Origin of the sequence: Polynucleobacter kasalickyi (assembly GCF_900176405.1) — a bacterium.
In the GTDB taxonomy this organism is placed as follows: domain Bacteria; phylum Pseudomonadota; class Gammaproteobacteria; order Burkholderiales; family Burkholderiaceae; genus Polynucleobacter; species Polynucleobacter kasalickyi.
The window spans coordinates 1-57,671 of sequence record NZ_FWXJ01000003.1 but is presented as its reverse complement, the minus strand read 5'-3'; the positions used below and the strand labels follow the sequence as shown (position 1 = coordinate 57,671).

Genomic DNA, 57,671 nt, shown 5'->3' with positions numbered 1-57,671 from the left:
TGAAAGTATAGGCGCCAATCGATCCCATAAGTACCATTGTTATACATAAGGCGAGAACCTTATTTTTCGGGTACTTTCCAAAGCGAAGGGGCTTTTCAATCAATTTATAGGTGAGCCATGACAAAATTAAGGCAATGAATAAAGCCTTAGATCGCACATGAACATCTGGAAACCTACCTTCTAGGATTGAGGCAAATGAAATTAATGGCCAATGCCATAAATACAGTGGATAGCTGATTAAACCTACCCACACCATGATTCGGTTTGAGAGAATGTATTTATTGATGAAACGATCTTGATTGGATGCTATTACTAATAAAGAACCAAATACTGGAAAAATAGCCAACCAACCAGGAAATGTCATCGTCTCATCAATTTGGTATGCGGAGATGCCAATCATGGTTACGCCAATCAGTGATAACCAATTATTCTTCTCGAATTGCTTGCCCTGTAGTTTTGACCACGCAAGTATTGCCCCACATTGAAGCTCCCAAAAACGGGTTAGTGGAGAATAAAATGCTGCAATTGGGTCAATTTTTGAATAGATGATGTTCGCAATAAACGAAATTACTGTTATAAAGATTGTGAATCGCAAGAAGCTTTCTTTCTTCTTTGCGACAAAGTACAGAAATATCGGCCAAAACAGATAAAATTGCTCCTCAACACCCAAACTCCAAAGATGTAACAGAGGTTTATTGATGGCTAAACTGTCAAAGTAACCGCTTTCATTCCAATAGAGTAAGTTTGATATGAATCCTGCTCCCCCAGCTATATTTTTCCCAAGTTGCTTCAATTCATCTGGGAGCAAAATACACCAACCAACAATAAAGCAAGTAATAATCACGGTGAGTAATGCAGGAAAAATTCGCCTTATTCTTCTTTCATAAAACTCTAAAATACTAAAAGTTTCCGACTGCAAATGTTGATACAGCAATGAAGAAATAAGGTATCCAGATATCACAAAAAAGATATCGACTCCAATAAACCCACCTCTTATTTTTTCAGGATAGGCATGAAACGTAATCACTAAAAGAACAGCAATTGCACGCAGTCCATCAATATCAGGTCTATAACCTAAGGCATTTTTATTTTCTGATTGAATAGGCAGTCTCAAGATGAAGTTGGTTGTTTTATCAAAATTAGCGGCTATTTTCGGCGAAAAGACCTCTTAGCTCAAGGACTGAATCTTCCCATTAGCTTCTTGATCAATTAATTGGGCATTTATCGCGGCGTCTTCCTTCGATAGGAGTCCACCTTCCCATTTAGCTACCACAGCTGAGGCGATGGAGTTACCGACAGCATTGGTTGCAGAACGTCCCATATCTAAGAAGGTATCAACCCCTAGAATCATCAATAAACCAGCCTCAGGAATACCAAATTGATTGAGTGTTGCTGCAATCACAACTAATGATGCTCTGGGTACTCCAGCCATTCCTTTAGAGGTCAGCATGAGTACTAGTAACATCGTTATTTGCGTAGCAATCGGGATGTGCATGCCATACGCTTGAGCGATAAATAATGTCGCAAAGGTACAGTACATCATTGAACCATCTAAATTGAATGAATATCCCAAAGGCATTACAAAGCTGGATATTTTACGATTAACCCCGAAACGATCTAGGGCGTCTAAAATTTTGGGATACGCAGCTTCTGAACTAGCGGTAGCAAAAGAAATCAAAAAAGCTTCCTTGATATTCAGAAGTAAATCCTTGATTCTCGGACCTAAGAAAATAAAGCCTGCCAAAATCAAAACAAGCCAAAGACAAATCAGTGCCACATAAAAATCAATCATAAAAACTGCAAAGTCAGCCAAAATACCTAAGCCATTCACAGCAACGGTTGAAACCATTGCTGCAAAGACAGCGATGGGCGCAAATTTCATGACATAGGTTGTGATTTTCAGCATGACATGGGACAACTCATCAATACTCTTGATGAGTGTTTTCATTTTGTCGCCCAATGAAGCCATCGCAACACCAAAGAAAATTGAGAACACTACGATCTGCAGAATTTCGTTCTTAGCCATCGCATCAACAAAAGATGATGGGATTAGATGTTTAACAAAGTCATGAAAGGTAAATTCAGAGGTAGCCAAATTAGCACTTAAATGCGAGTCAGGAAGAGGGAAGTTTAAATTCGCACCTGGTTGCATCAAATTAGAAAAAATTAAACCTAATACGAGAGACATTAGTGATGCAGATAAAAACCATGCAAGAGCTTTAAAAAATACTCTACCAATAGCTGCCGCATCCCCCATATGGGCAATTCCCACCACCAGGGTAGAAAATACGAGTGGCGCAATAATCATTTTGATGAGAGTTAAAAAAACCTCAGAAAGAATAGAAAAATTTGCAGCTAGTACTTTAATTCGATCTGGATCTTCAACGTGGGTATTAATGAAATAACCCACGGCAATCCCCAATACCATACAAAGCAATATCCAAGCAGTTGATGAAACTTTTCTCATATCTCGCACCTGTCTCTAATTATTGATGAATAGCTTTTTTAGCTTACTTTGAATTATTTTTTACCGGTACTGCCAAACCCTCCATCACCCCGGTCACTCGTTTCAAATTCCTCTACAACATCCCATGCAACCTGAACTACTGGAACAATCACAAGCTGTGCCAGTCTTTCCATGGGTTCTAACTTAAAGGCCTGTTGACCTCGATTCCAGGTACTGACCATTAATTGGCCCTGATAGTCCGAGTCAATTAAACCTACTAAGTTACCTAAAACAATTCCATGTTTATGACCAAGACCTGAACGTGGCAAGATTAATGCGCAATATCCTGGGTCAGCCACATAAATTGATAATCCTGTTGGTACAAGAATCGTCTGTCCAGGCTCAATGACTACAGCCTCGTCCAGACAAGCACGTAAGTCGAGTCCAGCACTTCCCTGGGTAGCATAGGCCGGCAACATGTCACGCATGCGTTCATCCAGAATTTTTACTTGTAATTTTTGCATCTTTTTATCCTAATTGATTCATATGAAATGATGGGGATATAAAAAACTTCCTAATTGAAGGAAGTTTAGGGTCGAAGACGTTTTGCCAGCTCTGCGACAATCACTCTGGCGATAGCTAGTTTATTCGTTTCTTCTACAGGAAAGATTCCCAGCTCATCGATAATGCTGACCTGATTACTGTCTTGTCCAAAAGTGCTTGGCCCATGATTAGCAATGAGCATAGGGATATTTTTTTTAATTCTTTTTTGTTGAGCATACGCTTCAATATTTTCTGATTCAGCCGCAAATCCCACACAAAAAGGTCTTTGATTTATTGACGACTGGGCGATGGTAGCCAAAATATCGGGGTTTAACTCAAACTCAAGAATAGGAGAACTTTGCTCTGACGTCTTTTTAATTTTCTGGGCTTGTCTATTTTTAATCGTCCAATCAGCTACTGCTGCCACACTAAAGAAAACATCACATGGTGAATTTGCCACAACGTGCATCATCTCTTTAGCAGTTTGGACGTTGGTACGATTGACTTTGCCAGTAAATTCCAGTGGCGTTGGAAGTGAAACGGGACCACTTACTAAATGTACTTCTGCGCCTGATTCTAAAGCTGCTTTGGCAATAGCAAAGCCCATTTTGCCTGAACTTAAATTCGTCACGCCACGAACAGGATCAATTGGTTCATAGGTCGGACCGGCCGTGATAAGAACCCTGAGGCCTTTTAGAAGCTTCGGTTGAAAAAAGGCAATCACTCCATCTAAAATTTCAAAAGGTTCGAGCATGCGACCCATACCGACTTCACCACAAGCTTGTGCGCCACTAGCGGGACCTAAAAGAGTGACCCCGTCCTTTACTAAGCGTTCAACACTTCTTTGTGTAGCTGCGTGCTCCCACATTTGTCGATTCATTGCTGGGACCATGACTAAAGGGCAGTCTTTAATCGCGCCATCCACCTCATGCCCTCTCGCTAAACAGAGAGTCGATAATAGGTCATCTGCCAATCCTAAGGAGTGCTTTGCCATAAAGTCAGCACTAGCGGGAGCGATTAATATCAAATCAGCATCTCTGGATAATTCGATATGTGGCATACCGTTTGAGATCCTGTTATCCCATTGACTGATATAAACTGGCAGGCCACTCACTGCTTGCAGAGTCGTTGGCGTCACAAATTGAGTTGCTGATTGGGTCATCACAACTTGAACCGTTGCACCTTCTTTGATCAAAGCTCGAACAAGTTCTGGTGTTTTATAGGCGGCAATACCGCCTGTGATACCTAATAAAATCTTTTTCTGATAAAGAGAGAATTGATTAGTGGTATCGAGCATGTTTACCTTTGTTTGATGACTCTTCTTAACTCATCAAGAATTAATAAGAAGGTTCCTAAAGTGATTGCACTATCTGCCAAGTTAAATGCTGGCCAATGGTAATGACGATAGTAAATATCGATAAAGTCGACTACGGCGCCATGGGTAAAACGATCAATGAGATTACCAACAGCTCCACCAAGTATCATTGAAATGGAAAAGCAAAACATGGTTTGCTTCCCATGACGAAATAATAACCAAATCATCACCGCAGTAGCAATGAGACCGATGCCAATAAAAAACCATTTCTGCCATGCAGCGCCATCAGCTAAGAAAGAGAAAGCTGCACCAGGATTGAAGACCAATACCCAATTAAAAAAATCATTGAATCGTACACTCCCATGTAAAGGGAGTGTTTTGAGTACTATTAACTTACTAAGTTGATCTAGGATGATGACCACGATGGAAAGTCCCAGCCATCGTTGAAAGGGCTTATTCTGACTCGACTGAAAACCTTTTTTTGCCATTTTTATCCTAAAATTCCATCAATGGAATCGCTTGATTACTTTTATTGAAATTAAGCAAACAAGCGTTTCTCGCCTTGTCCAAATAAATTAGTATCACATCGACCGCAAAGGGTAGGATGCTCTTTATTTTGACCAACGTCAATTCGGTAGTGCCAGCAACGTTCGCATTTTTGATGTTGGGAAGCCCTTACTGCGACAGATAGTGGTGTGCCAATCTCATCATGCTCTTGAACATTCGCTGCTGAGGTAATCATTACGAACTTTAAATCATCCTGAAGAGAGTTCAAGGTTTTTGCAAGATGAACCGGAGCAGAAATATCAATTTCCGCCTGTAAGGAAGAACCTACTTTACCTGCCGTTCTTTCTAATTCAATTGACTTCGTTACCTCTTGTCGAATTTCACGAATCAGTTGCCATTTAGCAAGCAACTCTGCTGAGTTATTAGGGGTCGTCAATGTTTGATAGACCTCTGTAAAAATAGTAGAGTCTCTGTCTTTGCTTGGATGAAAGACTTGCCATGCCTCCTCAGCGGTAAAGGACAGAATCGGGGCCATCCAGCGTAATAAAGAGCCTGTGATTTGGTTGAGAACTGTTTGCGCAGATCTTCTGGCGATAGAATCAGGCGCGGAGGTGTACAGACGGTCTTTCAAAATATCTAAGTAAAAACCACCCAAATCTTCGGAGCAATAAGACAGTAATCTGGTGATGACATGATGGAAGTCATAGCTTAGAAAACTTGCCACAATCTCCTCTTGCACTTGTGCATTCAGACTCAACATATACTGATCGATTTCAAGTAAGTTTTCCATCTGAATAGCATCACGACTTTGTTCAAAGTCACTTAAATTTGCCAAGAGAAAACGTAAGGTATTACGAATACGTCGGTAACTTTCAACCACACGTTTAAGAATTTCATCGGAGATGGTCATCTCACCAGAGTAATCTGTTGAGGCTGTCCATAAGCGAATAATTTCCGCGCCCATCTTGTTGGCCACATCTTGAGGAACAATGACATTGCCTAATGACTTACTCATTTTTCGGCCTTGTCCATCAACTGTAAAACCATGCGTCAAAAGCGCTTTGTAGGGAGGCTTACCGTCTAACATCGTGCCGGTTAATAACGAAGAATGAAACCAACCGCGATGTTGATCTGATCCTTCTAAATAGAGATCTGCGAAACGACTTTCAGGATTTGATTGCTCTGGATCAGCAAAAGTTTGTGCATGAGAGCCTCTTAAAACATGCCAGTGCGTAGTCCCAGAATCAAACCAAACATCGAGGGTATCTTTGTTTTTTTCATAGAGTTGAGCGTCTTGACCCAAAAACTCTTCAGGCTGAACCATTTGCCAAGCTTCGATACCTTTTTTCTCAATCAGTTGAGCAATTTTCTCCATGTGCAGTGCCGTATCAGGATGTAATTCTCCAGTTTCCTTATGCACAAAAAATGCCATTGGTACACCCCACTGACGTTGACGCGACAAGGTCCAATCAGGACGATTTGCAATCATACTGTGCAGACGTTGCTTACCCCAAGCCGGATAAAAATTCGTAGCTTCAATACCAGCAAGAGCCGCTTCCCGAAGTGACTTACCGTGATCTAGCGGCTGTTTATCCATGCTGGCAAACCATTGAGAGGTTGCACGATAGATGATCGGCGTCTTATGGCGCCAACAGTGCATGTAAGAGTGCCCAAACTGATATACGTGTAGGAGTGAGCCAGATTCTTTTAAAGCCTCAACGATGAGGGGATTTGCTTTCCAAATGAATTGACCACCAAAGAGTGGGAGGGTGGACGCGTAAACTCCGTTACCCATGACAGGGTTGATGATATCTTTATCGACCATACCATTGGATTTGCAGGATTTAAAATCCTCATCACCATAAGCTGGAGCACAGTGAACGATGCCAGTACCACTTTCAGTTGTGACGTAATCAGCGCAATAAACAGGAGCAGTTCGCTGGTAACCCTGATCACTATTAAATAGTGGGTGCTTGAAACGCAATGTGGTAAGAGCATTTCCTTTACAAAGTCCCAAAACTTGCCCAGTAAGACCATAAGTCTCTAAACACGCGGTAACTCGATCTTTGGCTAGGATTAAGAGTTGTGATGGGGTATCAACGAGAGCATATTCAATCTCAGGATGAACATTGAGGGCCTGATTGGATGGAATCGTCCATGGTGTTGTTGTCCAAATAACAATGGCACCCTTTTTTTCTGGTAATTTGGATAAACCAAAAATAGTGGCAATTTCCGAACGTAATTCTGGAACAAACTCAAAGCCTACGTCGATTGCAGGGTCTGTTTTATCTTGATACTCTACTTCCGCTTCGGCTAAAGCAGAGCCACAGTCAAAACACCAATTGACAGGTTTTAAGCCACGAAAAACATAACCCTTTTCCATGATTTTAGCCAGTGCACGTAATTCATTCGCTTCATTGACATAATCCATTGTGAGATAGGGATGATCCCAATCTCCAAGCACGCCAAGGCGCTTAAAATCCTCTTTTTGAGAGGCAATTTGTTCTGTTGCGTAAGCTCTAGCCTTCGCTTGAACTTCTGCCGTAGCAAGATTTTTGCCGAATTTTTTCTCAATTTGAATTTCGATGGGCATACCATGGCAATCCCAACCTGGTACATAAATGGCATCAAAATCCATCAGAGTTCTACTCTTAACAATCATGTCTTTCAAAATCTTATTGACTGCATGACCAATGTGAATATTGCCATTTGCATAAGGAGGGCCATCATGCAGAATAAACTTGGTTTTACCTGCTCTGGCCTGACGAATCAGTTGGTAAATCTTTTTTTCCTGCCATTCTTGAATCCACTTGGGTTCTCTCTTAGGCAGGTCGCCACGCATAGGAAATTCGGTGTCAAGTAAATTGACTGGGTATTGGTTTTCAGACATTTAAATATTCTTAAAGTAATTAATTGCAGCTAGAGCATCCGCTTGAATTGCTTCTTGCAATGCTTCTAAATTGGGGTACTTTGCTTCATCTCGCAATTTCTCTATCAATTCTACTTTGATTAACTTCCCGTAGACAGATTCATTAAAATTAAAAATGTGCGTTTCTAAGAGAACTCGGCCCTGATCTTCAACGGTTGGTCGAACACCTAAGCTGGCAACAGCTGGCAGAGGATTTTCATGTAAGCCATGGACTCTTGCAATAAAAATACCCGTAGTAGCAGGGGGTGTTTTGTGCTTCTCTTTGGAAATCGCTAAATTGAGCGTTGGGAAGCCGATAGTCCTACCGAGTTTTTTGCCGTGTTGTACGTGTCCTGTAAATGCGTATGGTCGGCCCAATAATTTTCTAGCACTAGCTAAATCCCCATTCTTTAAAGCAGTTCTAATGGCAGTACTTGATATTCTAGAATTTTCATGGTCTAGTACTGAACTGACAGAATGTACTTCAAAACCATGAACTTTTCCCGCGGCACTAAGGGTTTCGAAATTACCCTGTCTTTTGGCGCCGTAATGAAAATCGTCACCGATCACAATGTATTTTGCATTCAGACCTTGGATGAGGATTTTCTCTACAAATTCATCTGCAGTGATTTTCGCAAAATTTGCGTTAAAGTGTTCAACCACCACGCTATCGATCCCGCAGTCCTTTAATGCTGAAAGTTTATCTCGTAGACTATAAATTCTTGCTGGAGCATTGTCTGGGGTAAAGAATTCTTTAGGATGGGGGTCAAACGTTAACACACAGGTTTTCAGGTCATTTTGTGCTGCGTAGTCACTCAAGCGACTGAGCAATGCTTGATGACCCTGGTGCACACCATCAAAATTACCAATGGTCAAAGCACATGGGGGATGAATAAGGGAAGAGGGGGTTCCACGGATTACTTTCACAATTGCTACTAATTATATTAGAAACCTGTGAACCAATCGATTTTGTAAGCTATTTTGCGCTTGAACTTTTTGAAATGTGGCGTAGTAAAATTCTTCATTAAATCAGAATGTGTGAGTAAAAAAGAATTGAAAAATATAGTCATTCTCATCTCCGGCAAGGGATCGAATCTAAAAGTAATCCTTGAAGCCCAACGGGAACAGGGTTGGGATGCTCGGGTTACTCGGGTATTTTGTAACCGAGTGGATGCTCCAGGGCTTGCAATCGCCGAATCTTTTGGGGTGCCAGTAACCCTTTTAAATCACCAAGACTTTGCTACTAGAGATGCATTTGACCAATCTTTATTATCAGAAATTCAAAGCGAACAGCCGGATCTTGTTGTTTTAGCAGGTTTTATGCGTATTTTAAGTCGAGAGTTTGTGGACTACTTTGCTGGGCGCTTAATCAATATCCATCCATCCTTATTACCTAGTTTTCCAGGTTTAAACACCCACCAAGCAGCGTTAAAAGCAGGAGTCAAGTGGCATGGTGCGACGGTGCATTTTGTCACTTCAGAGCTTGATGTCGGCCCAATTATTGCTCAGGGTGTTGTTCCTGTTCACAATTATGACAATCCTCACTTATTATCCGAGCGTGTCCAAGCAATAGAACATATAATCTACCCTAAAGCAATTGAATGGTTTTTAAAGGATCAAATTTTTCTGCAAGATGGTATTGTCAGTGTGATCCCACCACAATCTCAATTTTTTTACTAGACGAATGCGTCTTTAAAACTTGAGTTACATCACAAAGTTATGACTAAAGCAAATAAACCCAATCCCAGAAATAGATCGACCACATCTAGAAATTCATTTAGCGATTCTAAAAATAGTTCGACTCCGAAGAGAACTACGCCTTACAACCCAGCGATGGCAAAAGCAAAAGCTTTGCCGGTTCATTTAGAGCATTTAATTCGACTCTTGCCCGAGGTGCTTAAGTTTGATGCCCCGGCTGATATGACCGTCTCTAAGTATTTTAAAGAAAACAGTCAGTTGGGTAATCGGGATCGAGCCTTGATTGCCGAAAGTACTTTTGCCGTATTAAGACGTAAGCTAGAGTTGGCTCAATATGCACAAAGTGGCAACGGACCACTGTTCCGTCGTTTGGCCTTACTTGGCATGATGTTATCTTTGTCTGAAGGTGGCTTAGGTACGGCCAATCGTCTAGAAAGCGCTTTAGCAGACTTAGCCTTCGTTGCCCATCCAGGTGAAGTAGAGTGGTTACAACGTTTTGTCAGCTACCCAAGAGAAAGCTTAACAGAACAGGTAAGCGCTAACTTGCCTGAGTGGTTGTGGTTGGAATTAGGTAACCAGGTTGGGCCAGTAGAGCGTAAGCTTCTATCCGAGGCACTATTAAAACCAGCATCATTAGATTGTCGAATTAACAGCCTTAAAGCAAAACGCGAAGATATTTTGGCGCAACTCAATGAACTCGGCGGGCGTTATCAATCGGTTCCTACGCCATATTCAGAGTTGGGTTTTAGAATGCTTGGTAAGCCAGCGTTGCAAAATTTACAAAGTTTTAAAGATGGCATGTTTGAGGTACAAGATGAAGGAAGTCAGCTCCTCAGTATGTTATTGGCGCCAAAGCGTGGCGAAATGGTCGTCGATTTTTGTGCAGGAGCCGGCGGCAAAACTCTTGCCTTGGGCGCACTCATGAAATCAATGGGTAGGCTCTATGCCTTTGATATTTCTGCGCGTAGACTGGCGAGATTAAAGCCACGCGTGGCCAAGAGTGGCTTATCGAATGTGCATCCGGTTTGGATTGATAGTGAAAATGATGCAAAAGTAAAAAGGCTGTCTGGGAAAATTGATCGCGTTTTAGTGGATGCGCCTTGTAGCGGGCTTGGAACTTTGCGTCGGAATCCAGATCTCAAGTGGCGCCAAACCATTGAAACAGTCTCTGAGTTACAAGCGAAGCAGTATTCCATTCTTTGTTCAGCCGCAAAATTATTAAAGGTTGGTGGACGCCTGGTTTACGCAACCTGCAGTTTGTTGGAACAAGAAAATCAAACGATTGTGAATGAGTTTTTAAAAAATCACCCACACTTTGAGTTGCTTGATCCCAAAGAAGTATTGCGAGGTGATTTTCCGATGATTAACGATTTACCAGTCGGCGCTTCAGTAGATAACTCTTGGTGGCAATTGTGGCCAAGCAAGCATGAAACTGATGGTTTTTTTGCAGCAATCTTGACCAAAAAGTCCGCACTAGTTGCAGAAAAAGCGCCTGTAGATGAGGAAGTTGTAGATAGCGAGTAAAATTGAAGGTATTTTCTGCTCTGTTGCGGGCGATACAAGAGTAGTTTTTAGTAATTTGTTTTTTTGAATTGGTTATAAATATGACTCAAGTAGTTACAGATTGGTTAGCAAATGGTTTATTAAATTGGTCTGGTTGGGCAATGTTTGCCTATCTAATGATCGTGACCCACATCACTATTGCAAGTGTGACCATCTTTTTGCATCGTTGCCAAGCACACCGATCACTTGAGTTGCATGCTATTCCGGCACACTTTTTTAGATTTTGGCTGTGGCTTACTACGGGCATGGTAACTAAGGAGTGGGCTGCAATTCATCGTAAACATCATGCTAAATGCGAAACTCCTGAAGACCCCCATAGTCCTCAAGTACTTGGTCTACATTGTGTATTTTGGCGTGGAGCTGATTTGTACAAGATGGAAAGTAAAAACCAAGAGACGATGACTAAATATGGACATGGGACTCCTGATGATTGGGTTGAACGTAATGTTTATTCAAAATTTCAATGGCAAGGTGTTGCGTTGATGATGATTATCAACCTGATTCTTTTTGGCGCTTACGGTGGTCTGATTTGGGCGATTCAAATGATGTGGATTCCAATTACTGCCGCAGGAGTGATTAACGGGATTGGGCACTATTTCGGATATCGGAACTATGATTGCGAAGATGCTTCAAGAAACATTATTCCGTTCGGCATCATCATTGGTGGTGAGGAGTTGCATAACAACCATCACACCTTTGCAACGAGTGCAAAACTATCGAGTAAATGGTATGAATTTGATATCGGATGGTTTTATATTCGAGTGTTAGAAGAATGTAAGTTGGCCAAAGTTAAAAAGAGTATCCCCAAAATTAAAACTCAAGATGTACAAATACCGAACGCAGAATTATTGGCCTCAGTAATTCATCATCGTTATGAAGTGATGGCAAGATATACATCCACGTTACGTAAAGCCTTTGCACAAGAAGTTGATGTCATGAAAGGGTTAGCTAAAGATTTTTCAGATAATCATCTGTGGTTATATAAGGATGAAGAAAAATTATCTCCAGCCGAAAAAGAACGCTTGGAAAGTTTGATGGCTACGAATGAGCATATCGCTACTTTAGTGCAAATGCGTAGAGAGCTGAGTCAACTTTGGGCGAGAACGAATCACTCCAAAGAGCACCTAGTTGAGCAGTTACAAGTTTGGTGTAAAAAAGCTGAACATAGTAAATCGACTTATTTAAGAAATTTTTCAATGAGTTTAAGGTCTATCGCCTAATAGATATTGAGCAGAAGGACATTTTGTCCTTCTGCTCTTTTACACAATACATTATTACCAAATCGCCTAATTTGCACGATTTGCGTATCAAGACTTTCTAGGTCAACTGTCATTCCATTACTGAATCTACTTTGTATTGAAGCAGAGAGTTACTTTTTCTTTTCTTCAATTTACCTATTAAGGGTAAAAACCTAGTTTCTTAATTGTCCAAAATGATTAAGATGATTCTTTAAAAATTCTATTATTAAAATAATATTTGGAGATCACCATGAAGTGGAACCCCACCGCATTCGTAATTACATGCCTACTAACCATTTTTTCTTTGAGCGCTTCAGCCCAGGTGAAAATTACTGCTGCTGATATTGGTGGTACCGTGAATGGTGCCAGTGGGCCTGAAGCTGGGGTTTGGGTAATCGCTGAAACGAATGATCTCCCTACAAAATTTGCGAAAATTGTTGTAACGGATGACAAGGGACGTTTTTTAATTCCTGAGTTGCCTAGTGCTAACTATCAGGTTTGGGTTCGTGGTTATGGCTTAGTGGATTCTGTAAAGCAAAACGCTAAGCCAGGTCAACTGGTTAATTTAAAAGCGGTACAAGCACCTACTGCTAAAGCAGCTGCTCAGTACTATCCAGGTATGTACTGGTACTCAATGATTAATGTGCCTAAGGATAGTGAATTTCCTGGAACTGGAGAAAAAGGCAATGGCATCCCTGATGTCATGAAAAAACAATATTACTGGGTTGATACGCTAAAAAACTCCTGTCAGTCATGTCATGCAATGGGAGTAAAAGGGATTCGTGAGGTTCCAGAGTTGTTTACCAAAAAAGCGAATGGTGACTCAGAGTTGGCTTGGGCTTATAGAACACAAGCAGGACAAGCGATGGCAAATATGGCTTTAGGTCTTGGCAGAATGGGGCCCGAAAGGACGCTAACGATTTTAGCTGATTGGACTGACCGAATCGCCAAAGGAGAAGTGCCGTTTGCTAAACCTACTAGACCTCAAGGGATTGAAAGAAATGCTGTTTACACGATGTGGAACTGGTCAGATGCTAAATATTATTTACATGATGCGATTTCAACGGATAAACGTAATCCAACCTTAAATGCTAACGGTTTAATTTACGGATCACCTGAGGAAAGTACTGATTTAGTACCTACCCTTGATCCTAAAACAAATGTCGTTAGTCAAATTAAGATGCCATTCTTAGATCCAAAAACACCTTCTTCATTAGAGTTACCCAAAGCAGAGTCTGCTTACTGGGGTGATGAGAAGATTTGGGATGGGCACACAAGTATCCATAATCTAATTTGGGATCAAAAAGAAAATTTATGGTTCGCTGCCAAAATCAGACCTAGTAGCAATCCTGATTTTTGTAAAAAAGGCTCTGATCACCCATCAGCTAAAGTGGCTCCATTAAATGAGTCAGCTCGTCAGATTACGATGTACGACACAAAAACCAAAGAATGGAGCTTGATCAATACCTGCTTCACGACTCATCACCTTTATTTTGCACGGGATAAAAACGATACGTTATGGACGAGTGCTGGGTCTCCTGCATCAGGTGTTGTCGGCTGGCTAAATACGAAAATGTATTTAGAGACTAAAGATGAGAAAAAGTCACAAGGCTGGACGCCAATTATTATTGATACCAACGGTAACGGTAAACGGGATGAGTATGTCGAGGCTAATCAAGCGCTCGACCCTACCAAAGATAAACGCGTGATGGCTGCATTCTATGGCGTACAGCCAAGTCCTGCGGATGACTCAATTTGGGGTCAATCGATGGACGTCGGATTTTCACGTATCAATCAGCCTGGTTATTTAATCCGCTTAGTACCTGGGTCTGATCCTAGTAACACAGCACTTGCTGAAATTTATCAATCTCCTGAAGGTACCTTTGGTTCAAGAGGCGTTGATGTTGACTCCAAAGGTGTTGCCTGGACAGTATTGGCAAGTGGTCAAATCGCAAGTTTTGACAGAAATAAATGTAAAGGCCCACTGAATGGACCGACGACTGCAGAAGGTAAACATTGCCCTGAAGGTTGGACTCTCTATCGTTTGCCTGGCCCTCAATTTAAAAACGTGAAAGATCCTAAAGGAAGTGCCGATGGCGCCTACTATATTTGGGTAGACTTGCATAACACGCTAGGACTTGGTAAAGATGTACCGATTGCATCATCTAGCGGTGGCGAAGCATTAATCGCGGTGGTAAACGGTAAATTAGTGACCCTCAGAATTCCATATCCATTAGGATTTTTCACCAAGAACGTTGACGGTCGGATTGATGACATTAATGGTGGTTGGAAAGGCCGTGCTGTTTGGACGACTTCTGGAACCCGTAACAATTTCCACAGCGGTGATGGTGGAAAAGAGTTGCCGCCAAAAGTATTCAAAGTACAGATTCGTCCTAACCCTTTAGCTAATTAACGAAACTTAATAATTATCATGAAAAAACTACTTATTCTTTTATCTTTAGTCAGCATTTGTACCCTAGCGAATGCTGCCGATGAACCATCGCCTGCAGCTCTTGCTGGCTCCAATGGTTGTCTGATTTGCCATAATGCATCGCAAAAACTGGTTGGCCCGGCCTTTAAGGCCATCGCAGAAAAGTATCAGGGGCAAGCAGATGCTCAGAAAACACTAGTCAATAAGGTGCGCAATGGCGGTGCTGGCTCTTGGGGCAAGATTCCAATGCCTGCTCACCCTGAAGCAACTGAAGCGCATTTAAATACCATTGTTGCGTGGATCTTAAAAGGCTCACCAAGCTAATCAAGGAGTCGGTGAGTGAACTGGTTATCGGAGTTTATTTCAGTTAGTACTTTTTGGACAATTTTATTAATTGTTCATGGTCTGATTTCAGTAGCACTATTAGGGGCGCTGACTCATCAAATGATGGCTTTACTCGGCCCGGTAAAAACACATCCGAATGAAAGATCTTTCTTTGATGAGTTTCGGGCGGTAAAAGCCGCCAAATATGCTAAAGCGATTTGTTTCTTATGGATCATTAGCTTTGTGCTTGGTGGTTGGATTTATACCGAATACCGTATTAATGTCAGGATTCCTATTGAGCAACAAGAGTTTTATAAAACCTTAGGAGCTTTTGAGTTTAAAGAACATTTGGTTGTCCTAGGCTTAGCGATGTTGCCAATTTATCATTTTGCTTGGAAGCACTATCAACATGCTGAATATGCGCAATTACGCAAATATACGACAATATTTTTGGCGCTCGTTTGTTGGTATGCTTTTTTAGTTGGCCATATCGTTAATAATGTCAGAGGATATGGAGCATAACTATGGAGATGAAGCCTTCCTTAAAAGACTTGGCGATGATGAAATATCAAACCTTTGCCACAGTGTTCTCAGTGAGTTTTTCGGTAACTTATGTTTTGGCAGATATTTATAAAGCGCCTATTTTCAGCTATTACCCAGCAACCCACAAGGTAACGCTTGGTTGGACGCCATTGACCATGGATGATGGTCCAGCAATGTATTGGTATGGTTGGCTTTTAACTTCATTGTTGAGCGCACTGGCTTGCTCATTTCTTGCTAGTACTCTCCCTTTGTCTGTGATGAAGCGAATCCCTTCGGCACTGTCTTGGATCGTTCCAGTGGCATTGATACCTGTGCTACTTTATTCATTAAAGTTTTACTGGCGATAGGATTTCAATGAGTCGACTCATCATTAGAAATAGCTGTTATCTGCTATTTGCTGTCCTTTTGGGAGGCATTCAGCTTGCTCAAGCTGGTGGACTAGAAGATGGTTACCCTGACGATACTTCCGTGAGTGGCCCCGCTTTTTTTGGCTTTGTTCGAGATGAACGCGGGTCACACATTCCAAAAGCTAATGTCACCTTAAAAGAAACTCCTGGCCCGAGTGTGAAGGTGGTTTCTAACATTCTGGGTGTTTATAGAACGCATATTAGCGTAAACGTTAAGGTAGAAGCTGTCACAATCTCATGTGATAAGCCTGGTTATAAGCAAGTAAAATTAGTTCGTCGAGCACAAAAAACCAATAAGTTAATTGAAACAGATTGCATTATGCAAAAGGAATAAATGAGCCTCAAGGCTTTTGGATTTTCTTTGTTTTTTGCTTGTGCGCTTTTCACGATGACGGGCCAAGTTCTTTCTCAAGTCCCACTAAACCCCGCAGATATTGTGATTTTGAATGGAGTTGTTCTCCAACCTCATCAAACTTTTGTGAATGCGATTGCAATTAAACAACAAAAGATCTTAGCACTTGGTTCTGATTCAGAGATTCAAAAATACTTGGGCCCCAACACACAAAAAATCAATGCTAAAGGTCATTTAATCATTCCGGGCTTGATTGATTCCCATATCCACGCCATTCGTGCTGGGTTGAGTTTTCAACATGAGGTCAGTTGGAGTGGGGTGACTAGCATTGAGCAGGCGATCGATCGGATTCAGAAAGCGGCCATGCAAAAGCCCGCAGGTACTTGGATTGTTATAGCCGGCGGCTGGGTACCAGAACAATTTGAGAATAGTATTTTGCCTACGCAAGAGCAACTCCTTCAAGCCGCTGGCAATCACCCCCTATATCTTCAAAAGCTATACTCCTCAGTGTTTGTATCACCTGGTGGGTTAGAAACATTAGGTGTAGCAGCTAACGCTGAGTTGTTGTCGCGTTTAACGGTTGCAGTTGATGCTAAGGGAAAGCCCACAGGTTGGATGAGTGGAAGTGCCCGCACCATCAGTGATTTATTTGATTTTTTACCACAACCATCCTCCGCCCTTCAATATGAAAGTACCAAGCTATTTTTTAAGGAATTAAACCGGTTTGGCATCACAGGAGTGTTGGATCCGGGCGGATATAATTTCCCGCTAGAGTCTTATCACTCTTTATGGAAATTACACAAAGAAAAAAATCTCTCTATTCGGATTGCCTATAGCCTCTCTGCCCCCAAGCGAGATACTGAATTAGCAGACTTTAAAGAAATACTCCAAAAAATTCCTAAAAGTGATGAATTTCTGCAATGGAATGGCATTGGAGAAAATGTGACTTGGGGCATGTATAACAATGAATCTCCCACCATTACTGATCAACAAAAGTTGCAAGAGGTTTTAGAGTGGGCGGCAAAAGAGAAAATTACTGTCACCTTGCACTGGAACAATAATGAATCGATTCCTAAGCTCTTAGAGGTGATTGAGCGAGTCCAAGAGAAATACTCAATCCAAGAACTTCGTTGGTCGATAGCGCATATCAATAATTTGGATGAGATGAATTTAAGGCGGATGAAAAAAAACCACTTAGGTTGGTTAGTGCAGAATGCTTTATATTTTCAAGCCAATGGCTTTGCTGATAAATATGGTCGAGAAGCCTTAAAAATTTCGCCACGCTTACGTCAAGCAATCAACCTTCAGTTACCCATCGGCTTGGGTACAGACGCACATCGTGTGATGGGCTTCAATCCATTTGATGCCATAGAGTGGTTCATTACTGGTAAAGGTATTGATGGTAAACCTGGTCGAGAAAGTGAACAATTACTCACAACGTATGAAGCTCTTCAGTTATACACCAAAGGAAGTGCACAGTTTTTGCCTGATGGCAGTAGCAGGGGAGAGTTATCCGTAGGGAAGTATGCCGACTTGGCGATACTCAGTCAAAATATCTTTAAGATTCCAACTCATCGAATCCATCGCACCACTGCTGAGTTAACGATGGTTGGTGGAAAAACTGTATTTATTGCCGAAGACTTCTTCAAGAAGTAGTATTCAGTAATCAGTTCTAGAGTTTAAAAAAACAAAAAAACCGCTAAAGCGGTTTCTTTGAAATAAGCTAGTACAAAAGTCTTACTTAATCTTTGTTTCCTTATAAGCTACGTGTTTACGTACCTTAGGATCAAATTTCATAATCTCCATTTTTTCTGGAGTAGTTCTTTTGTTTTTAGTTGTCGTATAGAAATGACCAGTACCTGCAGTCGATTCTAACTTGATTTTTTCGCGTCCACCTTTAGCCATGATAATCCTCGATTACATTTCGCCACGAGCACGGATATCAGCCAAAACTGAATCAATACCGTTTTTGTCAATTAAACGAAGTCCAGCATTCGTCAAGCGTAAGCTTACCCAACGGTTTTCGGATTCGACCCAAAAACGACGATTTTGCAAATTCGGCAAAAAGCGACGTTTAGTTTTATTGTTTGCATGGGAAACATTATTGCCAACCATTGGCTTTTTCCCGGTGACTTGGCATACTCGAGCCATGACACACTCCTTCATTGTTCGGAACTAAAGAAAAGAATTATATCAGTTTATTTATCAGAATGCCAAGTAGATTAATAAAAATTTTCTAATTTAGAGAATTTAGTAGTCCTGCATCTAAAAAAGAAAAATATCCATTGGGCGATACGATGCAATGATCTAATAGAGAAATGTCCAATAAATGCATAATTTGTTGAAGTTGATTGGTTAAATCGATGTCTGCTTGGCTGGGGTGTACCTCACCGACCGGATGGTTATGGCTGATGATTAAGGCCGAAGCATTCAATTGAATCGCTTCTTTAACAACTTCTTTCGGATAAATAGTGGTTTGGTTGATTGTGCCCCTAAATAAGACTTTAAACTCAATGAGACGCCCCAAGGCATCTAAAAACAATACGCCAAATACTTCATGCTGAAGATGTCCTATTGATGCTTGTAGATACTCTCTAACCATGGCAGGGGAATTGATAACTACCACTTGCTTTAACTCTTCACTAATTGAACGTTTTACTAATTCGTAAATAGCCTGCAATTGAGACCATTTGGCAATTCCTAAGCCTTTAAACCTACTAAGATCATTTAATTGGCATTGTAATAAGGCGCGAATGCCGCCACATTCTTCTAATAAGTCGCTGGAAAGTTCGATCACATTTCGATTTTTTGTCCCGCAACGTAAAAAAATCGCTAGTAACTCAGGGTCTGATAAGCTTTGAACACCAGAGAGTAAAAGCTTTTCTCTGGGGCGCATATTGATCGGCCATTCAGGAATAGGTTTACGTTCTTCCGGCGCTCTCGCTACAATAGAGGGATGATGAAAATTATTGTAAAAACTGACTCTTTTTTGACGTTGCATTATCGTATCGGCCTTCCTGAAGGTGGAGATCTTGTAAATACGTTTACCGATAAACCTGCCACTCTATTGTTAGGGGCTGGACAGTTTGCTCCCGCCCTTGAAAATTCGCTCATTGGATTAGAGCAGGGGGAACATAAAACTATTTCGCTTGAACCCGAAGCAGGTTTTGGCTTACGTAATCCAGACCTAATTCAACATGTATCCTCAAAAACACTGAATGACAACAGTGATCCAGAAGATACTTATACTGTAGGTGATATGGTGGAATTCAATGCTCCCAATGGCGCAACTTATGCAGGGATATTGCAGTCCTTTGATGCTGAGGGCGCGTGGATTGATTTCAATCATCCGTTATCAGGCAAAACAATCACTTTTGAAGTAAAAATTATTTCGATAATGTAATTATTTATGAATATGCCAAATACTGAAGCAGAAATACTTTTAGCCCAACCAAGAGGTTTTTGTGCTGGGGTTGATAGAGCGATTTCCATTGTCAATGAGGCCTTGATTCAATTTGGCGCACCAATTTACGTACGACATGAGATTGTTCATAATAAATATGTGGTGGATGACCTGCGAGCCAGAGGAGCAATCTTTATTGATGATTTAGGCCAAGTTCCAGCTGGGGCAACTTTAGTATTTAGCGCGCACGGAGTGCCACCCTCAATTAAGAGCGAAGCAAATCGTTTAGGTTTTCAGATCTTTGATGCCACTTGCCCTTTGGTGACAAAGGTTCATGTGGAAGTCATCAAAATGTATCAAGAAGGGTATCAGGTCGTCATGATTGGTCACGCCGGCCATCCTGAAGTAGAAGGTACGATGGGACAAGTTCCAGATCGTATCAGCTTAGTTGAAAACCTGGAAGATGTACAAAAGTTAACATTCCCAGTAGATACAAAGATTGCCTATGTAACTCAAACTACCCTATCACTTGATGAGACAAAAGATATTGTTGAGGCATTAAAAAATAAATACCCGCAAATTGCTCAACCTAAAAAGCAAGACATTTGTTACGCAACCCAGAACCGTCAGGATGCCGTGAAGTTTATGGCACCACTCGTGGAGTTAGTGATTGTGGTGGGAAGTCCGAATAGCTCGAACTCAAATCGGCTAAGAGAGTTGGCAGAAAAAATGGGTGTCCCAGCTTATATGGTGGATGCACCTGAACAGTTGAATCCTAAATGGTTTGAAGGAGTTAAAAAAGTAGGCTTGACTGCAGGTGCTTCAGCGCCTGAAGTCCTCGCACAATCGATTATTGACAAAATTAAAGAGTACGGTCCCAAACATGTAAGGCCTTTAGAAGGTATTCAGGAAAGTACAGTATTTGCTTTACCCAAGGGCTTGAAGTCAATTTAAAATAACCCAAACTGAAGTAGTTTTACCGAACCCACAAGGAGAATGTATAACCATGCATCAATCAAAAGTGACTAAAAAATCTTTGCATATTTTGACAGCCATCTTCGCCATCAGTTTATTGGCAAGTTGCGGCAAAAAAGATGATTCTAAAAGTGCTAGTGGAGCGAATACTGAAATCGTGAGGATTGGTAATGGTGCGCCATTAACCGGCGGTGATTCGTACTTGGGTAAAGATAATGAAAATGGTGCAAGACTTGCGGTAGAAGAAATTAATCAAAAGGGCCTCGTGATTAATGGCAAAAAAATCACATTAGAACTATTAGGTGAAGATGATGCCGGAGATCCTAAACAGGGCACTCAGGTAGCGCAAAAATTAGTGGATAGTAAAGTGGTTGCTGTGGTGGGGCATTTAAATTCTGGCGTGTCCATTCCCGCTTCAAAAATTTATAACGAAGCGGGTATTGCCCAAATTACTCCATCTTCAACTAATCCGGAGTTAACGAATCAAAATTTTAAGAATGTGTTTCGTTTAGTCGGTACTGACGCACAACAGGGCCCGATCTTGGCTTTGTATACCGTCGAAAAGTTAAATGCTCGTAAGATTGCATTAGTGGATGATGCAACTCAGTATGGCAAGGGTTTAATTGATGAATTTGAAAAAGCCGCAAAAGCCAAAGAAGCGCATATTGTTCTGCATGAAGCGACGAATAATAAGGCCACTGACTTTAAGGCCATCTTAACGAATATTCGAGCGAAGAATCCAGATGTGATCGTTTTTGGTGGGATGGCCGCAACTGGTGGCCTCTTTGCTAAACAAGCGCGAGAGTTGGGCATTAAGGCAAAAATCGTTGGTGGTGATGGGATTTGTAGTCCAACCTTATATGATTTAGCCGGTGATGCCGTCAGTAATGTCGTATGTTCTACAGTTGGCGTGCCGAAAGAAAGTCTTAAAGATGGTGGAGCATTCCTTAAGAAATATCAGGAACGATTTGGTATCGAGGTACAAATTTATTCCCCAATGGCTTACGATGCGGTGATGATTATTGTTGAGGCAATGAAAAGAGCGAATTCAACTGCCGCAGCAGATATTTTGAAAGAACTTCCAAATACGAACTATGAGGGAATATCTGGTCAAATTAAATTTGATGCTAAAGGTGATTTAAAAAATAGTGCCATTACTTTAAACGACTATAAAGAGAAGAAAATCTCCACTTTAGAAGTCATGCACATGCAATAAAAAAATCAACGACAGATTTCTATCTGTCGTTTTTTTATGGATACGTTTTTACAACAAATTATTAATGGCCTCGTCTTGGGAAGTATTTATTCCCTGATTGCACTTGGCTACACCATGGTTTATGGAGTCCTAGGGATCATTAACTTCGCTCATGGCGAAGTATTAATGATGGGAGCTTTTATTGCTTTAACTGTCATTAAAGTCTTGAACGTTTATTTCCCAGGGATGCCAAACCTGTTGATCTTAATGATTGCCTTCATCATTGCAGCTACTTCTTGCGCGCTCATTAGTCGTTATATTGAGATGATTGCCTATCGCCCCTTAAGAAATGCTCCTCGACTAGCACCATTAATTTCTGCGATTGGTATGTCGATCCTTCTGCAAACACTAGCGATGATTATTTGGGGCCGGACTCCTTTGAATTTTCCAGAGTTATTGCCGGCAGATTCGATTCCAATGAGTCGCTCAGAAGTAAGTATTAATGTACGCGAGATCATCATCATTCTTACCTCTGTAATTACGATGCTAGGTTTATTAATTTTGGTGAACCGGACCCGATTTGGGAGAGCGATGCGTGCAACTTCGGAGAACCCCCAAATTGCTGGCATTATGGGGGTCAATGTCAATCAAGTCATTGCCTATACTTTTATGTTGGGTGGGGCACTTGCTGCGCTAGCCGGCATTATGATCGCTAGCAATTATGGTTCGGTGCATTTTTACATGGGGTTCATTCCCGGTCTGAAAGCATTTACAGCGGCTGTACTTGGTGGCATCGGTAATATTCCAGGTGCGATGTTAGGGGGCTTACTGCTCGGTTTAATTGAATCTTTAGGCGCGGGATATATTGGCGAATTATCGGGTGGGGTATTTGGTTCCAACTATCAAGATATTTTTGCTTTTATCGTGCTTATTTGCGTTTTAGTATTCAGACCCTCGGGCCTTTTGGGTGAAAAACTGGGGGATAGAGCTTAAATGACCAACCAGCAGATGCGATTATGGATGCTTTTTGCAACCTTTATTGCGGCACTTTGCATGCCTTGGCTCGTCTCATTCATGGGCGGTAATTATTGGGTTCGGGTTTTAGACTTTGCTCTCTTATATTGTTTTTTAGCACTAGGTTTAAATATTGTCGTTGGTTTTGCCGGCCTACTTGATTTGGGTTACATTGCATTTTATGCAGTTGGTGCTTATACGGCCGGTTTATTAGCTTCACCCCACTTAACCAATACCTTTCTGGAAATTAAACAAGCGATGCCGAGCGGCTTGCATGTTAGTTATTTGTTGATTTTGCCAATCGCAGGTCTCATCGCTGCATTTTTTGGTGCCTTATTAGGCGCTCCGACGCTCAAACTTCGAGGTGATTATTTAGCGATTGTTACGCTTGGTTTTGGCGAAATCATTCGGATTTTTTTGAATAATTTAGATCGTCCTGTCAATTTGACAAATGGGGCAAACGGGATAAATGGTATAGACCCTGTCCAAATCGGCGGAATCAGTTTTGGTAAGACCTTACATCTTGCCGGGATCTCTATTCCCTCAGTCATACTCAACTATTACCTCTTCTTATTTTTGGTGTTGATGGTGATTCTGATGTGCACACGGATTCAAGATTCAAGAATTGGTCGTGCTTGGGTAGCGATTCGCGAAGATGAGATAGCAGCTAAGGCAATGGGGTTAAACACCCGAAATTTAAAATTACTAGCGTTTGCAATTGGCGCGTCTTTTGGCGGGGTGTCTGGAGCACTATTTGCGTCGTTCCAAGGATTTATTTCCCCTGAGTCCTTCTCGCTTTCGGAATCCATCGTGATTTTGGCGATGGTCGTATTAGGTGGCATGGGCCATATTCCAGGTGTAATTTTGGGTAGTTTTTTATTAGCTGGATTCCCTGAGTTATTGAGATCCACGATGGATCCATTGCAAAAAATGATGTTTGGAAAAACATTGGTGGATGCGGAAATTATTCGGCAACTCTTTTATGCTAGTGCCTTAATACTCGTGATTCGATTTAAACCTAGTGGTTTGTGGTCGGGATCTAAAGCATGACAATGGATACCCAGATCGACTTACTCAAAATTACCAACGTCCATAAACGATTTGGTGGATTACATGCACTTAGTGGCGTTAACCTAGAGGTTAAAAAGGGGCAAATTGTTGGATTAATTGGACCAAATGGAGCGGGTAAAACAACTTGTTTTAATCTAATTACTGGACTCTATACAGCGAATTCGGGTAATTTTTATCTGAATGGGAAGTCATACAACCCAGTGGCGGTAGATCAAGTACTAAAGGCAGGCATCGCTCGAACTTTTCAAAATATTCGTTTATTTAAAGAAATGTCTGTCTTAGAAAATGTGATGGTTGGACGACATGTGCGAACTAAGGCCGGATTTATTGGAGCGATCCTAAAAACGCAATCGACCATGGAGGAAGAGCGCAAAATTAAAGAACGTGCCTATGAACTCCTACAATATGTTGGAATACGAAGTGCCTTAGCTGATCAAAAGGCGAAAAACCTGCCTTATGGCGATCAAAGGCGATTGGAAATTGCGCGCGCTTTAGCGACCGAACCCCTCTTACTTGCTCTCGATGAGCCTGCTGCAGGGATGAATCAAACGGAAAAAAACAGTTTAAACACCTTGTTAAAAAAAATCCAGAGTGATGGTACGACGATTTTGATGATTGAACATGATGTTCGGCTAGTGATGGGACTTTGCGATTATATTTTTGTTTTAGATTATGGCCAGGTGATTGCCGCCGGATTACCAGAACAGGTCCGCCAAAATCCTGCGGTGATTGAGGCTTATTTAGGCCATCGTAAGGAAAGTGTTTAGGAATACAAATGCTTAAAGTAAAACAATTGAAAATTTCTTACGGGGGTATTTTAGCAGTCAATGGGATTGATCTTGAGGTGCGAACAGGCGAGTTAGTTAGCTTAATTGGCTCCAATGGAGCAGGGAAAACCTCTACGCTGAAGGCGATTGCGGGAATGATTTCTTGGCAAAGTGGCGAAATACTGTTTAATGAAGTCCCAAGTTCAGGGAAGTCCTATGAGTTACTAGCTCGTGGAATGGCTTTAGTCCCCGAAGGTAGAGGAATTTTTACGCGAATGACCGTTTTAGAAAATTTACAAATGGGGGCATACTCACGTAAGGATGGCGAAATTGAGGTCGATTTGGAAAAAATGTATTCATTTTTCCCAAGAATTAAAGAACGCTCAAAGCAATTGGCCGGTACTTTATCGGGTGGCGAGCAACAAATGGTGGCAATGGCAAGAGCCTTAATGTCGAGACCCAAATTACTACTGTTGGATGAACCATCGATGGGACTGTCCCCAATTTTAGTCGACACCATTTTTGAGGTGATTGAACGGATTGCGAAGGCGGGAATGACGATTCTTTTGGTTGAGCAAAATGCTCAACGTGCCCTTGAAATATCTGATCGCGCCTATGTTTTAGAAAGTGGTCAAATATCGATTGAAGGCAAGGCCGAGGATCTAATAAAAGATCCCCGTGTTAGCGCAGCTTATTTAGGAGCTTGAGCAATTAATTGACTTAACATGTCAACCATGAGGTCAATCTCCTCATTACTCACATTGAGAGCTGGCATGAAGCGGATTAAGTTAGGACGTGGGGCGTTAATCAATAAACCCTGAGGCGTCATTAAACGGGCTGCTTCGACAATGCTAGGCCCAATATCTCGATTGAGTTTTAGCGCTCTGAGTAAACCTTCCCCACGCTCTCCGTCTAAACCTAACTCATCAGAAAGTTTGAGCAACTTATTTTTTAGATATGCACCTTTTGCCATGACTGCATCTAAAAACCCTGGTGCGGTGAGTTGTTGAATGACACTAATACCTACGGCACACATGAGTGGATTCCCGTTATAGGTACCACCTTGGTCACCTGGCACAAAACTCGCCACTTCGTCAGTGCAGAGTAGGGCTGATAGTGGCACTCCACCACCAATTCCCTTACCGAGGGTCATGATGTCAGGCTTAACATCAAATAGTTGATGTGCAAACAGTTTGCCAGTTCGCCCACAGCCACTTTGTACTTCATCCACAATCAATAAAATATTGTGTTTTTTCGTTAAGGCTCTTAAATCTTTCATGAACTCTAGTTCGGCGGGAATTACTCCTCCTTCGCCTTGTACTGGTTCTAACATGACTGCTACAGTATTCTCATTAATGAGCTGTTCGACACTGGACAGGTCATTTAATGTAGCTTTTGGAAAACCTGGTACTTGGGGGGCGAACATGGTATCCCAACCTGGTTTACCCGATGCGCTCATCGTAGCCAGAGTTCTGCCATGAAAACTATGATCAAAAGTAATGATTTCGAAAGCTTTATTTTTATGAAGTTGGCCCCATTTTCTTGCTAACTTAATGGCACCTTCGTTGGCTTCAGCACCACTATTGGCAAAAAATACCTTATCAAAACAACTGTTGTCTGTCAGTAAATTCGCCAGGTCAATCATTGGCTCGTTGTAAAAAGCCGGACTAGGATTCATTACTTTACGCGCTTGCTGCTCAAGGGCGGAAATCATGCCAGGATTACTGTGACCCAGACAATTCACTGCCCAACCTTGCATAAAGTCTAAATAGCGTTTACCTTCATTGTCAGTGAGCCAAGAGCCTTCTCCAGAAACCATCGTTATATCTGGGCGGTTCGTAATATACATTATTGAGTGCGTATCAATCATGACAAGTCCAAGTAAAAAAGAAAATTAAAAAATAGTTTATTAGAAACAAATGACAGTAATGGGTCTTATTTCGCTAAATCTGCTTCTGAAGTAAAAGAGTCTGCATAAAACTCATCCTCAGGGAGCTGACATTTACCTACAAAATCTTTTGATGCGCTATTGATCACAATCGGGGCACCACAGGCATAGACTTGATAGCCACTCATGTCAGGTATGTCTTCCATTGCTGCAGCATGTACAAAACCAGTTCTACCACTCCAAGCATCCTCAGGTAAGGCATCTGAAACTACGGGAATGAAATGCAAATGAGGTAGATCTTTAGCCCAGTTCAAGCATTTTTCTAGATGATAAATGTCAGAAGGTCTTCTCCCCCCCCAATATAAATGCATTTCCCGAGTAATGTTATTTGCTTTCATGTGTTCAATGATCGCTTGGATAGGTGCAAAACCCGTGCCGGAGGCGATGAAAATAATTGGCTTATCGGAGTCCTCCCTTAAGAAAAAACTTCCCATAGGGCCTTCAAATCTCAATATATCCTTTTCTTTTAAGAATAAATCAGGATTAACGCCAAATACATGATCCGTAAATAAGCCACCCGGCATATGTCTAATTTGTAACTCGAGCGGACCTTCTTCATGCGGTGCTGTTGCGATGGAATAGGCGCGACGTTTACCATCCTTGAGGAGAAACTCTACGTATTGGCCAGCTATGTAACGAAATTTTTCAGTAGATGGCAATTGCAGTTTTAATGACACCACATCATGGGTGAGTTTTTCAAGTCCAGCGACCCGACATGGAACTTTCTTTACAGGAAATTCACTCGTTCCGTCGATTTCACGAGCATCCACCGTACAGTTACTTTTAGGGGTGGTACAACAAAGAAGAGCGATATTTCTAGAGGCCTCTTCATCGGTGAGGCCATTGCTACTATGAGGCCCAATCGCAAATTCACCTTCAATTACTTTGGCTTTACAAGAGCCACAAGCTCCATTCTTACAGCCATAAGCGAGAATAATTCCTTGTTTTAACGCAGCATCTAAAATGGATTCATCTTCGGCCACTAAAAATGATTTGCCACTTTTCTGTAAAGTAATTGAAAATACTTGCTTATCTTCCAAAATAATCCCTTTCGTTAAAACATCCTAATTTATGCCAAGCCACTTTACACAACACCGATTTCATTTACCTAGGATACTGATTGTAGGTTGTGGCGATGTTGGTCAGCGAATGTTACCTATTTTAGTCAAATCTTTCAAAGTTTATGTTTTAACAAGCCAAACCGAGAAATTTGAGTTATTTCGCCAAGCAGGGGCTATTCCTATTTTAGGCAATTTAGATGATCGACTGACACTTCAACGATTATCGCAAATTGCGAGTACTGTCATCCATTTAGCACCCCCTAACCCTAGTGGAGTTGAAGATGTACGAACTAAAGCACTGATACAAGCTCTCTCTAAAGGGGGGCGAGTAAAACGATTTGTATATATTAGTACGACGGGGGTTTATGGTGATTGCGCAGGGCGGCAGATTTCAGAAGTTACACACGTCAAGCCACAAAATGTAAGAGCTATTCGTCGAGTAGATGCTGAAAAAAAATTGAGAGCTTGGGGCTCTCAACAAGGCGTCAGTGTCATTATTTTGAGAGTCCCAGGAATTTATGCTGGTAACCGCTTACCAATTGAGCGATTACAAAAGGGTACAGCTGCTCTGGTAGCTCAGGAAGATGTCTATACCAATCATATCCATGCAGATGATTTAGCGAGGTTAACCATTCTCTGTATTTATCGGGGAGGTTCGCAAAGAATCTTCAATGCTTGTGATCATACTGAATTAAAGATGGCTGATTATTTTGATTTGGTGGCAGATAAAATGCAGCTTCCTCGCCCACCTAGGGTAGATAAAGAAACTTTAAAGACCTTAGTCAGTCCGCAACTACTGAGTTTTATGCAAGAATCCCGCAGGATCAGTAATGATCGCTTGCGGGAAATTGGTTTTAAGTTTCTTTACCCAACGGTAAAAGATTACTTGGATCGAACCTAATTATTTTTTCCAGGTGTCTTTTAAGCCAACGGATAAATTGAATACCGGAGTGGCCTTCGAGTGATCAAATTGGTCGGCTACATAATACCCATGCCGCTCAAACTGGAAGCTTTGTTCGGGATTTGCATTGGCAAGACTAGGATCAACGTACGCTTGGATCACGGACTTAGACTTTGGATTCAAGAAATCTAAGAAGTCTTTATCGCCACCAGTTGGATTCGGGTCGGTAAATAAGCGGTCATATACCCTAATTTCGGCTGGCAGTGCATCAGCAACGCTTAACCAATGAATGTTACCCTTGACCTTATAGGTATTCGCGCCCTCAGTACCACTCTTACTGTCAGGGAAGTAATTGGCATGCACGGCAACGACCTGTCCATCTGCACCTAAGTCAAACCCAGTACATTCAATCACAAAACCGTAGCGTAAACGCACTCGATTACCTGGTTGTCCATTGATTGGTGGAAAGAGTCGAAAGAAGCCCTTGACGGGTTCTTGCATAAAATCATCCGCCTCAATCCATAGCTCTTTGGTTAAATAGAATTCACGGCGACCCAAGTCCTCAAGATGAGGGTGAATCGGCGCTGAACATAACTCAGGAGCTTGGTCAAAGTTATCGATGACTAATTTCAGAGGCTTCATGACCGCAACAGCACGATGAGCTGACGGATCTAGGTCATCCCGTAAGGCTTGCTCGAGGACGCTCATTTCAATCCAGCTATCTGCTTTTGAGACGCCAATTCGCTCACAAAATAACTGTAAGCTTTTAGGAGTAAAACCGCGTCTCCTTAAACCGACAAGGGTAGGCATCCTAGGATCATTCCAACCATCCACATGATGATCTTGCACGAGTTGTAGTAATTTACGTTTACTCGTAATAGCGTAGGTCAAATTTAAACGAGCAAATTCATATTGATGTGGCAATGGAGCAGGTAAAACTCCCGCATCGCAAAGTGCATTTAAGATCCATTCATACAAAGGACGATTATTTTCAAACTCCAAGGTACAGATGGAGTGAGTAACTCGCTCTAACGCATCAGAGATGCAGTGCGTAAAGTCGTACAACGGATAAATACACCACTTGTCACCAGTACGGTGATGGTGGGCATGACGAATTCGATAAATTACTGGATCTCTCATGACGAGATTAGGGTGGCTCATGTCGATTTTTAAGCGCAGAACATGCTCGCCATCCTGAAATTTTCCAGCCTTCATCTCTCTAAACAGGGCAAGGTTTTCGGCGACAGAGCGATCTCTAAAAGGGCTGTTTGTGCCTAAATCAATAAAGTTGCCACGGCTCTTATGAATCTGATCAGCCGATTGACTATCAATATAGGCCTTACCTTCTTGAATCAATAGTTCAGCAAATTGATATAAGAGATCAAAGTAATCACTGGCATAGTAAAGACAGGTTTGGTCCCCATAAACCCAATTGAAGCCTAACCACTGGACAGACTCCAGTATGGTATTTACGTACTCAGTTTCTTCTTTTGCTGGATTCGTATCGTCAAAACGCATATGACAACGAGCGCCATTAATAGCATGCGCATAGTCTCTGGCTAAACCAAAATTTAGGAAGATACTTTTAGCATGCCCAATATGTAAATACCCATTAGGCTCAGGTGGGAAGCGCGTAATTACAGATGGTAGTGGCCTACCATCAGAATCTGTGCGATTTGAATAGGTTTGCGAATGGCAGTCGTGATCGATTATCTGCCGCAAAAAGTTAGAAACCTCGGTGGTAGCCGAGGTTTCATTGGTTTTAATTAATTCCTTAGACATAGACACATATTGTAATGTGCCTTGGGAATGAATATCAATCTTCTACGAAAGCTTCTTCTCTAGTTTTCTTAAATGCAGGTACAGAAACAAGTGCAACTAAGATCAACGCAGTAATTAAAAGCCCTGCAGATAAAGGTCTTGTCACGAATACTGTGAAGTCACCTCTAGATAATAACAATGCACGGCGGAAGTTTTCTTCCATCATTGGTCCAAGCACGAAACCTAACAATAGTGGAGGAGCTTCGCATTGTAATTTGTTGAAGAGATAACCAATAATACCGAATCCAGCAGTGAGGTAAATATCGAATGTAGTGTTATTTACTGAGTAAACACCGATACAGCAGAATACCAAAATAGCAGGATATAAATGTCTGTATGGAATCGTTAACAATTTAACCCAAACACCAATCATTGGTAAATTCAAAATAATCAACATTAAGTTACCAATCCACATCGAAGCAATCAAACCCCAGAATAGAGCAGGATTACTTGTCATCACCTGAGGACCAGGTTGAATATTGTGAATTGTCATCGCACCAACCATCAACGCCATCACAGCGTTTGGAGGGATACCTAAAGTTAACAATGGAATAAATGATGTTTGCGCAGCAGCATTGTTAGCACTTTCAGGAGCAGCAACACCCTCAATCGCACCTTTACCAAACTCTGCTGAGTACTTAGATACTTTCTTTTCTAAAGAGTAAGCACCAAAGCTAGCTAAAGCAGCACCACCACCTGGCAGAATACCCAAGATAGAACCTAGGAGAGTTCCACGGAGAATTGGAGCAATCATTCTCTTAAAGTCAGCCTTACTTGGCCATAAATTAGTCACTTTTTTCAAGAATGTTTCACGCGCTTCTTTTTGCTCTAAGTTGAGCATAATTTCAGCAAAACCAAACATACCCATCGCAACAGCTACGAAACCAAGACCGTCAGTGAGTTGTGGAACATCAAATGCATAACGTGAAGTACCTGAGTTAACGTCAGTTCCAACTAAGCCTAACAAGAGACCTAGCACAATCATGGCAATCGCTTTGATGAGAGAGCCAGAAGCTAACACCACCGCGCCGATTAAACCTAGAACCATCAAGGAGAAGTATTCAGCAGGACCAAACTTAAACGCCAACTCAGAGAGAGGCGCAGCAAAGGCTGCTAAAACGAGTGTAGCTACGCAACCAGCAAAGAATGAACCCATACCGGCAGTAAACAAGGCAACCCCAGCTCGACCATTTCTGGCCATTTGGTAACCATCAATTGCCGTAACAACGGAGGATGACTCACCTGGGATGTTGATCAAAATCGCAGTGGTTGAACCACCATATTGTGCGCCGTAATAAATACCAGCCAACATAATGAGAGCTGCAATTGGAGGCAATGCATAAGTTGCTGGGAGCAACATCGCAATCGTAGCAATTGGACCCAAACCAGGTAAAACTCCGATTAATGTTCCAAGAACGCAACCAATGAAGCAGTAAGCTAAGTTCTGCAGGGTGAAGGCTGTTTCAAAGCCTAGAGAAAGATTACTTAATAAATCCATTTTATGTCTTTTCTATCTGTTGTAGTTAGTAAGTGATTTTCTAGTATTAGAAACTCGGCCAAACGGGGAATTGTAACTTTAAGCCCCATACGAATGCAAAATAAGCGATGACATTCAAAATAACGGCACTAACTAAAGTACCTTTCCAATGAAACTCATGACTTGCCATTGCAGAAATGAAGATCAATACAACAAGTGAAAGAATTAATCCAGCATAAGGCAAACTAATTGCAAAAATTAAAACTGAGCATGTTACCCAAAGGACTGACTTCCAATCCCATTTACCAATACCACTTTCTTCCGCAGTTGATTTAAGTGAGCCAAGTAAAACAAACAGACCTAAAAGCCCTAACACTACCCCTAACCAGAATGGAAAATAGCCTGAGCCCATTTTCGCTGGGGTTCCCATTTGGTAAGATCTAGCAAGTATGGAAAAAAATGCTCCAATTGCTATGAACATTAAACCAGACATGAAATCTTTTTGATTACGTATTTTCAAACGAAACTCCTCGAATATTTTAATTTTTAAGATTAATTAATTTTGCTAACAACATGGCATTGTAAGTGGAATCTTCAAATTGTGATCTTAGGGTTTTTACTTAGTAAATTATCTACCAACACAAAATGATTGAATTCAATATTGCCACCAACAATTACTGCAAATTGTAATCGTAAAATAGAGAAATATTTAACCATTTGCACCATGATGAGATAATAATATTTATGAAAGTAAATGAAATCCGCCAAAAGTATTTAGATTTTTTTGCCTCGAAAGGCCATCAAGTCGTGAGTTCCAGTCCTGTTGTGCCTGGAGATGACCCAACCCTGCTATTTACTAATGCGGGGATGAACCAATTTAAAGATGTTTTCTTGGGGTTTGATAAGCGACCTTATTCAAGAGCGACGACTGCACAGAAGTGTATTCGCGCGGGTGGAAAACATAATGACCTTGACAATGTCGGCTATACAGCTAGGCATCACACCTTCTTCGAAATGCTTGGTAACTTTTCTTTCGGGGATTACTTCAAAGAGGACGCCATTCAATTTGCTTGGGAGCTCCTGACTGAAGTATTCCAGTTGCCCAAAGAAAAACTGTTAGTGACGGTCTATTCTGAAGACCAAGAAGCATTTGATATCTGGACAAAAAAAGTCGGTGTTCTGCCAGAGAGAGTGATTCGTATCGGCGACAATAAAGGCGCGCGTTATGCGTCCGATAACTTCTGGATGATGGGTGATACAGGCCCTTGTGGACCCTGTACTGAGATTTTTTATGATCATGGCCCTGAAATTGCTGGCGGCCCTCCAGGCAGCCCAGATGAAGATGGTGATCGTTATATCGAAATTTGGAATAACGTTTTCATGCAGTTTAATCGCGACGAAAACGGTGTGATGCATCCATTACCGAAAAAGAGTGTCGATACCGGTATGGGTTTAGAAAGAATTTCTGCCGTTTTACAGCATGTCCATTCGAATTATGAAATTGATTTGTTTGTCCATTTAATTGCTGCTGCTAAGGCAGCTGTAGATCAAGCCGGCGGTAATCAATGTGATCCGAATAGCCCATCCTTAAAGGTCATTGCTGACCATGTGAGAGCTTGTTCCTTCACGATTGTTGATGGCGTCATTCCTGGCAATGCTGGTCGTGGCTATGTGCTACGTCGCATTACCCGTCGCGCCATTCGTCACGGCTACAAGCTGGGGGCGAGAACACCATTCTTCTATAGTATTGTCAAAAGTCTTGTGCAAGAAATGGGTAGTGCTTATCCAGAGCTAGTTCAACAAGAAGAAAAAATTACTGAGGTGATTCGGATGGAAGAAGAAAGATTCTTCCAAACCATCGCCAATGGTATGGAAATTTTGGAAGAAGCTATCAGTCAGCTTGGACAGAATCAACCTGCAAATACGCTTGATGGTGAAATCGCCTTTAAATTACATGATACCTTTGGCTTCCCATTAGATCTCACAGCAGATGTTTGTAGGGAGAGAAATGTTCAAGTGGATGAAGTTGGCTTTGAGAAATGTATGCAACACCAACGTGATCAAGCGCGCGCGGCTGGTAAATTCAAAATGGCACAGGGTTTAGAGTATCAGGGACCTGCAACTCAGTTTGTTGGTTACGACCACCTTCACTCAGAACAATCAACCGTTCTCGCATTGTATGTTGATGGCAGCGCCGTCAATGAGGTCGGCAGTGGCGTTGATGCAGTCATCGTCTTAGATCAAACACCTTTTTACGCAGAATCTGGTGGACAAGTTGGTGACAGTGGCGAAATGCGCAATCAACAATTCTTGTTTGAAGTTGAGGATACACTGAAGATTCAGGCTGATGTATTTGGTCATCATGGCAAAATGCTAGAGGGTGTTTTAAAAGTTGGCGACCAAGTTACCGCTAAGGTAGATTTGTTTTCTCGTCAAGCCATTATGCGAAACCACAGTGCTACGCACTTGCTCCATAAAGCCTTAAGAGAAGTGTTGGGAGCACACGTTCAACAGAAGGGTTCTTTAGTGGACCCGCAAAAGACCCGTTTTGACTTTACCCACGCCATGCCGGTCAGTGATGCTGAGCTGCAAAAAATTGAACAAATTGTAAATGCCGAAATTTTAGCCAACCAAGCGACTTCAGCCAAATCAATGTCGATTGATGATGCTCAGAAAACGGGTGCCATGATGTTGTTTGGAGAAAAATACGGTGATGTTGTCCGCGTTTTAGAAATAGGTTCATCCAAGGAGCTTTGTGGTGGTACCCATGTTCAGAGAACTGGCGATATTGGATTATTTAAAGTAGTTGCAGAAAGTGGTGTTGCGGCAGGTATTCGTCGTATCGAGGCAATCTCTGGTAATTTAACCTTAGCTAGGATGCAAAAAATTGAATCTCAGTTGCAAACTACGGCTCAGATTCTAAAATCTACGCCAGATGACGTAGAAAATAGAGTACAACAATTATTGGATCAACTTCGTGAAGTTGAAAAAGAGCTCGAAAGATCTCAATCGAAACTTGCTGCAAGTCAAGGTGACGACCTCATGAGTAAAGCGGTATTAGTCAATGGGGTACAAGTTCTTGCCACCCAGTTTGATGTCTCTGATTCGAAGCTATTACGGGAAACAGTTGATCAATTAAAAAATAAATTGAAGTCGGCAATTATCGTATTGGGAAGCAAGCAAGATGGCAAGGTGCAACTGATCGCTGGAGTTACGCCAGATTTAGTTAGCAAGCTTAAGGCTGGTGAATTAGTGAATTTTGTAGCCAATCAAGTGGGTGGTAAGGGCGGCGGAAAACCGGATTTAGCGATGGCAGGCGGCACTGAACCCGAAAACCTCTCAGCGGCTTTAAGCTCAGTGATGAATTATGTTGAGGGGAAACTGTGACTTCAATTCTCGTTGATAAAGAGGTCGATTGCGTCGGCATGATTTGCCCCTTACCAGTTTTGAGAACCAAGAAAGCGCTGTCTGATATGCAAACGGGCAAGGTTCTAAAAGTAATAGCAACGGATCAAGGTGCTAAACACGATATCCCTATGTTTGCAAAACAAACAGGGAATACTTTAGTGCATACAGAGATAGAAGATGAAAAGTTCATCTTCTATCTTGAGAGACGTTAATTACTTCGTTGCTCTACCTGAAATCGACTTATTAGCCTTTAAATAGGCTTTAAATTCAGAAGATACTTCGGGGTGTCTTAATGCAAACTCAACAGTAGCTTTGAGATACCCGAGTTTACTACCGCAATCGTACCGAATACCATCATATTGATACGCAAGTACTTGTTCTTTCTGGAGCAAGGTTTGAATCGCATCTGTCAGCTGGTATTCTCCACCCGAACCCGGCTTCAAGTTTTTAATGTGAGAGAAAATCTGCGAAGTGAGAATATATCGTCCAACTACGCCAAGATTGGATGGTGCATCTTCTGGCGCTGGTTTTTCAACAATATCATCTAACTTCAATAGGTTTTTTTCTAATTTTTTACCTGAAATAACACCATATGAGCGACTTTGATCTTTGGTAATCTTTTCTACACCAATGACTGAGCTATGGTAATGGGCGTAAATATCAATCATCTGTTTTAAGACGGGCTGAGTTGCCGTTAGTAAGTCATCCGCAAGAATAATTGCAAAAGGATCATTACCAACCAATTTTTCTGCACAAAGGACGGCGTTGCCAAGACCTAATGCCTCAGATTGCCTGACATAAACACAATCCACATGACTTGGTTTAATGCTTCTGACAATTTCAAGTAGATCTTTTTTGTTTTTGTTTTCGAGCTCTACTTCAAGTTCATACGCTTTATCGAAATGATCTTCAATCGCTCTTTTACTTCGACCTGTTACAAAGATGAGTTCTGTAATGCCTGATGCGATAGCTTCTTCTACTGCATACTGAATTAATGGTTTATCAACAACGGTGAGCATTTCCTTAGGCATTGCCTTTGTTGCTGGTAAAAAACGTGTACCAAGTCCCGCTACTGGGAAAACAGCTTTAAAAATATTTTTCATGAGTTATTTGTGAAAGGGGTTATTAACCTAGAGATAGTTTATCTCTCTGATCTGAAAGCCTTGCCAATTTGGACTTAAACTCAACCATTCTGTTATTTTCTGTCGCAATAACTTCAGGCGGTGCTTTGCTTACGAAACTTTCATTAGATAATTTACCATAACTTTTAGCGATTTCAACTTCTAATCGCTTGATTTCTTTATCTAATCGGATCTTTTCAGCTTCAACATCTATTTTGATTTCCAAAAGTAAACGAATATCCTCAACAATTACCACCGGCGCCTGGGCACTCTTCGTATCAATCAATTCTCCAGTCGCATCAATTTGTAGTTCAGATAATTTAGCTAAACTCATTAAATAAGGTTGTGCCAACTCGATGAAGTCATTTGGCCCTTGAATGAGTAAAGGAACTTTTTGTGAAGGTGGTACTTGCATTTCTCCGCGAAGATTTCGGCAGGCATCAACTAATGCTTTTAGTTTCTTCACCCATAACTCTGAGGACTCATCAATTTTTTGCGGTTGTGATACAGGGTAAGGCTGTAAAGAAATGGTTTGTTTTGGGCAATCTGCAAGCGATTTCCCCGTTTTAGGAGCAACTGTTTGCCATAGTTCCTCGGTAATAAAGGGAATAATTGGATGAGCCAAGCGCAGAATTGTTTCTAATACTCGTAATAGGGTTCTTCTGGTTCCGCGCTGACTTGCTGGACTACCATGCTGCAATTGTACTTTTGCTAACTCCAGATACCAATCGCAGTACTCGTCCCAAACAAACTGGTAGATGGAAGTTGCAATCAAGTCGAAACGATATTCTTTATAAGCCCGATCGATATCCGCCTCGACCTTTTGTAATAAGGAAACAATCCATCGATCTGCTGGAGAAAAGTCTAAATATCCTTCCGGACCACAATCACCAGGGCACTTCGCAAAGCCATTTTCTTCATCGCCACCTGAGCAGTTCATTAAGACAAAGCGGGTTGCATTCCATAATTTGTTACAGAAATTACGATATCCTTCGCAACGTTTCAAGTCGAAATTAATATTCCTACCAAGGGTTGCCATGGAAGCAAAGGTAAAACGTAATGCATCTGTCCCAAAGGACGGAATACCATCAGGGAATTCTTTCTTCGTTCTTTTGGCGATTGCTTGAGCTTGTTTCGGATTCATTAAATTTTGAGTCCGTTTTTCCAGCAAACTTTCTAGCGAAATCCCATCAATTAAATCAATTGGATCCAAAGTGTTCCCCTTGGATTTACTCATTTTTTGACCTTCTGCATCCCGCACTAAACCATGGACATAAACATGCTCAAATGGGATTTTTCCAGTAAAGTGACAGGTCATCATCACCATCCGCGCTACCCAGAAAAAGATGATATCAAAGCCCGTAACTAAGACAGTCGATGGGAGAAAGTGTTCGAGTAACTCGGTTTTTTTCGGCCAACCAAGCGATGAAAAGGGTACTAACGCAGAGCTAAACCATGTATCTAGTACGTCATCATCACGTTTGAGAGTCCCTTGGTAACCATTGGCTCTTGCTTTAACATAGGCAGCTTCTTCATCTCTGGCAACAATAAACTCACCATCTTCTTGGAACCAAGCTGGAATTTGGTGACCCCACCATAATTGTCTGGAAATACACCAATCTTGAATATTTTCTAACCATTGTGAGTAAGTGGAGGTCCAGTTTTCTGGAATGAGCTTGACATCTCCTTCGGTTACAGCGAGCAGTGCTGCACTGGCAATTGATTCACCGGGTTTGTATTGATTGAATGGCGTTGGCTTTGACATAGCGACAAACCACTGGTCTGTCAGCATCGGTTCAATAATCGTCCGTGTTCTATCACCCCTTGGGACCATTAATTTATGGTCCACCACTTTATCTAAAAAGCCTAAAGCTTCAAGATCTTCGACAATTTTTTTCCTAGCATCGAAGCGGTCCATGCCCTGGTAGGCAATAGGCGCGTTTTCATTGATTTTTGCATCTAGGGTAAGGATGTTTAATGGGGTGAGCTGGTGTCTTTGACCAACGGCATAATCGTTGAAGTCATGGGCTGGAGTCACCTTGACAACCCCAGTACCAAAGGCTGGGTCAACATAATCATCGGCAATAATCGGGATTTCACGTTGACACAAGGGTAAGACCACCTTGTTGCCAATCAGGTGCTTATATCTCTCATCCTCTGGATGTACCATCACCGCTAAATCCCCGAGCATCGTTTCGGGTCGGGTTGTCGCCACGGTTAAATGACCTGAGCCATCCGCTAATGGGTAGCGAATATGCCACATAAAGCCGGCTTCTTCTTCACTATCGACCTCAAGATCAGAGACTGCAGTGCCCAGTACTGGATCCCAGTTGACTAAGCGTTTACCACGGTAAATCAAACCTTGTTCATATAAAGTAACAAACACTTCCACCACAGCGGCGGACATAGATGGATCCATTGTGAAGTATTCTTTACTCCAATCAATCGAAGCGCCAAGTCTTTTAATTTGGCTGGTGATTGTAGAGCCAGATTTTTCTTTCCATTCCCAAACCTTCTCTAAAAAAACTTGTCTACCGAGATCGTGCCTAGATACGCCTTGCGCATCCAATTGTCTTTCAACCACAATCTGCGTAGCAATCCCAGCATGATCTGTACCTGGAACCCATAGCGCATTTTTACCCTGCATCCTGGCATGACGAGTTAAACCGTCCATAATCGTTTGATTAAAAGCGTGCCCCATATGTAGGGTGCCAGTCACATTTGGCGGTGGTAACTGAATACAGAAATTTTCTTGACCTGAGCGAATTTCAAGCGCATTCACATCTTTTTGCGACCAAATTTCACTGAGCTTTTTTTCAATCGCAAGAGGTTCAAAGGATTTCGCTAGTTCGTTGGCTGAATTCGTGTCAGTAGACATGGCTGTTGAGGAGGTATTATTTTCAATTTTTGACATTACTAAATTATAATGGTGTATTTCAAAGAGTCCATGTGTCTGAACTTCTCCATAATTTAAACCCTGAACAGCTACAAGCTGTTACCCTAGCAACTAAAGATGAAAACGGCAATGCCCAATCGGCATTGATCTTAGCTGGTGCCGGTAGTGGCAAAACACGGGTACTAACGACTCGAATCGCCTATTTAATTCAAACCGGTCAAATTTCACCAATTGGTATCTTGGCGGTTACCTTTACTAACAAAGCCGCCAAAGAGATGCTTGCAAGGCTCTCAGGAATGATGCCAATCAATACTCGAGGTATGTGGGTCGGTACTTTCCATGGTTTATGTAATCGACTATTGCGCGCCCATTTTAATGATGCCGGCTTGCCCTCAACCTTTCAAATTTTAGATACCCAAGATCAACTATCAGCTATTAAGAGATTACTTAAATCGTTAAAGGTCGATGATGAGAAGTATCCAGCTAAACAGTTACAGTATTTCATCTCCAACGCTAAAGAGCGGGGTAATCGCCCCAAGGACATGTCCCCAGCTGACGAGTTTCAAGGGGTAATGATTCGTCTCTATCAGGCTTATGAAGAACAATGCCTGCGTGAAGGGGTAGTCGACTTTTCTGAACTGCTCCTTCGGTCCTATGAGCTCTTAAAGCACAATGAGCCTATCCGTGAGCATTATCAAAGACGCTTTAGACATGTATTAGTGGATGAGTTTCAAGATACGAATACTTTGCAATACGCTTGGTTAAAACTCTTATCGGGACACTCCACCTCCCACCCAGCTTGTGTATTTGCGGTGGGTGATGACGACCAAAGTATTTATGCATTTAGGGGTGCAGATGTTGCCAATATGCGCTTGTTTGAAAAACAGTTCCACCCATTGACGGTGAAATTGGAACAAAATTACCGCTCTCATGCAAATATTTTAGATACAGCTAATCATTTAATTGCCCACAATAAAGAAAGACTTGGTAAAAATTTACGCACAGATGCCGGTCATGGTGAACCTGTCAGGCTGTATGAGGCAGCGTCAGATGGCACGGAAGCTTCTTGGCTCATCGATGAAATTCGTAATTTAATTAATGATGGCATGACGCGAAGTGAGGTTGCTATTCTGTATCGAAGTAATGCACAGTCGCGAATTATCGAGCACGGATTATTTTCGGCTGGAATTGCTTACCGAGTTTATGGTGGCTTACGCTTCTTCGAACGCGCTGAGATTAAACACGCTTTAGCTTATCTGCGTTTAATGGAAAATCCAAATGATGATACGTCGTTTTCTAGAGTTGTTAATTTCCCGACCCGAGGGATTGGTGCTAGGTCTATTGAAGCTCTGCAAGATATTGCACGCACCCAACAATCCTCTTTATATGCAGCGGCCAGTTTTTTAGAGGGTAAGCCAGGATCGTCGATTAGTAGCTTTATTCGTTTAATTGACCACATGCGTGATGCAACTCGGAAAAACACCCTTCCGGAGTTGATTGACTATGTGATTCAACATTGTGGGTTAATTCAGCATTACCTTGCTGAAAAAGAAGGTCAAGATCGTATCGAAAACTTACAAGAGTTAATCAATGCGGCAACTGCTTTTGTTGCTGAAGAAGGCTTGGGACAAGATGCGGTGGCGTTAACTCCCATCGAACTCAATACCAGCTTACCAGTTGAGCCACTTTTTGATACGCAAGGCACTGCGAGTACAACACCAACAGAAATGTCACCATTAGCAGGGTTTTTGGCGCATGCTTCTTTAGAGGCTGGCGATAATCAGGCGCAGGCTGGCCAAGATGCCGTCCAGTTGATGACGGTACATGCATCAAAGGGACTAGAGTTTAAGGTCGTATTCATTACTGGGTTAGAAGAAGGCTTATTTCCTCATGAGAACAGCATTAATGAACCGAAGGGCCTTGAGGAAGAGCGCCGTTTGATGTATGTTGCAATTACCCGTGCGAGGGATCGCCTGTATTTGTCCCATACTCAGTCTAGGATGTTGCATGGTCAAGTAAGGTACAACATGCCCTCGAGATTTTTAGAGGAGTTACCAAAAGAGTGCCTTAAATTACTTACGCCAAAACACTCAGAATCAAGATGGGGAAATGTAGCCCGGCAAGTGAATCCTAGTTGGGGAAATGCTAGCTTAGGCCATGATCTACCTACAGCTAAAAGCTTCAGCAAGACTTCTGTGATTGTTCCGAGTACCAAAAGTAATAATGACCACGGGTTTTATGTCGGTCAAAACGTATTTCATCCTAAATTTGGCGAAGGTCGAATCACTGGTTTTGAAGGCAATGCTCCTGACACGAGAGCGCAAGTCAATTTTGCAAGACATGGGGTCAAGTGGTTGCAACTCAGTATTGCTAAGTTAACTGCTATCTAAAAAACACTACCAGCGTTTGAGTTCCAAATTAAATGCTGGTGGTTGTTTCTGTAGTAATCGGCGGTGCGCTATCAGCAAAACAACCTTTCCAAATAGCGTAAAACGAGCAATAAAAAACGGTGATCGCTAACATTGAAAATGGTGTAATGAGGTAGCTAGCATATTGTTTGATGCCTAAACTCTCGAAAACACCACCAACAAATAAAGGTACTGCTGTGAGAACAAGGGCCCAAGTACAAAGATATACAGTGAATGGCCCTTTATTAAACCAAAAACCTAACCAACTGCCAAAAATTGCTTTGCGAATACTATAGTTTTGCCATGCGACTAATTGTGGTGAAAACCACATCAACATCGCAATGGGGAGGTACAACACGACGGCCACGATTAGGGCGTAATACATTTCTTGTATCAGATCAGGTCCAGTCATTTCACCAGTAGTTAACAATGGGATAATTTTTTCTACATCAATAAACTGAGAAGATACCAAGCTAATCAATAAAACGAAGGCAGTATATAGCCCACCTAGCTTGAATAACCTCATCCGAATCGCAGGAGGTAATTCCCTGATAGCGGTGATGTAAATGGACGGCTTCACCGTTTGTCTAAGAATGACTCTTTGCGCTGCAGTAAGAAAACCTACCGAAATACATGGGTTAAAAACTAGTACAACAATGATGCCTACTAAAGGGATAAACATCGATAGTTGCATGATAAAAATATACAGAAACACCAACATCAGGAAAGTAAAAGGATTTTGTTTAAACAACCAAATCCCTTGTCTTATCCATATGTAACCGGCTTTAGGTGGGAGGCGATTAATTTGCATGTTGCTTAATCCTTAGGCGCAAAATTCTCTCGAAATGCTTTGGGTCATGAGGGGTTAACAATGCTGCCTCACGAGGTAAGTAAAAGTCCCACAATCTGGAAATCCAAAAGCGTAGAGCAGCGGCTCTTTGCATGAATGGCCAAGCCATTTCCTCTTCGTCAGTAAATGGCCTGACCTCTTGGTAGGCATGTAAAAAGGCACTGATTAAATCGGGTTTAAACATGCCCGTAGCATGATCAATACACCAATCGTTTACCGTTACACAGATATCAAACAGCCATTTATCAGTACCAGCAAAATAAAAGTCAAAAAAACCACTCAACTCCGGCTTTGCATCCTTGGAGAGGCTCTTGAAGAGCACATTATCTCTAAATAAATCACAATGACTTGGACCTTGTGGCAAGTCTTTGTAAGTGTCGCTACCAAAAAATTCTATTTGAACTTTTAATTCATTACTTAATAGGTTTTGTTGTTCCGTATCAATAAATGGCAAAATTTGTGGAATGGTGACTTGCCACCACGGTAAACTTCTCAGATTGGGTTGGTGTTTATCAAAACTTAAACCAGCTAGATGCATTTTCGCCAACATGAAGCCAACTTCGTGACAATGCTCCGGTGATGGTTGCATCACAGATGCGCCTTCTAATTTACTCACTAGAGCTGCTGGCTTGTCTTTTAAACTCAAAACCAGAGCATGATCTTTATTAAGAAAAGGAGCTGGAACTTTGATCCCATGTTGAGATAAGTGCTGCATCAGCTCTAAATAGTAAGGTAATTCGGTTGCTGATAAGCGTTCAAAGATCGTTAATACATACTCGGTTTGAAGGTTTTTTTGTAGGGCAGAAAGAAAGAAATTACTGTTTTCAATTCCTGAGCTGATGCCTTTTAGGCTGACAAGCTCTCCTAATTCAAACTGCTTTTTAAACCAGTCCGTCGTTTCTTCTAAATTTAATTGGGTATATACCGCCATACGGCTAAAATGGGAGTTGGATTGAAGGAACCCGTTGAATACTTGTATTTGGTACCGTCGGGCTTTGGTTAATTGGCTTGCTCATTTCGTAGTGAGTGCCAACACGAGAATCTACCTGTATCTCCACTGGGCGACCATCTGAAGAGTATTCAGTGATTTTAGTGCCCTTGTTTTCCTGGTATTCGAATGAAGTAGGTCTTTTTTCTGTACCAAGCACATTTTCATTGGCTCTGGCGGCTGGGGAAATAGGCTGACGGTTAATAAGTTCTAATTCTTTGGCGTCTAAGGCTGGCGAACTTGTGGTATTTTGGGCAGTGACTTGATTAATCACTATCATGTTGAAAGTGATAAAAGCAATCAATGCCGATAACTTAATGCTTCTGGTGTTGTTCATGGACTTATGAGAGTAAGTTATTAAATAAATGATTATTGTACGATTAAGGCATGACTAAAGAAATATTATTACTTGTTGACGGCTCAAGTTATCTCTACCGAGCTTTTCATGCTATGCCAGATTTGCGTAATCCGCAAGGAGAACCTACAGGCGCAATTTATGGCATGATTAATATGCTAAGGCAAGCTCGTCAGAAAATGCCCACAACCCATATTGCTTGCGTGTTTGATGCTAAAGGCCCAACCTTTAGAGATGAATGGTATCCGCAGTACAAAGCGAATCGTTCCTCGATGCCCGAAGATCTAGTAAAACAAATTGAACCAATTCACGCGGTAGTGAAGGCACTTGGCTGGCCTGTAATCATGGTGCCTAACGTGGAAGCAGATGATGTCATTGGTACTTTAGCTAAAAGAGCTAGTGAAATGGACTGGACTACTATTATTTCTACAGGAGATAAGGATTTAGCCCAATTAGTGAATGAAAAAGTTACTTTAATTAATACGATGACGAATGAAAAGTTAGATATTAATGGAGTCACTGCAAAATTTGGTATTCCACCAGAGTTAATCGTCGATTATTTGACCATTACAGGAGATACCGTAGATAACGTACCTGGGGTACCTAAAGCTGGCCCTAAGACGGCAGTTAAATGGTTAACTGAATATGGTAATTTAGATCATTTAATTGAAAAATCCATAGAAATCAAAGGTGTTGTAGGCGAAAACCTACGTCAATCCATTCCCTGGTTAGCAACCGCTAGAAAATTATTAACTGTAAAGCTGGATTGTGAGTTAGACGAACATTTATTGGATTTATCTGAATTAGAAGCAAAACACGAAAATCATGATGAATTGCGTGCTTTATTTGTGAAGTATGGTTTTAAAACCTGGTTGAAGGAATATCACTTAACGCAAGATATTCAATCGGTCGTTAGCACCCAAGATAGTAACGCGGGAACGAATGACAATAGTGATACTAATAATGCCCAACAGCCTCAAATGGTAGTAGGTGACACCAAAAGTGCTAATTACGAGTGCGTGGTCAGCGCAGACCGCTTGGAATTTTGGTGTGAAAAGATACAAGCAGCGCCTATAACTTGTTTTGATACAGAAACAACTGGGTTAGAGCCGATGGTTTCTGAGCTGGTTGGCATCTCTCTTGCGACAGAAATCGGTAGCGCATGCTATATTCCGCTCGCCCACACAACTAGTGAAGATCAATTGAATCGAGAAATGGTTTTAGAACGATTAAAACCGTGGTTAGAGGGAGATCAATACAAAAAAGTTGGTCAAAATTTGAAATTTGATCTCCATATTTTGTTAAATCATGGCATCCACCTGCGAGGCATCGAACACGATACCTTGTTGGAGTCTTATGTCTTTGAATCGCATAAACCCCATGATATGGATACGATGTCTCTGCGCCATTTAGGGATTAATACCATTAAATTTGAAGATGTTTGCGGTAAAGGGGTGAAACAAATTACCTTTGACCAGGTGATGCTCGAACAAGCCTCAAGGTATGCTGCCGAGGATGCGGACATAACACTACGGTTACATGAAAGTTTCTCACCCATCATACAAAATGATCCGAAATTAAAGTTTGTTTATGAGTCGATAGAAATGCCGACCATGAGAGTTTTAGCCATCATGGAACGTAACGGCATCTTGATTGATGCAGAAAAATTAGCGGCTCAAAGCCAAACAGTTGGAAAAAAGTTACTTGAATTAGAAACTGAAATTTACAACTTAGCTGGTCAACGGTTTAATATCCAATCCCCTAAACAAATTGGCGAGATTCTTTTTACACTCCAAAAGTTGCCAGTAGTTAAAAAGACCCCTGGTGGCGCTCCATCCACTGATGAAGAGGTTTTGTTAAAGTTGTCAGAAGATTACCCACTGCCGGCAAGAATATTGGATTATCGAAGCTTAGCAAAGTTGCAGTCCACTTATATTGAGAAACTGCCGAGAATGCTTAATCAGAAGACGCATCGGTTGCATACGAATTATGCCCAAGCAGTTGCTGCCACTGGACGATTGGCTTCTAACGAACCGAATTTACAAAATATCCCTATCAGAACCGAAGAGGGTAGAAAAATTCGGGAAGCATTTATTGCTAAACCTGGCTGTAAATTAATGTCGGCTGATTATTCACAAATTGAATTGCGCATCATGGCACATTTTGCGGAAGATAAAAATTTGTTAGAAGCTTTTGCGAATGGCCTTGATATTCACCGTGCAACTGCTGCCGAAATTTTTAATGTACAACTTGATCAGGTGACCAGCGAACAAAGACGATTTGCCAAAGTTATTAATTTTGGTTTGATTTATGGCATGAGCGCCTTTGGTCTTGCTGGCAATTTAGGCATTGAACGTAGTGCGGCACAAAGTTATATTGATACTTATTTTGGTAGATATCCTGGTGTTGCTAAATATATGGCAGATACACGTGCCCTTGCCAAAGAAAAAGGCTACGTGGAAACTTTCTTTGGGCGCCGTTTATGGCTAGCTGAAATACAGAGTACGAATGCCATGCGTCGTCAAGGCGCAGAGCGTGCGGCGATTAATGCACCTATGCAAGGGACTGCAGCAGATTTAATTAAGTTATCGATGATTAAAGTTCAAGAGTGGCTTGAGTCAGAGAGCTTACAGACTAAATTATTATTGCAAGTTCATGATGAACTCGTGCTTGAGGTCCCTGAAGCAGAGATTAATTTCGTCAAAGAAAATTTAGATCGAATTATGACAACAGTCGCTAGTTTAAAAGTTCCTCTAGAGGTCGGCATCGGTATCGGCGATAATTGGGAAGAGGCGCATTAAGCCATAATTTCTATATGTCTATTTTATTTTCTATTCTCTTAGCAACCATCGCAGCAGGCTTAATTAGTATTACGATTGCAGCCACATTGTCATTTAAGTTTCTCTCTGCCATTGTTGAAAATATGGTCAGTTTTTCGGTGGGGATTTTGCTGGCAACGGCTTTTTTGCATTCGCTACCTGAAGCTTTCGAAGCCCCCGGAGTATCCCCAACGACCTTATTTTCGTTTTTATTAGCCGGCATTCTATTTTTCTTTGTCTTAGAAAAAATCGCCTTACTGCGGCACAATCATCATCATGAGGGAGATGGCCATGATCATCATCACGGGCATGACGCAGAAAATGCAGGTAAAAGCGGTTGGATGATTCTTGTTGGTGATGGCTTACATAATTTTGTTGACGGGATTTTGATTGCGGCAGCATTTATTGCCAACCCTGGGGTTGGAATCCTAACCGCTATTGCAATTATTGCCCATGAAATACCGCAAGAAATTGGTAATTTCATGGTGTTACTCAATGCTGGTTTTTCTAAAATCAGGGCATTAATTTATAATTCCATTTGTGGTCTCTTGTCTACCATTGGTGGCATTGTCGGATATTTATACCTAGACGACTCAGCAAAATTAATCCCTTACTTAATGGTTTTTGCTTCTAGTAATTTTATTTATATCGCCGTCAGTGATTTGATGCCACAAATGCATCGCAGGTTCCAATTAAAAGAATCGATGAAACAAATTGTTCTGATTTTGCTAGGAGTGGCTTTAGTACTTAGCCTCTCCTTCGTGGCATGAATATAGACTAGAGTTTTTGCTCTAGGGTTTTGCGATACCACTCATGGAAATGCTGCATACCGTCTTCCATGGGGCTTTGATAAGGGCCAACTTCGTTCTCGCCTCTAGCTAATAACGCAGCGCGTCCAGCATCCATCCGCTGTGCAATTTCATCATCTTCAATGCAGGTTTCCATATAAGCAGCTCGCTCTGCTTCAATAAACTCACGTTCAAACCAAACGATTTCCTCTGGGTAATAAAATTCCACTACGTTTCTAGTTTGGGTCGGACTAATTGGCTGAAGCGTTGAAATACAAAGGACTCCTGGATACCACTCCACCATGACATTAGGGTAATAGGTTAGCCAAATAGCGCCAAATTCAGGCAGTTTGCCACCATGGTGTCTTAATACGGCTTCATGCCATTTCGAGTAAACAGCTGAACCTGGTTTTCTAAGTTGGTTATTCAACCCCACCGTTTGAACACTGTACCAATTACCGAATTCCCAAGATAGATCATCACAAGTAACAAATTGTCCAAGTCCTGGATGGAAGGGACCAACGTGATAATCCTCTAGATATACCTCAATAAAGGTTTTCCAGTTGTAGTTACATTCATGTACTTCCACATGATCCAACAGATATCCATCAAAATTTAATTGGTTTTTAACGCCAAGTCTTGCTAAATCATTGTGAATATCTCTTTTACCATTGAATAAAAGACCCTGCCAGTTTTGCAAGGGACTTTTATTTAAGTTTAAGCAAGGGTTCTCACCAAAATGTGGAGCGCCTAATAGCTCTCCTTTTAAATCATAAGTCCAGCGATGTAGGGGGCATGTAATATTTTGAGCATGACCTTTGCCATTAAGCATGATTGCTTGGCGGTGTCTGCAAACATTTGAAAGTAGCTCTACTCCCCGTTGATTTCTTACAAGAACTCTACCTTCATTTTCGTTACGCAAGGTTTGATAGCTTCCAATCTCTGGAACCATTAACTCATGCCCTACATAGTTAGGGCCATTTCCAAAAAGCACACGAAGTTCTTTTTGAAATAAGTCAGCGTCAAAATAGGCGCTAACAGGTAATTGTAAATTGGACGGCGCAAGTTGATGCGCGGTAGCCAGATTAGTCATTCTCCCCACCCCCGAAAAAAAGTCAGCCGAAGCTAAGCGGAATAACCAATCCAACCATCGACATGTCGATATTGGAAAGGAATCTACTATTATAATTTAACTTGTATTCCAAGTCTAGGATTTGCCCTACTTTCCTGTTAGGATTAATAAATATTATTGAATCGAATGAAATATGCCCACCGCTAAAGTTACTCCAGAAAATACAAAAAACCCTATTCAGACAATTAATTATGAGAAAGCAGTTGTCGAACTTGAAAAGCTGATTGCTGATATGGAGTCTGGAAAATTATCCCTTGAGGAAACACTGAGCTCTTATAAGAGAGGGGCTGAGTTAATCAAGCATTGTCAATCTCTATTAGAGCAAGTAGAACAACAAATTAAAATCTCCGAGGAGAATTAATGTTTGATTGGAAAGAGTGGCACTCCAGGCATTTAGAGAGAATCGAGCAAGCATTAAAAACCGCGACACCTTCTGGCTTGGTTGGTGTTGAACGGTTAGAAAGCGCCATGTCCTATGCCGTCTTGGCTGGTGGTAAAAGAATTCGCCCACTTATCATTTATGCTACTTTCGAATTGGCGCATGCTGATATCAAGCAAAAAATGCTCCCGGTAACGATTGATCAAGTAGGAACGGCACTTGAGTTGATTCATACCTACTCCTTGGTGCACGACGATCTTCCAGCAATGGATAATGATGATTTCCGTCGTGGCAAACCGACCACCCACAAGGTTTATGACGAAGCTACAGCATTATTAGTGGGTGATGCTTTGCAGGCTTTCTCATTTCAAATACTGAGTGCATTAGATGCAGATCCCCAAGTAAGAATAGATTTAATCAAAGAGTTAAGTTTTAGCGCTGGTGTGCATGGTATGTGTGGTGGCCAAGCGATTGATCTGTCAAATGTTGGTCGCATCCTCAATTTAGAGCAATTAATTCAAATGCACCAACTGAAAACAGGCGCACTTCTGAGAGCTGCAATTAGGATGGGGGCGATATTAGCTAAATTAAATGCCGATGATAAAAATTCGCTTGATCAATTTGCTAGAGATGTAGGATTGGGCTTTCAGGTGACGGATGATATTTTAGATGCCACGCAAAATTCAGAAACACTCGGTAAAACGGCAGGTAAAGACGCTCAAAATAACAAGCCAACTTTTGTGAGTTTTATGGGGCTAATTGAAGCAAAGTCTTATGCCGAAGACTTGCTCAATTCAGCGCTAAAGCATTTAAGTCATTTTGGCGAAGAGGCAGAGCCTCTAAGAAAGATTGCTTATTGGGCATTTCAACGTAAGTCCTAAAACCTTGATCTCAAATGACTTTAAGCTTAAATCTTTTCTAAAGACCAACGTGGAGATACATCAAAGGCATTGGATGTATCAAATGCCATGTTGTTTTGCAAAAGTCTTAAGGTGGCAGCAAATGCAATCATGACTCCATTGTCTGTACACAAATGAGTTGGTGGATACAAAATTTGGCAATTTGGCAGCTTGTTCTCTAATTCAGATAATTTTTGCCGTAACTGTTGATTCGCTCCGACTCCACCTGCAACCACTAGGCGATAGCAGTTCGTTTGCTGCATTGCAAAGGCAACTTTACTTTGTAGAACATCGACTGCCGCATCAACAAAAGCTTTGGCTAAATCTGCTTTGAAAGAAGCATCGAATTCAACCTGTTCTTTTTCAGCCTGCTTTATCTGTGTTAATACTGCCGTCTTTAAACCAGCAAAAGAAAAATCTAAATTTTTCGAGTGAATCAGCGGCCTAGGTAATTTAAATCGATTTGAAATACTGGTAGCTGCCAACTCTGAGACAGCGGGACCACCTGGATAAGGCAAATGGAGTAGTTTTGCTGTTTTATCAAAGGCTTCACCCACAGCATCGTCCAAAGTTTCTCCTAGGATGGTGTAATCACCAATGGCTTTCACCATCATGATCTGAGTGTGTCCGCCAGATACGAGCAAGGCTAAGAATGGAAAAAAATCTTTAGGATTTGAATGCTGAAAATTTTCTGAAAGTAGTGGGGAGAGCAGGTGCCCCTCTAAATGATGAATGCCGATACTTTTTTTATGTAAGGCAAACGATAAGCCTTTGGCCACAGAGGAGCCCACCAAAAGAGCTCCGGCTAGACCTGGGCCCTTGGTGTAGGCAATTGTATCGATGTCAGAGATGGTCATTCCTGCTTCATTTAAGCAGGATTTGATGAGAGGCAGAATACGTTTTACATGATCTCTGGAAGCCAGTTCAGGGACCACTCCACCATATTCTTCATGCATCTTTACTTGCGAATACAAGGATTGACCCAAAATACCCAAGTGGGGTGGTTGGTCGTTTTCCCAGAATTTTGAGTCATAAACTGCAATTCCGGTCTCATCACAAGAAGTTTCTATGCCAAGTGTATACATTTTCTAATTTTCTCATGATACAATCATATTCTTGAAATTATTTACAGAGATTTTTAACGCATGACTACTATTCGTCTTCGTGAGAACGAGCCCTTTGAAGTTGCTTTACGTCGTTTCAAACGCACCATTGAAAAAAATGGTCTTCTAACTGATTTACGTGCCCGTGAATTTTACGAGAAGCCTACGGCTGAACGTAAACGTAAAAAAGCAGCTGCTGCTAAGCGCCATTACAAGCGTATTCGTAGCCAGATGTTGCCTAAAAAATTATACTAATCTACTGATTTAATTTATCGCTGAATGGGTTTTATACCCATTGTAGTGCTATGTCAGTACTTTAACCCGCTGTTGATTCTCACAGCGGGTTTTAACATTTGTTACTCACCTTGTAACAATACCCACAATCTTCATTTAGTAATATAGTTACTATTCAATTGGATTTTTTTAGAGGAAACCATGAGCTTAAAAGAACAAATTAGTGCAGAGATGAAACAAGCAATGCGTGATAAAGATGCCCATAAACTTGGCACAATTCGACTTTTAATGGCTGCAATGAAGCAAAAAGAGGTTGATGAGCGTATTGAAATTACGGATGCTCACATTATTGCTATTGTTGAAAAAATGATTAAGCAGAGAAAAGATTCTATTGCACAATTTCAACAAGCTGCTCGAGAGGATTTAGTTGCCAATGAAACCCAAGAAATGAAAGTTCTTGAGTTATATTTACCAGCCCAACTCTCTGAGGAGGAAGTGATTGCTGCAGTAAAAAATGCGGTATCTGAATCTGGCGCCACTGGACCTCAAGATATGGGTAAAGTGATTGGTCTACTTAAGCCTTTATTAGCTGGAAAAGCAGATATGGGCAAAGTTTCAGGACTAGTTAAAGCCGCATTGCAGAGCTAAACAAGACAAGGATAGCGAATCGTTGATTCCTAGAGCATTTATAGATGAGTTACTTAGTCGCGTTGATATTGTTGACGTGGTGGGGAAGTCTGTAACTTTAAAAAAAGCCGGCTCTAATCTTCAAGGTTTGTGTCCTTTTCATCAAGAGAAATCGCCCTCTTTTTCAGTGTCTGAGACTAAGCAGTTTTATCACTGCTTTGGTTGTGGAGCCCATGGTTCTGCGATTAGCTTTTTGATGGAGTATGCTGGATTGACTTTTACGGATGCTGTTGAAGAACTAGCGCAAGGGGTTGGTTTAACAGTTCCGAAAGAAGCTGTTGCGATGAATTCTCCGCTTCATCAACAGTTGAGTTCAAGACTGTTTGAGGTGATGGATAAGGCAGCTACTTTTTTTAAAGAAACACTAAAGAAAGATCAGCGCGCTAAAAATTACTTAATTAACAGAGGCTTATCTGGCGAAGTTGCATTGCGATTTGGCATTGGCTACGTCGCTGATGCATGGCAAAACCTAGAAGCGGTATTTGGTTCTTATACTCAATCTGAGGTTGCAAATACTTTAGCTGAAGTTGGTCTATTGATTCAGTCCGAGGGGGATGGCAAAACCTCTGTGAAACGATATGATCGATTTCGTGACCGAATTATTTTTCCGATTCGAAATTTAAAAGGACAGGTAATTGGCTTTGGTGGGCGAATCATTGATAAGGGAGAGCCTAAATATCTAAACTCTCCGGAAACACCCCTTTTTAAAAAAGGGATGACGCTTTATGGGCTATTTGAAGCAAGGAAATTTATTCGTGAAATGTCCTACGCCTTGGTTTGTGAAGGGTATATGGATGTGGTTGCACTGGCTCAACTAGGTTTTCCCAATGCGGTGGCAACCCTAGGTACGGCTTGCACCGAAACCCATGTTCAATTATTGCTGAAGCACACGGATAAAGTGGTGTTTTCATTTGACGGTGATGCTGCTGGCGTTCGAGCTGCTAAAAGAGCCTTTGAGGCATGCATTCCTTTGCTATCTGATGAAAAAGAAATCCGTTTTTTATTTTTACCAAAAGAGCATGATCCCGATAGCTTTGTGCGCGAAAATGGCGCAAAGGCTTTTCAAGATGAAATAGAGAAATCAATGCCACTCTCCTTATTTTTCATGCAAGTTATTGGCGAAAATATTGATTGGAAAACTGCAGAAGGTCGAGCTCAAGCGCAAAATGAATCAAAGCAGTATTTTAAAAAAATGCCAGCAATTGCCCTAAGGGTTCAAATTTTAAGAGACTTAGCTCTTAGGTTGGGTTCTACACAACAAGAGTTAGAACAGTTTTTTGGCTTACCTTCAACAATCGTACAAGATGTGCCGATTAAACCCTTAGAGCCTAAGACTAACTATAAAAATAAAGATTGGCAAAAGAAGGCAGATCTTCGCGCCTTGGAGAATTTGGCAAAACAAAAACCAATTACGCCGTCTGACTTGCCGATTCAAATTATTAAATTACTGATTCAGTATCCCCAGTTGGGCAAGAAATTAAGTGCCAAAGAGGCTGAGGACTTGATTAGCATAGCGACAAATCGAACGAAGCAAGCGGGATTAATTATGAAAGATTTAATTCAGTTGTGCCGCCTTGAGCCTGACGATAGTAATTTTTCTTCCTTCCAAAACGTATTGAGTCAGTCTGAGTTTGCATCTGCTTACAATTCGTTATTAAGGAAATTACTGGAAACTGAGTTTACTTTTGAGGAAGCGACTTTGCATGTACAGGGTGCCCTTAAAAAAATTAATAGGGACATTATTAAATCCGAAATGGAAGCGATTTCGGATCGAATTAGTAAGCAAATTCATACCGATGAAGATCTGATGCGTTATCGTGAGTTGGGTTTGCAGTTAAAAACCGCATAAATTTTCTAATGTGGTTCAATAGGACCTGTATTTTCAACTTATATTGGCCAAAATAGGCCTTTTTAGGGTATAATTCAAGGCTATCAAAATATTTTAGAGCATCGAGGTAATACAAATCGGCTACTAAGACTCAGTATTCAGTCTTAGAATTTATTGCTACTAACGACGCATTAGGTAGTTACGAAATTAAGTAGTTTTAAATTAGTTTTTTTCATTTTTTAACATCTAGAGCGAATATGCCAAAGACAATCCCCGTTAAAAAAACACCGTCAAAAAATGTGTTGTCAAAACAATCAGCCACTAAAAAAGTTGCTGAAAAGAAGCCAATAAAAAAAGTTGAAACTAAAGTTAAAGCGAAAGCCATCGTAGCGAAAGTACCTGCTAAAACTTTGGCAAAAGCAGTAACTAAACCAACTGCTAAGTCTGCAACAAAATCTGTAATGAAGTCTGTCACTAAGCTAGCCCCTAAACCGGTAGCTAAGTCAGTACCTAAATCTGCAGTTAAGCCTGTTAAAAAACCAGTAGTTAAGTCTACAGCGAATAAAGCTACCGCCTCCATTGCTAAGGCTGCTCCAAGTGCAAAAAGCAAAACGCCTGTTAAAGAAATTGCTAAAGCAAAAGTTGCTAAAGCAAAGATTCCAGTTACAACAAATAAAATTGAAAAAAGTGTAAAGTCAGTGAAAGCCACAACCCCTAAAAAAGTTACCCCAATACAAAATAGTCCAAAAAAAGCGACTGTTTTAACCGCAAAAAAACCAACAAGTACAAAAACAATTACTAAGCCAGTAGCTCAAGAAGTAGTCAAAAAAGTAGCGACGAAGTCAGCCTCTGGAAAAATCGTAGTTTCTAAAAAGGTGGTTCCAGTTGAGGTGATGCAAAAATCGCCAAAGAAACTAGAGAAAGCACCAAAAGTAATTCCCGCGCCTCAGGTGATGGTTGAAGAGCCGATCGAGCCAGTTGTAGAACAAGCCGATCACGTTTTTGAGGAAATTGCTTTGGTTGATGAAGCATTGGATCAACCCGTTAAAAAAACCAGAGGTAGGAAGCCAAAGCCGAAACCTATTATTGAACCAGGCACTGAAGTACGTACTGAACGTCAAAAAAATCGTGAACGGAAAGCAAAAGAAAAACAAATTTTGCAAGATTTCAACAGCACTCGTTTAGGTAGCGAAGAGCAGTTGGAATTACGTCGATCGAGACTAAAAACATTGATCAAAATGGGTAAGTCCAGGGGGTATTTAACCCATGGTGAAATTAATGACCAGATGTCAGATGAGTTGTCTGATACGGATTCATTAGAGACATTAATTGCTCTATTAACTGATATTGGCATCATGATTTATGAGCAAGCGCCTGACGCTGAGACATTAATTTTGAATGAAAATGCCATTACAGGATCATCCGAAGAAGAGGCTGAAGAAGAAGCTGAAGCTGCATTAGGTGCGGTTGACTCTGAATTTGGTAGAACTACTGATCCAGTTCGTATGTACATGCGAGAAATGGGTACTGTTGATCTTCTCACCAGAGAAAAAGAAATTGTTATTGCTAAAAAGATTGAGGCAGGTCTTAAAGACATGTTAATGGCCTTGTCAGCTTGCCCAGTGACGATTGCTGAAATCATTGAGTCATCCGAGCAAATTATTAATAATGTCATTCAAGTAGATGACTTCGTTGATGGCTTAGTAGATCCAAATGCAGAAGATATTCCGATGGTTACTAGCTCAGCTGAAGAATTGGATATCGATGATGAAGATGAAGTCGAAGCTGAAGATGAAGACGAAGAAGGCGGTGGCGGCGGTGCTGGAAATGCGGCTTCTGCAAAACAGTTAGAGGAATTAAAACGCTTATCTTTAGAAAAATTTGCTGTGATTCGTACACAGTACGAGAAAATGCGTCGTTCTATTGAAAAAGAGGGTTACAACTCACCAAATTATGAAAAGGCTCAAACCCTGATTCGTAATGAGTTGTTAGGCTTTAGATTTACTGCTAAAAGTGTTGAACGTTTATGCGATACCATCCGTTCCCAGTACCATGATGTAATGGCCACAGAGCGTGCGTTGGTAAATATTCTCGTGGATAAAATTGGCGTGAATCGTGCTGATGTACTAAATGATTTACCGAATTACAGTATGGACTTAAGTTGGACTGATAAGCTCATTGCCGAAGATAAACCTTATCGTGCATTGCTTGAGAGAAATGTCCCTGCGATTCAAGAATTACAGCAGAAGCTCATCAATATTAAAAATACAGTTGTGATCCCATTAACTGAACTCAAAAATGTTCAAAAACAGATGACAGCTGGCGAGAAGCGTGCTCGTGAAGCGAAGCGCGAAATGACGGTAGCCAACCTTCGACTCGTGATTTCGATTGCTAAGAAATATACCAACCGTGGCTTACAGTTCTTAGATTTAATCCAAGAAGGTAATATTGGTTTGATGAAGGCGGTTGATAAGTTTGAATATCGTCGCGGATATAAGTTTTCTACTTATGCTACTTGGTGGATTCGTCAGGCGATTACAAGGTCGATTGCTGACCAAGCCCGTACGATTCGTATTCCTGTGCACATGATTGAAACGATTAATAAGATGAATCGTATTAGTCGTCAGATTCTTCAGGAAACTGGTATTGAACCTGATGCAGCAACTTTAGCCTTAAAAATGGAAATTCCGGAAGATAAGATTCGTAAGATCATGAAGATTGCGAAAGAACCTATCTCGATGGAAACACCAATTGGTGATGATGACGACTCACATCTCGGTGATTTCATTGAAGATGGAAATACATTAGCACCAGCTGAAGCAGCCTTGCATGATTCGATGCGCGATGTTGTGAAAGATATTTTAGATTCCTTAACGCCAAGAGAAGCCAAGGTGTTAAGAATGCGTTTTGGTATCGAAATGAGCACCGACCATACCCTCGAAGAAGTTGGTAAACAATTTGATGTTACTCGCGAGCGTATTCGCCAGATTGAGGCCAAGGCACTTCGTAAGATGCGCCACCCAAGCAGAAGTGATAAATTAAAAACTTTCCTCGAGGATGAGTGATTCATCGAACCTCAAGTTCTAGTTAAAAGGACTTGAGGTTTTATAAACATGGTTAAAATGTTTTCTCAGCGAAAAAATAATAATTTTTTTGTAGCACCCGAAAAATTTCGTGAAGTTAGCTCAGTTGCTTAGCGCAGAGGACTCATAATGGATTTAACCATGGGTCTTATTAGTAGAAATCGTAATGATTTCAGTGCGTTAGTGGTGTTGGAGGTGCTAGAAAAACACTACACACCGTGGGGTTTTTCATGATGTGCAGTAAATAGCGGTTTTGTGTGGTTTTAGTTGTAAAAAAGTAGTTTAGTATTGCGTAGTACCCGAAAAGTTTCGGGCCGTTAGCTCAGTTGGTTAGAGCAGAGGACTTAAGTACGGTCGACCTAAAGTGCAAGCCATGGTCGACAGTGAATGGGTTGCATGCGAGCAAGTTAGCTCTGCTGGCATGTAGAACTACTCAAATTCGGGGAAGCCTGTGCTGTAAAGCGTGGTAATCCCGAGCCAAGCCTCTTAGTAATGAGAGGAAGGTGTAGAGACTGTACGGGTAGGTCGTAAAGACAAGAGACAGTCCAGACTACAAACTGGAAACAGGCAGTGAAAGCTGTAGTGGTAAGCATAATCCTTTGGTCCGGGGTTCAAGTCCCTGACGGCCCACCAATAAAGAACGGTATGACCCGGTCACATTGTTTACACAATGTACCGGGCACATACTTTGAGGCTGTAAATAATTTTGTGTAAGTTGATATTTTGTATTAATCTGCCAACAATGGCAACAAAATGGAAACTTGCAAGATGGACAAAGCGAAATT

At 41.4% G+C, this 57,671-nt stretch carries 51 protein-coding genes (1 of these 51 running past the window's edge); 28 read left to right on the top strand and 23 right to left on the bottom strand.

Annotation, left to right across the window (positions count from 1 at the left end; all coding sequences use genetic code 11):
- The 7 genes from B8983_RS03680 to B8983_RS03650 all read right to left on the bottom strand — a co-directional run.
- Positions 1–1,114: the 5' portion of an acyltransferase family protein gene (locus B8983_RS03680; protein ID WP_159460800.1), read on the bottom strand. The gene continues 788 nt to the left of window position 1, outside the view; the window shows 1,114 of its 1,902 coding nt (coding positions 1–1,114); it begins with the start codon at positions 1,112–1,114; its stop codon lies beyond the left edge, outside the window.
- Between the two features lie 54 nt (positions 1,115–1,168).
- A complete protein-coding gene (locus B8983_RS03675; protein WP_084282778.1) occupies positions 1,169–2,467 on the bottom strand; it encodes a dicarboxylate/amino acid:cation symporter in 1,299 nt (432 codons plus the stop codon).
- Between the two features lie 53 nt (positions 2,468–2,520).
- Positions 2,521–2,970, bottom strand: a complete 450-nt coding sequence (gene dut, locus B8983_RS03670) for a dUTP diphosphatase (protein WP_084282777.1) — start codon at positions 2,968–2,970, stop codon at positions 2,521–2,523.
- A 65-nt stretch (positions 2,971–3,035) separates the two neighbouring features.
- Positions 3,036–4,286: a bifunctional phosphopantothenoylcysteine decarboxylase/phosphopantothenate--cysteine ligase CoaBC gene (gene coaBC / locus B8983_RS03665; RefSeq protein ID WP_084282776.1), complete on the bottom strand. Its 1,251-nt coding sequence runs from the start codon at positions 4,284–4,286 to the stop codon at positions 3,036–3,038.
- Positions 4,287–4,288: 2 nt separating this feature from the next.
- The gene (gene lspA / locus B8983_RS03660; protein ID WP_084282775.1) at positions 4,289–4,792 is read right to left on the bottom strand and encodes a signal peptidase II; all 504 of its coding nucleotides are present in this window, start codon (positions 4,790–4,792) and stop codon (positions 4,289–4,291) included.
- Positions 4,793–4,842: 50 nt separating this feature from the next.
- Entirely contained in the window at positions 4,843–7,701 is a 2,859-nt protein-coding gene (gene ileS / locus B8983_RS03655) for an isoleucine--tRNA ligase (protein ID WP_084282774.1), read from the bottom strand.
- On the bottom strand, positions 7,702–8,646 hold the full coding sequence (locus B8983_RS03650; protein ID WP_084282773.1) for a bifunctional riboflavin kinase/FAD synthetase: 945 nt from the start codon (positions 8,644–8,646) through the stop codon (positions 7,702–7,704). It lies immediately after the preceding gene.
- A 126-nt stretch (positions 8,647–8,772) separates the two neighbouring features.
- On the opposite strand from B8983_RS03650, the gene purN reads away from it, so the two are divergent.
- The 9 genes from purN (at position 8,773) to B8983_RS03605 (ending at position 17,931) form a co-directional block, all read left to right on the top strand.
- On the top strand, positions 8,773–9,399 hold the full coding sequence (gene purN / locus B8983_RS03645) for a phosphoribosylglycinamide formyltransferase (protein ID WP_084282959.1): 627 nt from the start codon (positions 8,773–8,775) through the stop codon (positions 9,397–9,399).
- 39 nt (positions 9,400–9,438) lie between these two features.
- On the top strand, positions 9,439–10,941 hold the full coding sequence (locus B8983_RS03640) for an RsmB/NOP family class I SAM-dependent RNA methyltransferase (RefSeq protein WP_084282772.1): 1,503 nt from the start codon (positions 9,439–9,441) through the stop codon (positions 10,939–10,941).
- A gap of 80 nt (positions 10,942–11,021) precedes the next feature.
- Positions 11,022–12,200: a DesA family fatty acid desaturase gene (locus B8983_RS03635; protein ID WP_084282771.1), complete on the top strand. Its 1,179-nt coding sequence runs from the start codon at positions 11,022–11,024 to the stop codon at positions 12,198–12,200.
- A gap of 268 nt (positions 12,201–12,468) precedes the next feature.
- Positions 12,469–14,631, top strand: coding sequence for a carboxypeptidase-like regulatory domain-containing protein (locus B8983_RS03630; protein ID WP_084282770.1), 2,163 nt, complete (start codon positions 12,469–12,471; stop codon positions 14,629–14,631).
- A gap of 18 nt (positions 14,632–14,649) precedes the next feature.
- Positions 14,650–14,973, top strand: coding sequence for a c-type cytochrome (locus B8983_RS03625; RefSeq protein ID WP_084282769.1), 324 nt, complete (start codon positions 14,650–14,652; stop codon positions 14,971–14,973).
- 15 nt (positions 14,974–14,988) lie between these two features.
- Positions 14,989–15,495, top strand: coding sequence for a hypothetical protein (locus B8983_RS03620; protein WP_084282768.1), 507 nt, complete (start codon positions 14,989–14,991; stop codon positions 15,493–15,495).
- A gap of 2 nt (positions 15,496–15,497) precedes the next feature.
- The gene (locus tag B8983_RS03615; protein WP_084282767.1) at positions 15,498–15,863 is read left to right on the top strand and encodes a hypothetical protein; all 366 of its coding nucleotides are present in this window, start codon (positions 15,498–15,500) and stop codon (positions 15,861–15,863) included.
- 7 nt (positions 15,864–15,870) lie between these two features.
- The gene (locus B8983_RS03610) at positions 15,871–16,257 is read left to right on the top strand and encodes a carboxypeptidase-like regulatory domain-containing protein (RefSeq protein ID WP_084282766.1); all 387 of its coding nucleotides are present in this window, start codon (positions 15,871–15,873) and stop codon (positions 16,255–16,257) included.
- Positions 16,258–17,931 carry an amidohydrolase gene (locus tag B8983_RS03605; protein ID WP_084282764.1) on the top strand — a complete coding sequence of 558 codons (1,674 nt, stop codon included), beginning with the start codon at positions 16,258–16,260 and terminating at the stop codon, positions 17,929–17,931. It begins immediately after the preceding gene.
- An 81-nt stretch (positions 17,932–18,012) separates the two neighbouring features.
- On the opposite strand, the gene rpmG is transcribed toward B8983_RS03605, so the two are convergent.
- The 3 genes from rpmG to radC all read right to left on the bottom strand — a co-directional run bounded on the left by rpmG (position 18,013) and on the right by radC (position 19,276).
- Entirely contained in the window at positions 18,013–18,180 is a 168-nt protein-coding gene (gene rpmG / locus B8983_RS03600; RefSeq protein WP_084282762.1) for a 50S ribosomal protein L33, read from the bottom strand.
- A 12-nt stretch (positions 18,181–18,192) separates the two neighbouring features.
- Complete coding sequence (rpmB, locus tag B8983_RS03595; RefSeq protein WP_084282761.1) at positions 18,193–18,426, bottom strand: 50S ribosomal protein L28; 234 nt, start codon at positions 18,424–18,426, stop codon at positions 18,193–18,195.
- An 85-nt stretch (positions 18,427–18,511) separates the two neighbouring features.
- Positions 18,512–19,276 (bottom strand): RadC family protein, encoded by a 765-nt coding sequence (gene radC / locus B8983_RS03590; RefSeq protein WP_084282760.1) that lies wholly within the window; start codon positions 19,274–19,276, stop codon positions 18,512–18,514.
- Here radC and B8983_RS13850 point away from each other — a divergent pair.
- From B8983_RS13850 to B8983_RS03560, 7 genes are read left to right on the top strand one after another with little or no spacing between them, the layout of a single operon-like run.
- Positions 19,232–19,678, top strand: coding sequence for an FKBP-type peptidyl-prolyl cis-trans isomerase (locus B8983_RS13850; protein ID WP_439650336.1), 447 nt, complete (start codon positions 19,232–19,234; stop codon positions 19,676–19,678). The two genes, radC and B8983_RS13850, sit on opposite strands and share 45 nt — an antisense overlap.
- Positions 19,679–19,684: 6 nt before the next feature.
- Positions 19,685–20,632: a 4-hydroxy-3-methylbut-2-enyl diphosphate reductase gene (ispH, locus tag B8983_RS03585; RefSeq protein ID WP_143736085.1), complete on the top strand. Its 948-nt coding sequence runs from the start codon at positions 19,685–19,687 to the stop codon at positions 20,630–20,632.
- Between the two features lie 52 nt (positions 20,633–20,684).
- On the top strand, positions 20,685–21,869 hold the full coding sequence (locus B8983_RS03580; protein WP_084282758.1) for a branched-chain amino acid ABC transporter substrate-binding protein: 1,185 nt from the start codon (positions 20,685–20,687) through the stop codon (positions 21,867–21,869).
- A 36-nt stretch (positions 21,870–21,905) separates the two neighbouring features.
- On the top strand, positions 21,906–22,841 hold the full coding sequence (locus B8983_RS03575) for a branched-chain amino acid ABC transporter permease (protein ID WP_084282757.1): 936 nt from the start codon (positions 21,906–21,908) through the stop codon (positions 22,839–22,841).
- Positions 22,842–23,912: a branched-chain amino acid ABC transporter permease gene (locus B8983_RS03570; RefSeq protein ID WP_084282755.1), complete on the top strand. Its 1,071-nt coding sequence runs from the start codon at positions 22,842–22,844 to the stop codon at positions 23,910–23,912.
- A 2-nt stretch (positions 23,913–23,914) separates the two neighbouring features.
- Positions 23,915–24,700, top strand: coding sequence for an ABC transporter ATP-binding protein (locus B8983_RS03565; protein ID WP_084282754.1), 786 nt, complete (start codon positions 23,915–23,917; stop codon positions 24,698–24,700).
- An 8-nt stretch (positions 24,701–24,708) separates the two neighbouring features.
- Complete coding sequence (locus B8983_RS03560) at positions 24,709–25,407, top strand: ABC transporter ATP-binding protein (protein WP_084282752.1); 699 nt, start codon at positions 24,709–24,711, stop codon at positions 25,405–25,407.
- Here the strand turns inward: B8983_RS03560 and B8983_RS03555 are convergent.
- Complete coding sequence (locus B8983_RS03555) at positions 25,392–26,570, bottom strand: acetylornithine transaminase (RefSeq protein WP_084282750.1); 1,179 nt, start codon at positions 26,568–26,570, stop codon at positions 25,392–25,394. The two genes, B8983_RS03560 and B8983_RS03555, sit on opposite strands and share 16 nt — an antisense overlap.
- Positions 26,571–26,635: 65 nt before the next feature.
- On the bottom strand, positions 26,636–27,688 hold the full coding sequence (locus tag B8983_RS03550) for a CDP-6-deoxy-delta-3,4-glucoseen reductase (RefSeq protein WP_084282748.1): 1,053 nt from the start codon (positions 27,686–27,688) through the stop codon (positions 26,636–26,638).
- 31 nt (positions 27,689–27,719) lie between these two features.
- On the opposite strand from B8983_RS03550, the gene B8983_RS03545 reads away from it, so the two are divergent.
- Positions 27,720–28,610, top strand: coding sequence for an SDR family oxidoreductase (locus B8983_RS03545; protein WP_084282746.1), 891 nt, complete (start codon positions 27,720–27,722; stop codon positions 28,608–28,610).
- Here B8983_RS03545 and B8983_RS03540 read toward each other — a convergent pair whose 3' ends face one another.
- Genes B8983_RS03540 through B8983_RS03530 form a run of 3 tightly spaced genes read right to left on the bottom strand, consistent with a single transcriptional unit; the run spans position 28,611 to position 32,428 of the window.
- Positions 28,611–30,392, bottom strand: coding sequence for a glutamine--tRNA ligase/YqeY domain fusion protein (locus B8983_RS03540; RefSeq protein WP_084282745.1), 1,782 nt, complete (start codon positions 30,390–30,392; stop codon positions 28,611–28,613). It abuts the gene before it with no gap.
- 34 nt (positions 30,393–30,426) lie between these two features.
- Positions 30,427–31,929 (bottom strand): tripartite tricarboxylate transporter permease, encoded by a 1,503-nt coding sequence (locus tag B8983_RS03535; RefSeq protein ID WP_084282743.1) that lies wholly within the window; start codon positions 31,927–31,929, stop codon positions 30,427–30,429.
- A 46-nt stretch (positions 31,930–31,975) separates the two neighbouring features.
- Positions 31,976–32,428 carry a tripartite tricarboxylate transporter TctB family protein gene (locus B8983_RS03530; RefSeq protein ID WP_084282741.1) on the bottom strand — a complete coding sequence of 151 codons (453 nt, stop codon included), beginning with the start codon at positions 32,426–32,428 and terminating at the stop codon, positions 31,976–31,978.
- Between the two features lie 224 nt (positions 32,429–32,652).
- Between B8983_RS03530 and alaS the strand changes: the two genes are divergently transcribed.
- Together alaS and B8983_RS03520 are read left to right on the top strand one after the other, a co-directional pair.
- Positions 32,653–35,295 carry an alanine--tRNA ligase gene (alaS, locus tag B8983_RS03525; protein ID WP_084282739.1) on the top strand — a complete coding sequence of 881 codons (2,643 nt, stop codon included), beginning with the start codon at positions 32,653–32,655 and terminating at the stop codon, positions 35,293–35,295.
- A 5-nt stretch (positions 35,296–35,300) separates the two neighbouring features.
- Entirely contained in the window at positions 35,301–35,528 is a 228-nt protein-coding gene (locus B8983_RS03520; protein WP_084282958.1) for a sulfurtransferase TusA family protein, read from the top strand.
- Here B8983_RS03520 and galU read toward each other — a convergent pair whose 3' ends face one another.
- Positions 35,529–36,419, bottom strand: coding sequence for a UTP--glucose-1-phosphate uridylyltransferase GalU (gene galU, locus B8983_RS03515; protein ID WP_084282736.1), 891 nt, complete (start codon positions 36,417–36,419; stop codon positions 35,529–35,531). It abuts the gene before it with no gap.
- Positions 36,420–36,441: 22 nt separating this feature from the next.
- Positions 36,442–39,351 (bottom strand): valine--tRNA ligase, encoded by a 2,910-nt coding sequence (locus B8983_RS03510; RefSeq protein ID WP_234986884.1) that lies wholly within the window; start codon positions 39,349–39,351, stop codon positions 36,442–36,444.
- Positions 39,352–39,386: 35 nt separating this feature from the next.
- On the opposite strand from B8983_RS03510, the gene B8983_RS03505 reads away from it, so the two are divergent.
- Entirely contained in the window at positions 39,387–41,723 is a 2,337-nt protein-coding gene (locus tag B8983_RS03505) for a UvrD-helicase domain-containing protein (RefSeq protein WP_084282956.1), read from the top strand.
- A 28-nt stretch (positions 41,724–41,751) separates the two neighbouring features.
- Here the strand turns inward: B8983_RS03505 and B8983_RS03500 are convergent, their stop codons facing one another.
- The 3 genes from B8983_RS03500 to B8983_RS03490 are packed head-to-tail and all read right to left on the bottom strand — an operon-like array spanning position 41,752 to position 43,916.
- On the bottom strand, positions 41,752–42,552 hold the full coding sequence (locus tag B8983_RS03500; protein WP_084282734.1) for a BPSS1780 family membrane protein: 801 nt from the start codon (positions 42,550–42,552) through the stop codon (positions 41,752–41,754).
- Entirely contained in the window at positions 42,542–43,522 is a 981-nt protein-coding gene (locus B8983_RS03495; protein ID WP_084282732.1) for a homoserine kinase, read from the bottom strand. Before B8983_RS03495 ends, B8983_RS03500 begins: the two co-directional genes overlap by 11 nt.
- Before the next feature lie 4 nt (positions 43,523–43,526).
- A complete protein-coding gene (locus B8983_RS03490; protein WP_143736084.1) occupies positions 43,527–43,916 on the bottom strand; it encodes a hypothetical protein in 390 nt (129 codons plus the stop codon).
- Between the two features lie 50 nt (positions 43,917–43,966).
- Between B8983_RS03490 and polA the strand changes: the two genes are divergently transcribed.
- Entirely contained in the window at positions 43,967–46,735 is a 2,769-nt protein-coding gene (gene polA, locus B8983_RS03485) for a DNA polymerase I (protein WP_084282728.1), read from the top strand.
- Between the two features lie 14 nt (positions 46,736–46,749).
- Complete coding sequence (locus B8983_RS03480) at positions 46,750–47,523, top strand: ZIP family metal transporter (protein WP_084282726.1); 774 nt, start codon at positions 46,750–46,752, stop codon at positions 47,521–47,523.
- A gap of 7 nt (positions 47,524–47,530) precedes the next feature.
- On the opposite strand, the gene B8983_RS03475 is transcribed toward B8983_RS03480, so the two are convergent.
- On the bottom strand, positions 47,531–48,634 hold the full coding sequence (locus B8983_RS03475; RefSeq protein WP_084282724.1) for an aromatic ring-hydroxylating oxygenase subunit alpha: 1,104 nt from the start codon (positions 48,632–48,634) through the stop codon (positions 47,531–47,533).
- Positions 48,635–48,806: 172 nt separating this feature from the next.
- Here B8983_RS03475 and xseB point away from each other — a divergent pair, with 172 nt between their 5' ends.
- Both xseB and B8983_RS03465 read left to right on the top strand, forming a co-directional pair.
- Positions 48,807–49,034, top strand: a complete 228-nt coding sequence (xseB, locus tag B8983_RS03470) for an exodeoxyribonuclease VII small subunit (protein WP_084282723.1) — start codon at positions 48,807–48,809, stop codon at positions 49,032–49,034.
- Positions 49,034–49,933: a polyprenyl synthetase family protein gene (locus tag B8983_RS03465; RefSeq protein ID WP_084282721.1), complete on the top strand. Its 900-nt coding sequence runs from the start codon at positions 49,034–49,036 to the stop codon at positions 49,931–49,933. The genes xseB and B8983_RS03465 overlap by 1 nt, the downstream gene beginning before the upstream one ends.
- 26 nt (positions 49,934–49,959) lie before the next feature.
- Here the strand turns inward: B8983_RS03465 and tsaD are convergent, their stop codons facing one another.
- On the bottom strand, positions 49,960–51,036 hold the full coding sequence (gene tsaD, locus B8983_RS03460; RefSeq protein ID WP_084282719.1) for a tRNA (adenosine(37)-N6)-threonylcarbamoyltransferase complex transferase subunit TsaD: 1,077 nt from the start codon (positions 51,034–51,036) through the stop codon (positions 49,960–49,962).
- Positions 51,037–51,096: 60 nt separating this feature from the next.
- Here tsaD and rpsU point away from each other — a divergent pair, with 60 nt between their 5' ends.
- The 3 genes from rpsU (at position 51,097) to dnaG (ending at position 53,824) form a co-directional block, all read left to right on the top strand.
- On the top strand, positions 51,097–51,309 hold the full coding sequence (gene rpsU / locus B8983_RS03455) for a 30S ribosomal protein S21 (protein WP_084282717.1): 213 nt from the start codon (positions 51,097–51,099) through the stop codon (positions 51,307–51,309).
- Between the two features lie 180 nt (positions 51,310–51,489).
- On the top strand, positions 51,490–51,936 hold the full coding sequence (locus tag B8983_RS03450) for a GatB/YqeY domain-containing protein (RefSeq protein ID WP_084282715.1): 447 nt from the start codon (positions 51,490–51,492) through the stop codon (positions 51,934–51,936).
- Between the two features lie 22 nt (positions 51,937–51,958).
- Entirely contained in the window at positions 51,959–53,824 is a 1,866-nt protein-coding gene (dnaG, locus tag B8983_RS03445) for a DNA primase (protein ID WP_084282714.1), read from the top strand.
- 211 nt (positions 53,825–54,035) lie between these two features.
- Here the strand turns inward: dnaG and B8983_RS14155 are convergent, their stop codons facing one another.
- Positions 54,036–54,512 (bottom strand): hypothetical protein, encoded by a 477-nt coding sequence (locus tag B8983_RS14155; protein ID WP_143736083.1) that lies wholly within the window; start codon positions 54,510–54,512, stop codon positions 54,036–54,038.
- Here B8983_RS14155 and rpoD point away from each other — a divergent pair.
- Positions 54,502–56,868, top strand: a complete 2,367-nt coding sequence (gene rpoD / locus B8983_RS03440) for an RNA polymerase sigma factor RpoD (RefSeq protein ID WP_234986882.1) — start codon at positions 54,502–54,504, stop codon at positions 56,866–56,868. The genes B8983_RS14155 and rpoD overlap by 11 nt on opposite strands.
- The last annotated feature ends 803 nt before the right edge of the window (positions 56,869–57,671 follow it).

Bases quoted from the DNA above. Each gene is read 5' to 3' on its own strand.
- B8983_RS03675 (WP_084282778.1), bottom strand. From the start codon at position 2,467: ATGAGAAAAGTTTCATCAACTGCTTGGATATTGCTTTGTATGGTATTG.
- dut (WP_084282777.1), bottom strand. From the start codon at position 2,970: ATGCAAAAATTACAAGTAAAAATTCTGGATGAACGCATGCGTGACATG.
- coaBC (WP_084282776.1), bottom strand. From the start codon at position 4,286: ATGCTCGATACCACTAATCAATTCTCTCTTTATCAGAAAAAGATTTTA.
- lspA (WP_084282775.1), bottom strand. From the start codon at position 4,792: ATGGCAAAAAAAGGTTTTCAGTCGAGTCAGAATAAGCCCTTTCAACGA.
- ileS (WP_084282774.1), bottom strand. From the start codon at position 7,701: ATGTCTGAAAACCAATACCCAGTCAATTTACTTGACACCGAATTTCCT.
- B8983_RS03640 (WP_084282772.1), top strand. From the start codon at position 9,439: ATGACTAAAGCAAATAAACCCAATCCCAGAAATAGATCGACCACATCT.
- B8983_RS03635 (WP_084282771.1), top strand. From the start codon at position 11,022: ATGACTCAAGTAGTTACAGATTGGTTAGCAAATGGTTTATTAAATTGG.
- B8983_RS03630 (WP_084282770.1), top strand. From the start codon at position 12,469: ATGAAGTGGAACCCCACCGCATTCGTAATTACATGCCTACTAACCATT.
- B8983_RS03625 (WP_084282769.1), top strand. From the start codon at position 14,650: ATGAAAAAACTACTTATTCTTTTATCTTTAGTCAGCATTTGTACCCTA.
- B8983_RS03615 (WP_084282767.1), top strand. From the start codon at position 15,498: ATGGAGATGAAGCCTTCCTTAAAAGACTTGGCGATGATGAAATATCAA.
- B8983_RS03610 (WP_084282766.1), top strand. From the start codon at position 15,871: ATGAGTCGACTCATCATTAGAAATAGCTGTTATCTGCTATTTGCTGTC.
- B8983_RS03605 (WP_084282764.1), top strand. From the start codon at position 16,258: ATGAGCCTCAAGGCTTTTGGATTTTCTTTGTTTTTTGCTTGTGCGCTT.
- rpmG (WP_084282762.1), bottom strand. From the start codon at position 18,180: ATGGCTAAAGGTGGACGCGAAAAAATCAAGTTAGAATCGACTGCAGGT.
- rpmB (WP_084282761.1), bottom strand. From the start codon at position 18,426: ATGGCTCGAGTATGCCAAGTCACCGGGAAAAAGCCAATGGTTGGCAAT.
- B8983_RS13850 (WP_439650336.1), top strand. From the start codon at position 19,232: ATGATGAAAATTATTGTAAAAACTGACTCTTTTTTGACGTTGCATTAT.
- radC (WP_084282760.1), bottom strand. From the start codon at position 19,276: ATGCAACGTCAAAAAAGAGTCAGTTTTTACAATAATTTTCATCATCCC.
- ispH (WP_143736085.1), top strand. From the start codon at position 19,685: ATGAATATGCCAAATACTGAAGCAGAAATACTTTTAGCCCAACCAAGA.
- B8983_RS03580 (WP_084282758.1), top strand. From the start codon at position 20,685: ATGCATCAATCAAAAGTGACTAAAAAATCTTTGCATATTTTGACAGCC.
- B8983_RS03575 (WP_084282757.1), top strand. From the start codon at position 21,906: ATGGATACGTTTTTACAACAAATTATTAATGGCCTCGTCTTGGGAAGT.
- B8983_RS03570 (WP_084282755.1), top strand. From the start codon at position 22,842: ATGACCAACCAGCAGATGCGATTATGGATGCTTTTTGCAACCTTTATT.
- B8983_RS03565 (WP_084282754.1), top strand. From the start codon at position 23,915: ATGGATACCCAGATCGACTTACTCAAAATTACCAACGTCCATAAACGA.
- B8983_RS03560 (WP_084282752.1), top strand. From the start codon at position 24,709: ATGCTTAAAGTAAAACAATTGAAAATTTCTTACGGGGGTATTTTAGCA.
- B8983_RS03555 (WP_084282750.1), bottom strand. From the start codon at position 26,570: ATGATTGATACGCACTCAATAATGTATATTACGAACCGCCCAGATATA.
- B8983_RS03545 (WP_084282746.1), top strand. From the start codon at position 27,720: ATGCCAAGCCACTTTACACAACACCGATTTCATTTACCTAGGATACTG.
- B8983_RS03540 (WP_084282745.1), bottom strand. From the start codon at position 30,392: ATGTCTAAGGAATTAATTAAAACCAATGAAACCTCGGCTACCACCGAG.
- B8983_RS03535 (WP_084282743.1), bottom strand. From the start codon at position 31,929: ATGGATTTATTAAGTAATCTTTCTCTAGGCTTTGAAACAGCCTTCACC.
- alaS (WP_084282739.1), top strand. From the start codon at position 32,653: ATGAAAGTAAATGAAATCCGCCAAAAGTATTTAGATTTTTTTGCCTCG.
- galU (WP_084282736.1), bottom strand. From the start codon at position 36,419: ATGAAAAATATTTTTAAAGCTGTTTTCCCAGTAGCGGGACTTGGTACA.
- B8983_RS03510 (WP_234986884.1), bottom strand. From the start codon at position 39,351: ATGTCAAAAATTGAAAATAATACCTCCTCAACAGCCATGTCTACTGAC.
- B8983_RS03500 (WP_084282734.1), bottom strand. From the start codon at position 42,552: ATGCAAATTAATCGCCTCCCACCTAAAGCCGGTTACATATGGATAAGA.
- B8983_RS03495 (WP_084282732.1), bottom strand. From the start codon at position 43,522: ATGGCGGTATATACCCAATTAAATTTAGAAGAAACGACGGACTGGTTT.
- B8983_RS03490 (WP_143736084.1), bottom strand. From the start codon at position 43,916: ATGAACAACACCAGAAGCATTAAGTTATCGGCATTGATTGCTTTTATC.
- polA (WP_084282728.1), top strand. From the start codon at position 43,967: ATGACTAAAGAAATATTATTACTTGTTGACGGCTCAAGTTATCTCTAC.
- B8983_RS03480 (WP_084282726.1), top strand. From the start codon at position 46,750: ATGTCTATTTTATTTTCTATTCTCTTAGCAACCATCGCAGCAGGCTTA.
- B8983_RS03475 (WP_084282724.1), bottom strand. From the start codon at position 48,634: ATGACTAATCTGGCTACCGCGCATCAACTTGCGCCGTCCAATTTACAA.
- xseB (WP_084282723.1), top strand. From the start codon at position 48,807: ATGCCCACCGCTAAAGTTACTCCAGAAAATACAAAAAACCCTATTCAG.
- B8983_RS03465 (WP_084282721.1), top strand. From the start codon at position 49,034: ATGTTTGATTGGAAAGAGTGGCACTCCAGGCATTTAGAGAGAATCGAG.
- tsaD (WP_084282719.1), bottom strand. From the start codon at position 51,036: ATGTATACACTTGGCATAGAAACTTCTTGTGATGAGACCGGAATTGCA.
- rpsU (WP_084282717.1), top strand. From the start codon at position 51,097: ATGACTACTATTCGTCTTCGTGAGAACGAGCCCTTTGAAGTTGCTTTA.
- B8983_RS03450 (WP_084282715.1), top strand. From the start codon at position 51,490: ATGAGCTTAAAAGAACAAATTAGTGCAGAGATGAAACAAGCAATGCGT.